Annotated in this window: 60 protein-coding genes (1 of these 60 running past the window's edge); 4 read left to right on the top strand and 56 right to left on the bottom strand. The window is 44.6% G+C overall.

Features of this window, described 5'->3' with window-relative positions; all coding sequences use genetic code 11:
* Positions 1-44: 44 nt before the first annotated feature.
* The 47 genes from GKG43_RS05560 to GKG43_RS05790 all read right to left on the bottom strand — a co-directional run bounded on the left by GKG43_RS05560 (position 45) and on the right by GKG43_RS05790 (position 46,786).
* The gene (locus GKG43_RS05560) at positions 45-662 is read right to left on the bottom strand and encodes a hypothetical protein (protein WP_129878859.1); all 618 of its coding nucleotides are present in this window, start codon (positions 660-662) and stop codon (positions 45-47) included.
* Complete coding sequence (locus GKG43_RS05565; RefSeq protein WP_050639024.1) at positions 662-1,642, bottom strand: 2-dehydro-3-deoxygalactonokinase; 981 nt, start codon at positions 1,640-1,642, stop codon at positions 662-664. The genes GKG43_RS05560 and GKG43_RS05565 overlap by 1 nt, the downstream gene beginning before the upstream one ends.
* Position 1,643: 1 nt before the next feature.
* Positions 1,644-2,279, bottom strand: a complete 636-nt coding sequence (locus GKG43_RS05570) for a bifunctional 4-hydroxy-2-oxoglutarate aldolase/2-dehydro-3-deoxy-phosphogluconate aldolase (RefSeq protein ID WP_050639025.1) — start codon at positions 2,277-2,279, stop codon at positions 1,644-1,646.
* A complete protein-coding gene (locus tag GKG43_RS05575) occupies positions 2,272-3,546 on the bottom strand; it encodes an extracellular solute-binding protein (RefSeq protein WP_050639026.1) in 1,275 nt (424 codons plus the stop codon). Before GKG43_RS05575 ends, GKG43_RS05570 begins: the two co-directional genes overlap by 8 nt.
* Before the next feature lie 10 nt (positions 3,547-3,556).
* A complete protein-coding gene (locus GKG43_RS05580) occupies positions 3,557-4,447 on the bottom strand; it encodes an amidohydrolase family protein (protein ID WP_129878860.1) in 891 nt (296 codons plus the stop codon).
* Positions 4,448-4,457: 10 nt separating this feature from the next.
* A complete protein-coding gene (locus GKG43_RS05585) occupies positions 4,458-5,516 on the bottom strand; it encodes a Gfo/Idh/MocA family oxidoreductase (protein ID WP_050639028.1) in 1,059 nt (352 codons plus the stop codon).
* Between the two features lie 19 nt (positions 5,517-5,535).
* The gene (locus GKG43_RS05590; protein ID WP_050639029.1) at positions 5,536-6,372 is read right to left on the bottom strand and encodes a carbohydrate ABC transporter permease; all 837 of its coding nucleotides are present in this window, start codon (positions 6,370-6,372) and stop codon (positions 5,536-5,538) included.
* A 10-nt stretch (positions 6,373-6,382) separates the two neighbouring features.
* The gene (locus GKG43_RS05595; RefSeq protein ID WP_129878861.1) at positions 6,383-7,348 is read right to left on the bottom strand and encodes a sugar ABC transporter permease; all 966 of its coding nucleotides are present in this window, start codon (positions 7,346-7,348) and stop codon (positions 6,383-6,385) included.
* Positions 7,312-8,718, bottom strand: a complete 1,407-nt coding sequence (locus GKG43_RS05600; RefSeq protein WP_129878862.1) for a sugar ABC transporter substrate-binding protein — start codon at positions 8,716-8,718, stop codon at positions 7,312-7,314. The genes GKG43_RS05595 and GKG43_RS05600 overlap by 37 nt, the downstream gene beginning before the upstream one ends.
* Positions 8,719-8,740: 22 nt before the next feature.
* The gene (locus GKG43_RS05605) at positions 8,741-9,481 is read right to left on the bottom strand and encodes an RraA family protein (protein ID WP_173020080.1); all 741 of its coding nucleotides are present in this window, start codon (positions 9,479-9,481) and stop codon (positions 8,741-8,743) included.
* Between the two features lie 252 nt (positions 9,482-9,733).
* Complete coding sequence (locus tag GKG43_RS05610; RefSeq protein ID WP_050639033.1) at positions 9,734-10,330, bottom strand: TIGR04100 family radical SAM protein; 597 nt, start codon at positions 10,328-10,330, stop codon at positions 9,734-9,736.
* A 52-nt stretch (positions 10,331-10,382) separates the two neighbouring features.
* Positions 10,383-10,901: a TIGR04002 family protein gene (locus GKG43_RS05615; RefSeq protein ID WP_050639034.1), complete on the bottom strand. Its 519-nt coding sequence runs from the start codon at positions 10,899-10,901 to the stop codon at positions 10,383-10,385.
* A 71-nt stretch (positions 10,902-10,972) separates the two neighbouring features.
* Positions 10,973-11,839, bottom strand: a complete 867-nt coding sequence (locus tag GKG43_RS05620; protein ID WP_050639035.1) for a pyridoxamine kinase — start codon at positions 11,837-11,839, stop codon at positions 10,973-10,975.
* Positions 11,840-12,331: 492 nt separating this feature from the next.
* Positions 12,332-13,015: a D-lyxose/D-mannose family sugar isomerase gene (locus tag GKG43_RS05625; protein WP_050639036.1), complete on the bottom strand. Its 684-nt coding sequence runs from the start codon at positions 13,013-13,015 to the stop codon at positions 12,332-12,334.
* 75 nt (positions 13,016-13,090) lie between these two features.
* Positions 13,091-13,939 (bottom strand): MurR/RpiR family transcriptional regulator, encoded by an 849-nt coding sequence (locus GKG43_RS05630; RefSeq protein ID WP_050639037.1) that lies wholly within the window; start codon positions 13,937-13,939, stop codon positions 13,091-13,093.
* Between the two features lie 236 nt (positions 13,940-14,175).
* The gene (locus GKG43_RS05635; RefSeq protein ID WP_050639038.1) at positions 14,176-15,030 is read right to left on the bottom strand and encodes a class II fructose-bisphosphate aldolase; all 855 of its coding nucleotides are present in this window, start codon (positions 15,028-15,030) and stop codon (positions 14,176-14,178) included.
* A gap of 24 nt (positions 15,031-15,054) precedes the next feature.
* Positions 15,055-16,266 carry an ADP-dependent glucokinase/phosphofructokinase gene (locus GKG43_RS05640; protein ID WP_129878864.1) on the bottom strand — a complete coding sequence of 404 codons (1,212 nt, stop codon included), beginning with the start codon at positions 16,264-16,266 and terminating at the stop codon, positions 15,055-15,057.
* Between the two features lie 64 nt (positions 16,267-16,330).
* Positions 16,331-17,191, bottom strand: coding sequence for a ketose-bisphosphate aldolase (locus GKG43_RS05645; protein ID WP_050639039.1), 861 nt, complete (start codon positions 17,189-17,191; stop codon positions 16,331-16,333).
* 48 nt (positions 17,192-17,239) lie between these two features.
* On the bottom strand, positions 17,240-18,076 hold the full coding sequence (locus tag GKG43_RS05650) for a carbohydrate ABC transporter permease (protein ID WP_050639040.1): 837 nt from the start codon (positions 18,074-18,076) through the stop codon (positions 17,240-17,242).
* A 3-nt stretch (positions 18,077-18,079) separates the two neighbouring features.
* On the bottom strand, positions 18,080-18,961 hold the full coding sequence (locus GKG43_RS05655; RefSeq protein WP_055152261.1) for a sugar ABC transporter permease: 882 nt from the start codon (positions 18,959-18,961) through the stop codon (positions 18,080-18,082).
* A gap of 132 nt (positions 18,962-19,093) precedes the next feature.
* Positions 19,094-20,413, bottom strand: a complete 1,320-nt coding sequence (locus GKG43_RS05660) for an extracellular solute-binding protein (RefSeq protein ID WP_129878865.1) — start codon at positions 20,411-20,413, stop codon at positions 19,094-19,096.
* A 499-nt stretch (positions 20,414-20,912) separates the two neighbouring features.
* Positions 20,913-22,721, bottom strand: a complete 1,809-nt coding sequence (locus tag GKG43_RS05665; protein ID WP_050639043.1) for a sugar-binding domain-containing protein — start codon at positions 22,719-22,721, stop codon at positions 20,913-20,915.
* 15 nt (positions 22,722-22,736) lie between these two features.
* On the bottom strand, positions 22,737-24,782 hold the full coding sequence (locus GKG43_RS05670) for a glycoside hydrolase family 13 protein (protein WP_129878866.1): 2,046 nt from the start codon (positions 24,780-24,782) through the stop codon (positions 22,737-22,739).
* 59 nt (positions 24,783-24,841) lie between these two features.
* Complete coding sequence (gene ftsH, locus GKG43_RS05675; RefSeq protein WP_050639045.1) at positions 24,842-26,662, bottom strand: ATP-dependent zinc metalloprotease FtsH; 1,821 nt, start codon at positions 26,660-26,662, stop codon at positions 24,842-24,844.
* Positions 26,663-26,678: 16 nt separating this feature from the next.
* Positions 26,679-27,206: a hypoxanthine phosphoribosyltransferase gene (gene hpt, locus GKG43_RS05680; RefSeq protein ID WP_050639046.1), complete on the bottom strand. Its 528-nt coding sequence runs from the start codon at positions 27,204-27,206 to the stop codon at positions 26,679-26,681.
* Entirely contained in the window at positions 27,163-28,566 is a 1,404-nt protein-coding gene (gene tilS, locus GKG43_RS05685) for a tRNA lysidine(34) synthetase TilS (protein ID WP_243125825.1), read from the bottom strand. Before tilS ends, hpt begins: the two co-directional genes overlap by 44 nt.
* 842 nt (positions 28,567-29,408) lie before the next feature.
* Positions 29,409-30,809 (bottom strand): SpoIIE family protein phosphatase, encoded by a 1,401-nt coding sequence (locus GKG43_RS05690; RefSeq protein ID WP_025653681.1) that lies wholly within the window; start codon positions 30,807-30,809, stop codon positions 29,409-29,411.
* Positions 30,810-31,003: 194 nt separating this feature from the next.
* The gene (locus GKG43_RS05695; protein ID WP_330377552.1) at positions 31,004-31,246 is read right to left on the bottom strand and encodes a septum formation initiator family protein; all 243 of its coding nucleotides are present in this window, start codon (positions 31,244-31,246) and stop codon (positions 31,004-31,006) included.
* Positions 31,247-31,396: 150 nt separating this feature from the next.
* Positions 31,397-31,729, bottom strand: coding sequence for a spore cortex biosynthesis protein YabQ (gene yabQ, locus GKG43_RS05700; protein WP_055152265.1), 333 nt, complete (start codon positions 31,727-31,729; stop codon positions 31,397-31,399).
* Positions 31,730-31,737: 8 nt separating this feature from the next.
* Positions 31,738-32,022, bottom strand: coding sequence for a sporulation protein YabP (gene yabP, locus GKG43_RS05705; RefSeq protein ID WP_025653684.1), 285 nt, complete (start codon positions 32,020-32,022; stop codon positions 31,738-31,740).
* A gap of 116 nt (positions 32,023-32,138) precedes the next feature.
* On the bottom strand, positions 32,139-32,378 hold the full coding sequence (locus GKG43_RS05710; RefSeq protein WP_050639049.1) for an RNA-binding S4 domain-containing protein: 240 nt from the start codon (positions 32,376-32,378) through the stop codon (positions 32,139-32,141).
* Positions 32,379-32,535: 157 nt separating this feature from the next.
* Positions 32,536-32,811, bottom strand: a complete 276-nt coding sequence (locus GKG43_RS05715; protein ID WP_009004621.1) for an HU family DNA-binding protein — start codon at positions 32,809-32,811, stop codon at positions 32,536-32,538.
* Positions 32,812-33,040: 229 nt separating this feature from the next.
* Positions 33,041-34,771, bottom strand: coding sequence for a phospho-sugar mutase (locus tag GKG43_RS05720; RefSeq protein WP_055152268.1), 1,731 nt, complete (start codon positions 34,769-34,771; stop codon positions 33,041-33,043).
* Positions 34,772-34,819: 48 nt separating this feature from the next.
* Positions 34,820-35,830, bottom strand: a complete 1,011-nt coding sequence (locus GKG43_RS05725) for a CotS family spore coat protein (protein WP_055152270.1) — start codon at positions 35,828-35,830, stop codon at positions 34,820-34,822.
* Between the two features lie 63 nt (positions 35,831-35,893).
* Positions 35,894-37,228, bottom strand: coding sequence for a CCA tRNA nucleotidyltransferase (locus GKG43_RS05730; protein ID WP_055152272.1), 1,335 nt, complete (start codon positions 37,226-37,228; stop codon positions 35,894-35,896).
* Between the two features lie 45 nt (positions 37,229-37,273).
* Positions 37,274-38,923, bottom strand: a complete 1,650-nt coding sequence (locus tag GKG43_RS05735; RefSeq protein ID WP_055152274.1) for an AAA family ATPase — start codon at positions 38,921-38,923, stop codon at positions 37,274-37,276.
* Between the two features lie 20 nt (positions 38,924-38,943).
* Positions 38,944-39,996: a metallophosphoesterase gene (locus GKG43_RS05740; protein ID WP_050639054.1), complete on the bottom strand. Its 1,053-nt coding sequence runs from the start codon at positions 39,994-39,996 to the stop codon at positions 38,944-38,946.
* A 177-nt stretch (positions 39,997-40,173) separates the two neighbouring features.
* Complete coding sequence (gene asnS / locus GKG43_RS05745; protein ID WP_050639055.1) at positions 40,174-41,565, bottom strand: asparagine--tRNA ligase; 1,392 nt, start codon at positions 41,563-41,565, stop codon at positions 40,174-40,176.
* A gap of 53 nt (positions 41,566-41,618) precedes the next feature.
* Positions 41,619-42,596 carry a Gfo/Idh/MocA family oxidoreductase gene (locus tag GKG43_RS05750; RefSeq protein ID WP_050639056.1) on the bottom strand — a complete coding sequence of 326 codons (978 nt, stop codon included), beginning with the start codon at positions 42,594-42,596 and terminating at the stop codon, positions 41,619-41,621.
* A 471-nt stretch (positions 42,597-43,067) separates the two neighbouring features.
* Positions 43,068-44,186: a site-specific integrase gene (locus GKG43_RS05755; protein WP_129878868.1), complete on the bottom strand. Its 1,119-nt coding sequence runs from the start codon at positions 44,184-44,186 to the stop codon at positions 43,068-43,070.
* 11 nt (positions 44,187-44,197) lie between these two features.
* Positions 44,198-44,443 (bottom strand): hypothetical protein, encoded by a 246-nt coding sequence (locus GKG43_RS05760; RefSeq protein ID WP_055151868.1) that lies wholly within the window; start codon positions 44,441-44,443, stop codon positions 44,198-44,200.
* 165 nt (positions 44,444-44,608) lie between these two features.
* Positions 44,609-44,875 carry a hypothetical protein gene (locus GKG43_RS05765; protein ID WP_055151865.1) on the bottom strand — a complete coding sequence of 89 codons (267 nt, stop codon included), beginning with the start codon at positions 44,873-44,875 and terminating at the stop codon, positions 44,609-44,611.
* A 72-nt stretch (positions 44,876-44,947) separates the two neighbouring features.
* On the bottom strand, positions 44,948-45,127 hold the full coding sequence (locus GKG43_RS05770) for a hypothetical protein (RefSeq protein ID WP_055151863.1): 180 nt from the start codon (positions 45,125-45,127) through the stop codon (positions 44,948-44,950).
* Positions 45,115-45,510 (bottom strand): hypothetical protein, encoded by a 396-nt coding sequence (locus tag GKG43_RS05775; RefSeq protein ID WP_055151860.1) that lies wholly within the window; start codon positions 45,508-45,510, stop codon positions 45,115-45,117. Before GKG43_RS05775 ends, GKG43_RS05770 begins: the two co-directional genes overlap by 13 nt.
* A 35-nt stretch (positions 45,511-45,545) precedes the next feature.
* Entirely contained in the window at positions 45,546-45,839 is a 294-nt protein-coding gene (locus tag GKG43_RS05780) for a hypothetical protein (protein ID WP_055151857.1), read from the bottom strand.
* 88 nt (positions 45,840-45,927) lie between these two features.
* The gene (locus GKG43_RS05785) at positions 45,928-46,395 is read right to left on the bottom strand and encodes a hypothetical protein (RefSeq protein ID WP_129878869.1); all 468 of its coding nucleotides are present in this window, start codon (positions 46,393-46,395) and stop codon (positions 45,928-45,930) included.
* A gap of 115 nt (positions 46,396-46,510) precedes the next feature.
* Positions 46,511-46,786 carry a hypothetical protein gene (locus GKG43_RS05790; protein WP_055151851.1) on the bottom strand — a complete coding sequence of 92 codons (276 nt, stop codon included), beginning with the start codon at positions 46,784-46,786 and terminating at the stop codon, positions 46,511-46,513.
* A gap of 431 nt (positions 46,787-47,217) precedes the next feature.
* Here GKG43_RS05790 and GKG43_RS05795 point away from each other — a divergent pair, with 431 nt between their 5' ends.
* A complete protein-coding gene (locus GKG43_RS05795) occupies positions 47,218-47,397 on the top strand; it encodes a hypothetical protein (RefSeq protein ID WP_154253259.1) in 180 nt (59 codons plus the stop codon).
* A 102-nt stretch (positions 47,398-47,499) separates the two neighbouring features.
* On the top strand, positions 47,500-48,045 hold the full coding sequence (locus GKG43_RS05800) for a Uma2 family endonuclease (RefSeq protein WP_055151845.1): 546 nt from the start codon (positions 47,500-47,502) through the stop codon (positions 48,043-48,045).
* Between the two features lie 317 nt (positions 48,046-48,362).
* On the opposite strand, the gene GKG43_RS23275 is transcribed toward GKG43_RS05800, so the two are convergent.
* The 8 genes from GKG43_RS23275 to GKG43_RS05840 form a co-directional block, all read right to left on the bottom strand.
* Entirely contained in the window at positions 48,363-48,848 is a 486-nt protein-coding gene (locus GKG43_RS23275; RefSeq protein ID WP_240285572.1) for a helix-turn-helix transcriptional regulator, read from the bottom strand.
* 149 nt (positions 48,849-48,997) lie between these two features.
* On the bottom strand, positions 48,998-49,648 hold the full coding sequence (locus GKG43_RS05810) for a hypothetical protein (RefSeq protein ID WP_055151842.1): 651 nt from the start codon (positions 49,646-49,648) through the stop codon (positions 48,998-49,000).
* Between the two features lie 427 nt (positions 49,649-50,075).
* The gene (locus tag GKG43_RS05815) at positions 50,076-51,248 is read right to left on the bottom strand and encodes a sigma-70 family RNA polymerase sigma factor (RefSeq protein WP_242857543.1); all 1,173 of its coding nucleotides are present in this window, start codon (positions 51,246-51,248) and stop codon (positions 50,076-50,078) included.
* 71 nt (positions 51,249-51,319) lie between these two features.
* Positions 51,320-51,670 carry a hypothetical protein gene (locus tag GKG43_RS05820; protein ID WP_055151839.1) on the bottom strand — a complete coding sequence of 117 codons (351 nt, stop codon included), beginning with the start codon at positions 51,668-51,670 and terminating at the stop codon, positions 51,320-51,322.
* Positions 51,639-51,995, bottom strand: a complete 357-nt coding sequence (locus GKG43_RS05825; RefSeq protein ID WP_129878870.1) for a hypothetical protein — start codon at positions 51,993-51,995, stop codon at positions 51,639-51,641. Before GKG43_RS05825 ends, GKG43_RS05820 begins: the two co-directional genes overlap by 32 nt.
* Before the next feature lie 198 nt (positions 51,996-52,193).
* Complete coding sequence (locus GKG43_RS05830) at positions 52,194-54,035, bottom strand: bifunctional DNA primase/polymerase (protein ID WP_055151836.1); 1,842 nt, start codon at positions 54,033-54,035, stop codon at positions 52,194-52,196.
* Positions 54,036-54,052: 17 nt separating this feature from the next.
* The gene (locus GKG43_RS05835) at positions 54,053-54,409 is read right to left on the bottom strand and encodes a hypothetical protein (protein WP_055151833.1); all 357 of its coding nucleotides are present in this window, start codon (positions 54,407-54,409) and stop codon (positions 54,053-54,055) included.
* Between the two features lie 3 nt (positions 54,410-54,412).
* The gene (locus tag GKG43_RS05840; RefSeq protein ID WP_055151830.1) at positions 54,413-54,616 is read right to left on the bottom strand and encodes a hypothetical protein; all 204 of its coding nucleotides are present in this window, start codon (positions 54,614-54,616) and stop codon (positions 54,413-54,415) included.
* A gap of 172 nt (positions 54,617-54,788) precedes the next feature.
* Between GKG43_RS05840 and GKG43_RS05845 the strand changes: the two genes are divergently transcribed.
* Positions 54,789-55,712, top strand: a complete 924-nt coding sequence (locus GKG43_RS05845) for a helix-turn-helix transcriptional regulator (RefSeq protein ID WP_055151828.1) — start codon at positions 54,789-54,791, stop codon at positions 55,710-55,712.
* A gap of 449 nt (positions 55,713-56,161) precedes the next feature.
* Positions 56,162-56,659, top strand: coding sequence for a QueT transporter family protein (locus GKG43_RS05850; RefSeq protein WP_050639073.1), 498 nt, complete (start codon positions 56,162-56,164; stop codon positions 56,657-56,659).
* A 97-nt stretch (positions 56,660-56,756) separates the two neighbouring features.
* Here GKG43_RS05850 and GKG43_RS05855 read toward each other — a convergent pair whose 3' ends face one another.
* Positions 56,757-57,671 carry the 3' portion of a C39 family peptidase gene (locus tag GKG43_RS05855; protein WP_055151825.1) on the bottom strand. The gene runs 1,521 nt beyond the window's last position, so the window shows 915 of its 2,436 coding nt (coding positions 1,522-2,436); its start codon lies off the right edge, out of view — the gene reads right to left on this strand; the stop codon is at positions 56,757-56,759.

Below are 57,671 nucleotides of genomic sequence, written 5' to 3' on the forward strand. Positions count from 1 at the left end.
TGTTCCTTGTAACTTGTCCACCATATCAGTTCATTATAAAAATCTTAGATTTTTGTCTTGACAACTGAGCCACTATACAGGCTGGTAGCATGGCATTGAAATTCCAGATTTGCAGAGCTTAGCCTTGCAATATTTTGTTCTTGATTTTTTATTAGGTCCATATTTCTTTCGAAGATCTGAAGATAGAGGCTTATAATGTGAAGGCATGCAAAATAAATCAATATGAAAAGAAACAGTACCCCCACTTCGTCAACAGGCATCTCTGCAATACTGTTATCCCATCTGTTATGCGGATACTGCCGGGCGCATATAATAATGCAGGACACAAATGTACAAATTTTTAACCCCCAATTTTCACTTGCCAGCATCCCACAAGTACTGCCAGCCGCTAAGAATACCAGCAAAGGAAATATTTCATCGCCAAGGGGATATGTTACAACCGTTATCATTACTAAAACAATAGCAGTCAAGGCATTTCTGGTATTTTTTTTTGTTATCGGGATAATTAAAATCAATACGAAAACAACGATTGACAAAATAATAAATGAGCTTCCCCAGATATATTCCAAAAAGTGCTTCTTTTTTATTATGAAAAAAACAATTTGTACAATAACTAGGCTTATGCTGAATAGATAATAAATAATATTCTGGTCTTTTTTCATTAAACCCCTTCTCTTTTATCCAGTTCACACACACCCATAACAGATGCCTGAACGGGTAAATCCAGGACAAAAATATTATACCCTTTTCTGGCATACATTTCAAATAGGCTTTCCAAGATTGATGCCTGCGTCGTATTACCATAAATTATAATATTTGTAATATCCTTCAATTCATCCAGCTTTGCAAGCACACCCTTAACGATATCCGCATGAATGATTCCTTCTAATACGTTCATCCTTTCTGAAGCCGATGTATCGGAAAAAATCTCCAACGTTCTAACTAGGTATAATGCTCGGTTTAATCCATATTTTTCCAGCAGCCGTGCGCCCATTCCGACTTCATTCACGTTTATCTGACAGTCATTTTCACAGACAGATGCGCCTATAAAAGTATGTTTTGTAATTGCATCGAACAATTCACCCGATATGCAAGAAAAAAGGTCATTTACTGTCCCATTCTTAACAAATGCAGTCTGCGTATGTGAACCTGGAAGTACGAGAGCATAATTATATATCTTATTCATAACCGCCCATTTGTTTACCCCAAATATTTCCATCTCTTCACCACGGATATTGTTAACGTCAACACACTCATCCGGACTCACACGTAAGTTTTGACCGCACGTTTTCATTCCAGGGATTAAAGTGAGATCTTTTCCAATTTCGTTTTTAAGATTGTAAGTGACCATGTTATTTCTAAGCACTTCTATGCCTGCCGGCAATGAAACGTGCTGTACTTCATACAGACCTGATCTGCTTGTAATCATTCCTGATGCATATACCCTGTAAATATCCTTATTTAAAATTTTTATTTTACTCAATGCAGTTTGATATAATGCCTTTAGGAGCTTTTCATATTGCAATTCGCCGTGCACAGCATCCCGCGTCCCTTTTTCAACTTTTTTTTCATAGATAATATGTCCATTGTTGATGATGTATATACGGGTATTTGTAGTACCGCAGTCAAAGTATGCTATCATCTTAAACACCTCCACACATCGCCTTTAAAGCAATCGCTTTTTCTCTAATCGTATTTCTCTTATGTAACGAAGCATTTTCCCTGTTAACTAATAATGACCCGATTCCCAGACAGCTCGCTCCAGCAGCTAAAAATTCCTTTGCATTTACCTCTGAAATACCGCCAACTGCCATAATTTTCAGTCCTGACAGCGGAGCCAGAATATCCTTAATATAGCGTGATCCCAGTGCTGAACATGGAAATACTTTTACCATATCCGCACCGTTCTTTTCAGCCTCATATATCTCTGTCGGAGTCATCGCACCGGGAACCGACACAATATGATGCCTGCTGCAGGCTTTGATAAGATTGATGTCTAAAACAGGAGACAATATAAAATCCACTCCCAATTTTGAAGTGCAATTGAACTGCTCTTCTTTCAAAATAGTGCCCGCCCCGGTAATAAAACCTCTCGATTTTGCTATTTTTATCATATCCGCATAATTCGTTGTATTCACACTTATTTCTACACAATTGATTCCGCCTTCCCGTAATTCTTCTATTACATCTAGAAATTCTGCAATTTTTATATTTCTAATAATTGCTATGAGTTTCTCTTTTTCTAATTGTTTTAGCACATATTTTCTTTTATCATCCATTCAATTTCCAGCCTCCCCGGATTAATACCTCATTAATCTTTTTATCCAACTCTTTCATGACAAGTGAAGCTTCCAGTTCATTCTGTAAACCAGTCCTTATGATATCATTTATAATTGCAGCTATTTCGAATGCCTCCGGTATATAAAAATATTCAGGTTCAACAGCACGGTCTATAATCGGTTCCATACATCTAATCCAAGGCTGAGCCTTTTGCACGTTTGTATCTTGGACAGTCGACCTCCTCATCGGGGTGGTTCCGTATTTCATACATCTGTATTTGTCGAATGTCTTAGAGGCTAAAAATTGTATACATTTCCAGGAATTATTAATATTTTTTGCATTTCTAGGAATAGACCATGACAGCCCACCGCCATAACCAACGCCGCGGAATCCCTTTTCTCCGGGAATCTGTTCCGTTTCGATAGTATCGTATACTTTAGAGGAATTTCTATCATAAAAGTCTCCCGGCATAGTAAATGAAGTTACATTGATCTGCATAGCGATTTCACCTTGGAGCATTTTTTCTTTTCCGATTTCTAATGTCGTATCCAACGCATCCTTTGGCATAAATGGCAGTAAATCCTTGATTAAGTTATAAGCTTTTATTCCTTCCGTGCTATTTGCACAAGAGGTTATGCTACGTCCCCCGACAGTCCCCCTAAACTGTTTCCCCCCTAATGAAACCAGCCGATTGTACCAATCGAATATGGGGAAAAATCCTTTTGTATTTCCATAAATTGTTGCTCCATAAACTCCACTTTCTGAGGAAGTGATTTTTTTTGCAGCTTCATTAAACTCTTCCCACGTCTGAGGCACCGGGATATGGTATTTGTCTAATATGTCCTGCCGATAATTCAAGACAGCACCTCCCGAATGTGCGCCCGGTATAGCAATCAATCCGGAGCCCCGTGCTTGCCCCGGCATTTGTGTTTTTTCATTGTACCAGGCATTATACCCCAAATAATTTTCAAAGAAATCTCCGTTTAACCCTTCTATCGTGTCATAGGTTGTTGCCTTGTTTTCAATTAGCCCACCCAAATCTAATATTCCTCTTTTTTCTACTACCTGCTGGATCCAAACCGGCGCAAAGGAAATAACATCATAAGTAGAGGCTCTTTTTTTCATGTCCTGTGTTACTGTTAAGAGAAAAGGTTCTGACTTCAGACTTTCAACACATATTTCTTCACCGAGATAATTTTCTAACTCACGGCTCTTGTCAAGAATCGGTAAATCATCAAATTCTCCATAATTAACTGCAATTTTCATAGATTTTCTCCTATAAATTATAAACCCTTTTCGCCGTGCCGCCTAAGATCATATGTTTTTCTTCCTCTAAGATATCTAATTCCATTATCATTTCCGGAGTCATCATGTCATCCATGTTATCCGTTCCATATATTATCCTGTCTGCTCCCAGGACTTTTACCATTCTACATATCAGTGTTCTCCAGTCAACTTCCGGGTAAACCAGAAATGAACACAGCCATGGAATTCCTGCAAGATCCACGTATACGTTTTTATTCCGAAGTGCTATCATAATACCATCCTGGAACCAATTTCCGCCCGCATGACACATCATGATCCTTAATTCTGGAAACCTATGTGCCAATTCATCAATTGTCAGCGGCATTGTTGTAATGTATCGGTCAATGTGCTGCACCGGTGAAAATCCTGTATGGAATGCAACTGTAATATCCAGGTCAATACATTTCTTATAGAAATCAATCAGTCTGGGATCATCGGCACTGATGTTATAATGCCCCTGATGGATCTTTACTCCTTTAAAGCCATTTTGAACTACAAGTGACTCTAATTCCTTAACTGCCCTTTCCTCCAATGGGTTCAGGCATGCAATTCCATAAAAATGCTCCGGATATAATTTTATAATTTCTTTGATCCATTCCTGCGAGGTACGATTTTTATACCCAGTCACAGGTGATACCGCCCCATAATAGAACCCACTCTCAACATCCGGCGGCATGGCCATCATAACCTTTTTTTGAATTTGCAGCTGCTGCATTTTGGAAATAATATGCTCTGCCTGCCTGTGAAGCAGCCGCTGTTCTTCCTCAAAATTTGAAGGCAGCTCATTTGCCGTCATTTTCTCATCCCGCAGGGGATGCGCATGAGCATCTATTATTGTGGTTAATCTGATACTGTGATCCATTATTATTTCCTCATTCTTTCTGATATGCTTTTAAGATACCGGCCATAAGCTCTAAGTCCATTCTTGCTTCGCGCACATTTGTGACAGGCTCCAAATTATTACAGATACAATTATAAAAATGTAATAGTTCATTTCGAAATGCCTCCTGGTAAGAAGTCTCTATTTTTTCTTCGACGACCATATTCCCCTCCATCCTTTTTACAGTAATCATCGTGGGGGCATTCTTTAAATATGGATTCGGAAATTGTACATGGACGGTCTGATCCTCTCCGTAAACTACAAACTCTTCGTCAAACCATTTGTGATTTGTATACCCCACCTCCAGAAACGCCCGCGTCTTGTCACCATATACCATTGCTGCTTCCAGTTCATTGCCCCCGTTCCAGATGTCACAATACGAAACACGTTCCGGATCGCCCATAATCGCGCGCAGCATTGCAATGTCGTGTGCTCCTCCTGTCAACAAATGGTAGTAATACTCTGTTGGTATATCTCCTGTTGCCGCATCCATACCCTCCCAAAACTCCTGGTTCAGTTTGTTTTTTAAATCCGCATCTACATCTGTTCTTCTTACCGTTTCTAATATTTCATTTTGAGATCTGACAAGACCGTCGCAATAGTCCCTGAAACGCAGCATTCTGATAGACTTCATCTGAGCAATGATATCGGCCGCATACAGAAATCCCGGATCATATCTTTTCATCTCGCCTATCATAAAGACAATATTCTCCTCACATACCGCTTCTTCTATTCTCTTTGCCTGGTTAACATTCTCACATAATGGTTTTTCAACAATAACATGCTTTTTATTTCTAACTGCCTCTATGCAGACTTCCGTATGACATTGATTCAGAATTACAACTGCCTCAATTTCTGGATGCCGGATCAGTTCCCTCCAGTCATCAAAAACATATGGCGCCTGATATTGTTTTGCACAATGTTCTGCAGCCCTTCTTGAGATATCCTGTACCGCCACCACTTCGTATTCTTCTAATTCATGTAAATACGGCAGCCATTCCATTTGAGCAATTAACCCGCAACCGATTACGCCTGTTTTTATTGTTTTCATAAGCTTGTTCTCCTTTCCTTTAGCTTTTTACCGCTCCTGCCATAAATCCTTTTAAGAATATTTTACTAAACGGCACGAATATAATTAAAAGCGGAATAAAATTCAGTGAGCATCCGGCCAAAAGCCTTCCCCACTGCTGATCAGTATGAGACATATATCCCGCCAATGCTAGGGGTATTGTCTTTTTAGAAGACGAGTTAAGCAGGATTGCAGAAAATGTATATTCGCCCCATGAATAAATCAGTGCATACATCCCCGCCGCCAATAATCCTGCCGCACAAAGTGGAAGAATAATCTTCACAATAATCTGAATGCGGTTCGCTCCGTCTACCCTTGCAGCATCTTCTATCTCCCTTGGAATAGCATCGATAAACGAACGGAGCAACCATGTACAGAATGGTGCTACTAAGGTAGTTTCCACTAGAATCAGACCCAGGTGTGTATCAATCAGCCCCATCTGCGTAACCACATTATAAATCGGCACAATTGTTAAGATTGTTGGAAAAACATACATAAACAGCATGCCCTTAGCAATAAGCTCCTTGCCCTTAAACTGATATCTTGATAATCCATATGCTCCAAATATTGCAATTACAAGCGACAGAAAAGCAACTCCCAGAGAAACAATGAAACTATTCTTCAAGTTCATTCCAAACGCCGTTGCTCCACTCTTGCTGGTTAACAATCCAACATAATTACGGAGCGTGACATTCGTCGGCAGAAGGCTCACTTCGCCAACCATGATGGTTCTTTCATTTTGAAAAGATCCGAGAATTACATAAAGGAATGGGAATACCGTACAGGCTACAATCAGCCAGACAATTACATTCTGCAACGTATTTTTCTTCTTTCTCATAGACCCCTCCCTAATCCTCATTTGATTTGTAAACAAACCGGAAAAAAATCATTCCAAGTCCAATCAGAACAAAGCCAACAACGCTTGCCAACGAAACCGACTGTCCGACATTAAACTCGCTGAATGCTTTTTCATAAATCATCAGCGGAATGGTATATGTGGAAAAGGATGGCCCGCCCTTCGTCAGCATATAAATCAGAGAATAGTTGCTGAATGTCCAAACAAAACCCAAAAAGCCCAGAAAGCCCACTATTTTCCCTGTTAAAGGCATAATAAGCCTTTTTAGAATTGTCCATCTTCCCGCTCCATCCACGCGCATTGCTTCATACAGCTCTTCTGGGATCGTACTCAGCGCTGCCAAAGACAGAAGTACCCCAAAAGGGCAGAACTGCCAAAAATTAACAATAATCGTTGTAATCAGCGCTGTGGCAGGCGAGCCTAAAAAGTTAATACTTCCTATCATACCCAAGGAATGCAGAATACCATTTATAACGCCGATCTCCGGTTCTAATAGCCATTTGCTTAGCATTGCCGCTCCAACAACCGGTGTAAGCCAGGGAATAAGTAAAAGTCCCATTGCTATTCCCTTCCCCAAAAATTCTCTGTTTAGAAGAATCGCTATAAAAAGCGGCACAATGGTGTTTAAAACGATTACGCCGACAACCCATATCATTGAATTTCTTAAAGCAATGAGAAAATGTTCGTCTTGAAATATTGTTCTATAGTTCTTCAATCCGGCAAAGCTCATTTCACCAAACCCATATTTAGTCTCAAAAAAAGATAATGAAAACCCTTTCAAAAACGGATATAGCAAGAAAATACATACCATAATAAATATAGGCAGCAAGAATAGATATCCAATTTTTTGATTATTCTTCAAACCAGTCACCTCCGGAAACAGAATTTGCTGGAAGAAGGCTTCCAGCAAATCCCATATTTTTAATTTGACAGTTTCTCCATTTCGGATTGTGCCCAATCCACAGCTTCATCAACTGGTACGTCCTCCAAAACGGCCTTTTGAACCATATCTGAAATAATTAACGAATTATAGATTTCTGCCAGGTTAGAATTTACTGCACCATATTTATTTCCCAACGCATACCCCTTCTTTGTATTATCCAAAGCGGTCTTGGCAAACTGCTCGTATACGTCTCTGCTCTCTGATCCCTCGGCAAAATCAAAGTTCTTTAACGGGAAATATTCCTCTTCAAAATATCCGGACTGAACTAATTCGGCCCCTGTTTCTGTTACTGGCAGGAAGAATGCAGGCTCCATCGCTACAGTCAGAAGCCAGTTGTTTTCCGGCTCCATACAGAATTCCAGAAACTTCTTTGTTGCTTCGTAATGCCCCTCTTTTTCCATCGCATCCTTAAAGCAGAGTATGGCGAGATTCGTAACTAATGTATCTGTTTCCTGATTTTCCAGCCCGTCTGGAACAGGCATGGCAACAGAGGCAATATCAAAGTCTTCACTTTCAAAGAATTTTGATAAGTTCGGAGAAGCATAATTAATCATTGCAAGCTTTCCTGCCGCCCAGTTGTTTTCCAATTCTCCCCAGGACCAGGAACTGCTCGCCTCCGGAGAATATTGGGCCAGCTCTTTATAAAACTCTAATGTCTCCTTCGTCTCTTCTGTGTCAAAATCAACCTTTCCATCCTGATCAAAAATATCTCCACCTGATTTTACTAAAAATGAAGCAAACATATCTGTTGTAAGCGATACCCGCCCGGTGGTAATTCCGGCGCCATATACCTCCGGTTGTCCATCTCCATTTTTATCAACCGTCAGTTTTTCAGCACACTCCAGCAGTTCAGACCAGGTCTTTGGCGCTTCTTCAATTCCTGCTGCTTCAAACATACTCGGACGGTACATTAATACATGAGAAATCTTCTGAAAGGGCAGAGCCCAGTACTTTCCATCGGCCTTAAAACTCTTCAAAGATACGTCGTAAATAGTTTCTTTCTCATCTACAGCCCCGACAATCTCATCCATCGGATATAGCCCGCCTGCTTGGTATGCCGCCTGCCAGTTCGTATCCTTTGTGACATTCATGTCGGGCGTCTCACCGCTGCTAATGGCGCTTAACATTTTCATCTGGTCATCATCCCACTGAACCACTTCTTGTGTAACCGTGATTCCCGGATTCGCCTTCATAAACCTGTCGATCACAGCCTGAAACGCTTCGATTCGTTGATCCGTTGCCTCATGCTGCCAAATTACAAGATCTACAGTATTGTTTGAACCGCTTTCTTTACGGCTGCTATTATTCTCGGGTGTAGCGGCACAGCCAGACAGTCCCAGTATCAAACCCGCTGTCAGCAAAATTGATATAACTTGCTTTCTCATATGATCTTCTCCTTTACTCTCCCTATCCGATCTGGCCGCCGTGGCCGTCTCTTCCCCACAGTTCCCGTGCTTTCATACCTTCCCTAATAGACTGTTTAGTAACCGTCTCGTTGCCTGCGCGTTTTAAACAATCTTCAATAACTCCCTCAACGCATTCCTTCGGAATTATTAATACCGCGTCCGAGTCGCCAAAAATGAAGTCACCCGGATTCACCAATACTTCTCCCAATTGGCCATGCATCCACAGAGGCTCATTTCCCTCCAGCATCTGCCAATGCCCTTCTGCACAAATCGGAAAAGTGTCTGTACAAAAGACAGGGATGTTCTCTTCTAAAAATCCCTGTGTATCCCGAACGGGTCCATCACAGACCAGTCCCTGCATTCCAGCGTATTTCCAAGTCATTCCCAGAATATCCCCCAGCACGGAAACCTCCGTATACCCCGGCTGTACGCATACAATACAATTGGGATGTTCCTCTACCATGTCTGCCACGCGCACCCACATGCCACCCAAGGGCCCGCGGCCTGCTCTGTCAAATTCTTCATCCAAAGAAACGGCTTTCACATTCCCCCTGACAGTTAAAGCCGGCCCTGCCATCTTCATATCTCTTAAGACAGGCTTGACCTCTTTCCTTAATATTTGGTTTCTAAGGCCATATTTAAAAAACAATGCGTCATAGACCAGGGGCGAATTGAACCGTTTTAGCTCTTCACAGAAGTGATCAATCTCCTCCTGACTGAATCCTCTTTTCTCTTCTTCCATTCCAATCTCCTCCTTTTTCTTTTTTGCCGGCATTATTTTATATAACAAATTATATGGATCACCTCATTTTTGTACAAGATAACTAAAGTAAGAAGCTTTAGAGTACAAAAGTACTGAAAAAAAGCAAGTCATAAAGACCTGCTTCTTTTTGATTGGAAGTCTATATCAAATAAAATCTTTTTGTGTCTTTGTTACCCCCATTCTTCTAATCTCACATAATTCACATATCCACCACAGTGCCTTTCCGCTCCCTCACGCATATCTTCTAACCCGAAGCTCCACCCCTATGGATTCCGCCAGTTCCCTGCTTGCCTCTATCTCCTCCTCCGGCAGTACATCCACTACAGTCATCTTTACCTGAGGAATCATTTTCTCACACTCCCCGGCAAATTCCAGCAAGGCCTCAAATGCATTTTCAAAATTAGGCCGTGTAACCCGGGTATACTCTTCTTTTGTAGGCGCATTTAGGCTTATGGATATGGAATCCGCCACCTCCGCCAGTATGGGGACTATATCTTTTCCATGGTACAGATTACCCAGCCCGTTAGTATTAATCCGTACCAAAACGCCATATTTTTCTTTTGCATACTTCGCGGATTTTACCAGATTCTCCAGCGCACAGGTCGGTTCTCCATACCCGCAGTATACCAGCTCTTTATAACCCTGAAAATCAAACTCATCCATAGCCGCAATGATTTCTTCCAAAGAGGGATCCTTTTTATGCCAGAGGGTCTCCGCATCCCCTACTCCGTCCTCGTGGCTGCGAATGCAGAATTCGCACCGGCAGTCACATAAATTTGTAATATTGGCATACACCTGGTTCTTATACGTATATAAAATATCAGCCATCTCATTTACCTCTTAATCTAAATATTTTCAAACCTAATAACTGTTATCGCCATCAGCACAGATGCAGTAATTTCTGCGTCTTATCCTTTACGCGCGCCTTATCCATCGCTGCTGCCAGCGCAAGGAAGATCACCGCGCTTCCGCCGGACTGCACCGCGCTTCCGGCCAGCGATGCCAGCGGAGCCACAAAGGAACCAAACAGAATCCCCTCTGCCAGATAATATCCCGCCGCGGAGATGACCGCAGCAATAAATGGGGCCGCGATATTTCTGGGAGCCATAATCCGGCCTTCCCTGCTTGTAAATGGCAGTGTAATCAGCATTTTTATAATAATTGTGGCAGGCGCCCACATCGGTGCGGTAAGCAGATCCGCCATTCCCCCACCGATCGCTGCGGCAGCCAACGCGTACGGCCTGGGGAGGAATACCGCCCCCAGATAGATCAGCGCATCCCCAAAATGAATGTATCCGCCGTTTGCCCCGTAAGGGATATGGCAGATGTAGGCTGTCATAATCGTAATCATAGCTGCAAACAGACCGGCTGCCGTTATTTTTAATGTATTATTCCTCATGTGTCCCACTCTCCTTAATTAAACTAATTCTCTCTGTATGTTCTAAACTCATTAAAAATACTGTTTTTCATTTATGAGCACTGCTCGGGAAGCAGCATACCAAGGTACTGTTCATAATCCACACCATCATTGCGCGGGATGCCTTCCCTCACAGAATCTGTGATTGCCCGTTCAATAAAAGCTCCGGCAAGTTCTATACTGGCGGATATCTCGTCTCCTCTCGCCATCCCCGCCGCAACAACGGACGCGAAGAGATCACCCGTCCCGGAATAACTTCCCCCGATATATGGAAACGCGGAAAAACTCTTCTTTCCTCCGCTTACCGCCAGATTTCCCATTTTCACAACACCGTCCGTTGCGTCCCGGAAATGTATGCCCGTCACCACTACGTTCTTCGGTCCCCTCTTCATCAGATTTGCGGCCATCTGCTCAACTACAACAAGCAGATGCTTCTCATCGGTTAATTCCCGGATCATTCTGAAGTCCGTATCTGTCAGGAGACAAAGCTCTGTCAGGTTGGGCGTCACCACATCGGCCTGGAAAACCAGCTCCTTCATGAGGCTGCACAGTTTTTCTGTAAACATGGTATACACTTTCCCATTATCCCCCATCACCGGGTCTACCAGAAGAAAGGTCTTCTTCCTCCTGAACGTATCCAAAAATTCAAATATATTTTCAATCTGCCGCTCACTGGCCACAAATCCTGTGTAGATTCCGTCGAACCGGGCGTCCATCTTTTTCCACTCCCGCCGGAAATACTGCATCTTATCGGTATAGTCATCGCAATAGTAACTGGGATATCCTGTCTGTGCGCTCAGAACCGCCGTAGGAAGCGGACATGGCTGTACTCCCATGACCGATAGCACAGAGATGGCGGCCGTAAGGGAGCAGCGCCCAAATCCCGACAAATCATTGATGACTGCAATTTTCTTAGTCATAATATTCCCTCATTCCTTTCTGCCCCAGAGCGTGTCTGAAAATTGCTTGTTGCAAGATGTTCTCCCAGTTTACGAGGTATTTACTGCCAAATTCAGGAGGCGTAGTGGGCTACGCCCTCTGTATTTGGCAGTAAATAGACCGTGAAGTGGGGCGGCATATTGCGGCAATGAATTTTCAGACACGCTCCAGGCTCTACATGCCATGATAGCACATGACTGGTTTACTCTAAATGTCCAGTTATGCATATTTTAACCAGGCCACTTAAATTCTCAGAACACCGTCTGCATCTCCCGAATGGTTTTATGTATAGGAAATCCCATCGGAATTTACTGTATCACCAAAAAAGGTTCCTCCGACTCCCGGGTACGGGATTTCCCCCGTTCCTGTGTCAGAAGAACCTGTTTTATTTTTTTATAGCTGCGAGCACTTAGTGGCCGTATTTCGGCCGCTTAGGTGCGATGCATATGGCTTCTATAGCCCGATCATCCCAATTACCGCGCCTTTGGATACTCCGTACAGAGCAGGCGGTAAGGCTTTTCATCCTCCTCTATTTCCGGAAAACGTCCGATCGGCTCATAGAAGCAGTTATCATTTTCATCATCATTACACATGGATACTTCTCCCAGTAATACGGAACCGCCGGTCTCCGGAACAATGAAATCATGATACATATATGGAGTAATCGTAATGCTCTGGCCTGGTTTTAAACAGATCTTCGTCCCCGCAGGAACCACTTCTGTTTTTCCGTCCGTATGTACGACAACATCTGTATCCAGCATAGATTTGTCTTCCGCTCCATTGTACACAGTGATATAGATGTCGTTTCCACCGCGGTTTATGATGTCTTCCATCTTGTTCCAGTGATAATGCATCGGAGCAGTCTGCCCCTCGTACAGCATTAAAAGCTTTTCCGCATACGGCTTGGGATATTTATCCGGCATCTTTTGATTCCCGTTTCGAATCGTAAGAAGAGAGAATCCCACCTTATCAAAATTACCAAGGCCATAATCCGTAATATCCCAGCCCAGACAGTTGTCACGGATTTCATCGTATTCATGGCCAATGTCCTGCCACTCCTCCGCAGTCAGCTTTGCGAACGGCGGAATCTCGAACCTGTGTTCTGCAATTAACGCCTCCATGTCCTTGATCACTGCATTGATTCTTGAACGTTTCATACTATAACCCCATCCTTTCTATATCCAAATAGCAGGGCACCTGGTCCCTGCTATCTGTTATTAAATATAGCAAACTTATATCTTATACTCTGATAGAATCATCTCAGGCCTGTCTGCCTGTTTTATCTTTATCCAGTCTTCATTCGTAACAAAATTCAAAAGTGCGTCAATCGTTGCCATTACGTTAGTCTGCGCATAGTCTTTGTAGTAGTTGAAAGGTTCCTCTTCCCCGCTGGACAGCAGTACATAATCTGCAAGCTCCGAGACCGGAGATTCCACATGGTCTGTAATAGCAATGATCTTAAGCCCTTTTTCCCTGGCCAGTTCCATTCCCAAAACTACGGGTTTTGACGTGCCGGATTTTGAGATCGCTATCACAATATCTCCCGGATCCGCGAGGTTGATATGGTTCATAAAAAATTCCGCTGAGGCTTCAAAGGTACTTCTTATTCCAAGCCTTCCCAGCCGGAACCCCATATACTTTGATACAGAACAGGTATTACCGATTGCTATAATATGTGCCACATTGCATATTTTTAAGAGGTTCACACAGTTCCACATGGTTTCGGCATCTATTCTCCTGCCAATCGCTATCAGCTTCTCTGCATAATCGTGGAACAGTTTTTCTATTGCCCCGCTGCTCTTCGGAATCACGATGCCTTCGTACTGCTTTTTCCCCAAGTCTCTTGCCAGAGTAATCCGAAACTGATAATATCCTGTATATCCGATATGATGGCACATACGCACAACTGTAGCATCGCTTACCCCGCTCTGTTTTGCAATCTCCGATACATTGGAGTCCACTGTTTTCTGTGGGTTTTGCAAAACAAAATCCGCAACCTTTTTTTCTGCTGCAAATATTTCCCCATACTTTTCTTTTATGACATCAAGGACTTCCCTCTGTAAAATATTATCATTTTTCAAAGCTCTCTACTCCATATACTTGTTTCGATCCACGCCCGGCAATTTCACAGAGGACGGCCACATCCAATATAGATGTGCATATTGACCTCATAACTATCGTTAGAGTTTCCGAGAGTGTTCCGTTATTATAGTATCATATATGCCGCCCTCTGTCACTAATATTCTGCTGCGCACAGCACCTTGAGATTCTCTCCCGGTAACAGTCCAGGCCTGCCCGGACTGCTCCCTATTTTCACCTAAAAGTGACAAAGGGTCTTCAGACGTTCCTCTAAGTAAGGCTGTAACCTGGACTGCACATACTCCGGCAAATTGATAATCTTAACCGGATCCGGATTGCCTGCATTCTCCTGGGTAAATGCCGCCACCGCATCATAATATCTGCCTAAAAATTCCGTCCCCAGATTGAATTTGTTGATTCCCTTTGAGAATGCCGTCAGCAGCTGATCGTCCGGTATACCGCTTCCTCCATGAAGTACCAGCGATACATCTGTAGCCGCATGGATCTCCTCCAGCCGCGCAATATCCAGATGCGGGGTGTCTTTATATTCACCATGTGCATTTCCAATAGAAACAGCCAGGGAATTCACTCCCGTCTCCCTGCAGAATTTTTCTGCCGCATCCGCTTTTGTAAACAGATCCTCATTTGCATTATCAGAAGCAGCGGCAGCTCCCACATGTCCGATCTCGCCCTCTACACATACGCCTGACTCATGGGCCTTAAGCACCACTTTTTTGGTCAGTGCAATATTAGTTTCCAGATCGTTCATAGACCCATCAATCATAACCGACTCAAAACCGGCCCCTATCGTATTCATAATGGCATCATACGTAAAATCGTGGTCCGCATGCAGCCCGATCGGCACCTTCACCTCGCCTGCCAGTTCCTTTACCATAGCCGCATAATTGGCAAATCCGGTTGTGTGCTGAACCGTAACATGCTCCGGGTACAGCATCACCATTGCCGGTGTGTTAGCTGCCTCTGCAGCATATACGACTGATCTTGCCATCGTATAATCCATACAGATGAATGAGATCACCGCAGTGTTGCTTTCCTTCGCCATCTTTAATATATTTTCTGTTTTTTCATACATTGTGTTTTCTCCTTCAAATGATGTCTAATTTCGTCTGTTTTCCTTCAACAGGCCCGGCAGAAGCCCGCCTGCAAAAGAATCGCCCAGGCCGACTACCGTGGGATTCTCCACATAGCTCAAATCTTTACAGGGGATACAGTAGATCTTCTCTCCCAGCCTCTCTCCCATACAATCACAAAATGCTGCGCTTTTTGTTTTAACCGGTATATCTTTGGTCTGTTCATAGTCTTCCGGCGTAAAATTGTCACCGATCCGGAAGCGTGTTGACGCCATCGTGACCCCGCCCTCCAGAGATGCTTTCATTGTGCCTGCATTCTCCCCGTAGACCAGCGCCCACGCGGCAGAATGAACCAGAATCAGCTTGATGCCCGAATTGTCATAAACATATTTTACGGCTTCCTCAACTGCCTTTGGATCCAGTATATCAATCGACTTCCCAATATACTGCTGCAGTTCGTCTTCATTCATACTCAGCACATCGATCTGAGGCGCCAGCTGCCGGTGGACATAGCTGCGGAAATCTTTCTTCACATAACACCCATCCTCCATGACTACAACTGCATCTTCCGGCAGATAGGATAAGAGTTTTTTCGTCTTCTCCATCCTGTCTTTCAGCACGTCCGGATCCAAAAGCTCCGAAAAAGAACCCAGCAGGAACACTTCACACCCGCCGATCATCTTACCGAATTCATCCGGCAGAACAGGCATATTCAGACTGTCTTCATCCCGCGAGATCAGGATACGGTTCTCTCTGGGAGTCACAAAATCAATGTCGTTTGCCTGAATCCTCACGCCCTTATGGCACTGCAATACAACGTGCGGATATATCTTATTCTGATCCGGCCCCACCCCCGGCAGAGCCCGGATCTTTGACGGCAGCAGCCGTTTTACATGATCATTGTAGCAGCTGGTCTGCAATACGCTTGAATACCCCAATCGGTCCAGAATAATTCCCGCGCGGGTAGGGGTTCCCCCCAGCGTCACTTCATATTCAAAATGATTCGCAAACTCAATGCACACCTCCGACGTGGAAGGAACCATCTCGCATCCGATTCCCGCCTGCAAATGCGCAAGGCTCATAATCCAAATTGCGCGTTCCGAATCAACCTCGATATCCAGCTTCAGCTCATCCGCATGAATATCAAATGCTTTAATCTGCTCTTCTACCACCTGTGTATCCCATTTCAGTTCATAATCTACACATGTATGAAAGCCTAGTGCAATTCTCTCATTCATTCTGCAGTCTCCTTCGGTCTCATAAAATGTTTCTTTCATAAATTATCCTGAAACGGATAACTTTTTAGTATAATGATGCCTTGCCTGCTGCCTGGAACAGGTCAATCTTATCAAAAGCCACTTTCTTCATCGCTTCCACACAGATCGGCTGAATCTGGTTTGGCTCGCGCAGAGATGCATCCTGAAGAACCTCTCTCATTTTCTCATAATAAGCCGCCTTAATATCGCTGGAAATATTGATCTTATTCACGCCGTGCTCTACAGATTTTGCGATTTCCGAATCTTTGTTAGAAGATCCGCCGTGAAGTACAAGCGGTACATCCACAACTTTTTTAATTTCATCCAGAATATCAATACGAAGTTCCGGTTTCATATCTTTCGGATAAATGCCATGGCATGTTCCGATCGCAATTGCCAGACAGTCAATTCCTGTCTTTTCAATAAAATCCTTTGCCTGCATCGGGTCTGTATATAAGATCTCATCAGGTGCCGTTGTCTCTACGGAATCCGTATTTCCAATGGTGCCAAGTTCACCTTCTACGGATACATTCACCGCATGTGCGGCCTCGCAGACTTTCTGGCATGTTGCAACATTTCCTTCGTAGGGCTGGCTGGAAGCATCGATCATAACAGAGGTAAATCCTGCGCGGATTGCCGTAATTACCTGATCGAAAGTTCCGCCGTGATCCAGATGGATAACCGCCGGTATGGAAGAATTATGTATTCTCTCTACAATTCCCTTCACCATCTCCGTTGAGATATGGCTTAATTCATCCGGATGTATCGCAATAATCACAGGTGCATCCTTCTCCTCAGACGCCTCCATGATGCCGTTAAACATATTATAGTCGCTAATGTTAAATGCAGGTACGGCAAAATGATTTTCATTCGCTACAGCAAGTAATTCTTTCATGTTCATTAACATAGTCATTCTCCTCTTTTCTTCAAATTAATATAATATATCCATTTTCCATTAGCCCTTTACACCGCCGGAAGACATGCCGGCAATAAAGTATTTCTGGAAAAAGATAAACAGAATCAGTACCGGTATGGATCCGAGTACGCTCATAGCCATCATCTGGCTCCAGTCATATGCATGCTGTCCCATCAATAAGTTGATCCCGATCGGAACCGTACGCATTTCCGTTGTCTGTGTCAATGCCAGCGCAAACAGATATTCATTCCACGCCTGCATAAAGGTGTACATCCCTACAGAGACCATTCCAGGTATCGAGATGGGCACTAATACAGACCAAAGAGCTTTCCATCTGGACCCGCCGTCAATCATTACCGCCTCATCCAGCTCCTTGGACAAGGTATTAAAATAACCCGTCATCATCAGGATACAGTACGGCAGTGTCGTAATCAAATAGGTTAGAATCAATGCCAGATATGTATTAAAAAGCTTCATTGCAACAATCATGCCCATGTACGGAATCAGCAGTACAATCGGCGGAATCGCCTGTACGCTGACTATCAGGGAATTAAAAATCTCTTTTCCCGGAAAATCAAACCTGCTGAATGCATATGCCGCAAGTATTCCCACAAACAATGTCAGCAGAACTACGCAGCCCGCTACAATATAACTGTTAATGAAGAATCTTACCTTCGTGGAATCCGTCAGCACTGCTATGTAGGACGCTAAACTGGCTGATGAGTCAATAAATTTGGGCGGCCACGAAAAAATAGCCGAATTGGATTTCAGTGAAGAGCAGATCATCCACAAGATCGGAAATGCCGAAAATAAACCTCCCAAAACCAAAAGAATAGAAACTATGACCTTCGTCGATTTTTTATAACTTCCAACCATCTCCTATTCCCTCACTTTCTTCTGCTGTTTCACATAGAAGATTGCAACGAATATGCAGACTACAAGCAATATTGTGGCTGCCGTTGCCGCCATACTATAATCAACCTTCTGGAACGCTTTTTTGTAAATATATATACTCACCGTCTCTGTTGCATTTACCGGGCCGCCGCCTGTCAACATCCAGATAACATTGAAGGACTGCAGCGTCCAGATAAAATCCAACATTGCGATACTAATCAAAATTGGTTTCAATTGTGGTATGGTAATATGCAGAAAACTCTTAACACCTGTTGCCCCGTCAATTGCCGCACTCTCATACAAATCCCCGGAAATTCCCTGCAGGCCTGCAAGAATACTAATCATATAAAACGGATAGCCGCACCAGATGTTGATAAAGCAGATCACCGCCAACGCGAGCTCTCTATTACTCAGCCACTCCGTATTTTGGGATATCTGCGGAAAAACGGACAGAAGATAGTTAACAATACCCGATGGCTGTAACATTAACTTCCACAGAATCGCAACAACTGATGCCGTAAATACCCACGGAAGAATATAAATAACACGGGCAATTGTTTTGGTTCTGGTCCCAAAATATTTGGTATTCAGCAGCATCGCAAATAACATACCCAGAACCAAATGTGCAACAACGCTTACCACCACAAAGATGATGGTGTTCGATATTGCGCCTAAATACTCGCTGTCTGCAAATATGGCCTTATAATTTGCCAATCCGACAAAATCCGGATTCTTTGAGACGACAGCCCCATCCACAAAAGAGTAACCGATTACCATGCAGATAGGGATAACCATAAAAACAATCATTAACAGTATTGTTGGGGCAAGATATCTGTATGGTGCAGTTTTTTTTGCTGTTAACTTCAAAATCAGTCCCTCCTATTATCCTGTTCTAACTTCATACGCAAAAATCTTTTATAAAAAAGTTAAAACCTCTTTTTAGAAATGGGGGGCAGGGAATTCCCCCCTGCTCCCCACTCTTATTTACCTTTAAGTTATTTACTTTCCTGCTTCGTCAAGGTACCCCTGCCAATTTGAAAGCAGTGTAGCGCTGTCAATTTCACCCTCAAGATATGTAGTTAGATCGTTTGTCATAGAAGTCATAACATCTGATGCGTTAGGAAGGCCAATGAATTCATTAATTACATAGTTCTTCTTATATAACTCATAGTAAGACTGGAATTGTTTTGGCGCTTCGCTGTAATCCGGCTCAGCAACCGTACTGTTCGGGAATGCTGACATAGTAGCTGCCAGTCCTGCAGATGCGGAACCATCTTTTCCGTCCATACCGCCAAGCAGGTAGTTTACAAATTTAGCTGCTTCTTCCTTATTTTCACTGTTTTCTGTAATACCTACAGCCCAGCTGGCATAGCAGATACCGCTCTGGTCTTTGTAATCATCTTTTACCGGAATCGTAGTAGCTTCAAAATTGATGTCCGTAAACTGGCTCATAGTAGCTGCAGATGCTACTGTAAATGCACAGTTGCCCGCTGCAAAGTTACTTGTCATCTCGGATTCTTCCAATGTGCTCATACCTGGATATAAGGAACCGTCGTCATAAAGTCCTTTGAACATCTCAGCAAGTGCCGCCAGATCCGCGTTGTCTTTTGTCTTGTACGCGCCGCTGTCGTCCTTCAGGCTGATTCCTGATCCCCAGCTGGTTCCCATGAAGACATTCTGGATACCGTTTGCGTTTGTTGTACCCAGGTTCAATGCAAATGCGGATTTTCCTGCTGCTGTAATCTTCTTGCAGGCATCTCTCAGCTCGGTCCATGTAGTTGGAATCGCTTCAACTCCGGCCTCCTTCAGGATGTCCATGTTCACATACATTGGATATGCAAAATTCAGAACCGGGACAACATAGCTGGTGCCGTCAACTTTCCATGTATCGCTTGCAAGACTGCTGTCTACGCCAGCGTCTTCAGCAGCAGTCAGAATACCCATATCAACAAATTCTGAAAGCCATGCGCCGTCTACACTGATAATATCTGCGATGGTGCCGTTCGTTGCGCCTGCTGTAATCGCTGTCTTGGTGTCGGCCCAGGGTGCTGTTAATAATTCTACTTTCACACCTGTCTCTTCTTCATATTTGGCACAAATATCATCCAAATATCCGTCCGGGAGCTCTGCCCCCCACCACTGCTGGAACTTCAGTGTCACATCACTTTTAGCGTCGGATCCGCCTTCATCAGCTTTTGCTTCTGTCTTGGCATCTGTTTTTGCTTCTTCCTTGCCTCCGCCGCATGCTGCCAGACTTACCACCATAATGCCCATCATACCAACGGCAAGCCCCTTTTTCATGATCGTACTCAGTTTCATAATGACTCCTCCTTTAATATTTGCGCCTCTATGCATGTAATTTATTTTCATGAACTGCTGGGTTTCATTTCTTTTAGTGCCAGCTTTCTTTCATCATGCATGTTCGGCTGTTATATTGTGTAATTTTATTTTACCACTATTTCACAATAAGTCAATATTAAGCAGATTGATTACTTTATTTTTGTGTATTATTCACAATTTCGTTATATCTTTAACAATATTTCATGAAATATTTTTTCTCTTCCTTTGGAAATTTTATTTCACGACTTAGATTTATTAGCCAGACAATCCCCCTGTTTTTCCCTCTTTTAACACAATCTCAATGCCTTAATTTCTAAAAAAGTCTCAAAAATGACAAACAAGGGAATATCGCACGAATGTTTCTTCGTGATATTCCCTTGTACATTATTTCTAATATGAAAACAATTTGCACATGCTATATTTCTTAACCAGACATTTTATTTTCCAAAACACAATAGACCACAAATATGTTTTGCACTTATATAGAGCGTGCCCCTATCTTCTTAACCTCACGATCATACGTAAATATCCCATTCACTTCTTCTTCCACATCCGAAAGTTGTGTATAGACACTTGCACACAGTCCTTCGGGTATCAACGCTTCTACCTCTTTTTCCAGCTTTTTATACGCCCGGTTGAGCTTTCCTCTATCCGTATATATTCCATACCCATACTGAGTCAGGCAGGTGCTGTGGCCCTCCTGTCTCATCGAATATCCGCCGTATTCAGACAGAACCGCAGCCCTTCTCTCCTCCGGTTTTATCCGAAGCTTAAAAAAATAATTGTGCAGACTCTGTAAGTCTCCACCTCCTTGGTCGAACCATCCGCTGGCTTGGTCGATCAGTCGGGAGGGATCTGATTTTCTCAAAATCTGCGTCATATCCTCAGTCTGGAACTGCCCCCATCCTTCATTGAATATCACCCATACGGCAATGCTTGGGTGCCCCTTCAGCCGCTCTGCCGTCTCTTTCATCTCCTTTATAAATTCCAGGCGCCCTTCTTTTTTTTCTCTGGCCAGTAGCCTGGTGTACACATCCCTGATCCTCCGGCTCCTCCAGGACAATATGGTGGCTGCATAAGTCACGAACCACGGTTTATACTTTCCGCCCCCATTCACCATATCCTGCCACACAACCATCCCCAGCCGATCACAGTGATAATACCATCTCTGAGGTTCAATCTTAATATGTTTGCGTATCATATTGAAGCCCATATCCTTCATAGACTGTATATCGAATATAATCGCCTGGTCGGATGGCGCCGTGTAAAGTCCGTCCGGCCAGTACCCCTGATCCAGCACGCCTTTCTGGAACTGCACCTTATGGTTAAGGCAGATTCTGGGGCATCCGGTCCGGTCAGGCTCAATCGTAAACGTACGCATGGCAAAATAACTCTCTGCCCTGTCCTCCCCCAATTCCACTGTAAAATAGTAGAGAAAAGGCTCCTCACACGTCCACGGACATACCGCGGGCAGAGAAACCTCGATGCCCTCTCCCGGCATCCCCTGCGCACTGCTCCAATCCTGTATTTCCTGGGTTTTCCCATCTGCCACGTCGACGGGCGCGCACATAGGACTGCTATATACCCCTGGCTTCCTGACACGGATTTCAACCGGAATATGCGCATTTGCCTCCACCGTAATCCGCACCTTTCCTCCGTCAAAATCCGGTTCCGCATGAATACTCTGTATATACTGTTCTGGCACGTCCTCCATCCAAACGGTCTGCCAGATCCCGCTCTGCGCCGTGTAGAACATGCCGCCTCTGTCCAGCTTCTGCTTTCCCCTGGCGTGGTAGGAAGTATCGCTCAGATCCTTCACGGCCAGCACGATTTCATTTTCTCCCGGCTTTAAATATGCCGTGATATCCGCCTCAAAAGGCAGATAACCGCCTGTATGCCGCGCCGCCCTCCTGCCGTTAACAAAAACTACACAGGACTGATCCACCGCTCCAAAATGAAGCAGCCGTCTACCGCCCTTCCCGCCGTTTTTTGTCTCTTCGCTAACCCGGCAGTCATCCGGCTGCGGCATAGCAAAGGTTCTCCGGTACCAAAGATATTCATTCGGCTGAAGCTGCCTCCCCACACCGGACAGAACACATTCCGGAGAAAAAGGCACCAGGATATGTCCGTCATATTCCGAAGGCCTGGAAAAAGCTTTTGTAAAAGCGTATTCCCATTCCCCGTTAAGATTTATATAGCTGTCCCTTACCATAAGGGGCCTCGGATACTCCTCCAGCACATGCTCCCTGTCAAGTTCCCTTCCCCACTTGGTATAAAGTTGTTTCATAAACATCCTTTCGTTTTAATCTTCACGTTTTGTTCTCATAACAAGCGCCGAATGCCGTCCCATATTCAGCACGACCTCCCCGCTGTGGATCAGATAAACATCCGGCTCCACCGTATAGCCCTCTTCGTAACTGTAAAGCAGGCGTTCCATCCTGCCCGTCACGGGCACTTCCGCCATCCAGACCGGTACCGTCACTTCCCGCAGCTCTTTGCTGTTATTGAGGACTACCACAATCTGCTCATCCCCCTGAAATCTGCCGTACGCCAGTATATTATCCGCCCAGTACAGCATCCGCAGCGAACCCTGCCTCAGAGGCTTCTCGCTCTTATGGATGCGGATCATTTCCTTATGGAATTCCAGCATCTGACGGTCTTCTTTTCCCCATGGATATGTCCGTCTATTATCCGGGTCCGTAAATCCGCAAAGGCCCGCCTCATCCCCGTAATATATGGTAGGCGCACCGATCCATGTCATCTGGATCACAACTGCTTCCCGCATAACCGCATGGTTGACCCCTTCCTCCGCTGCTCTTGAGCCTAAATGCTCCACTCTTCCGACAATGTGGTTGGTCCGGGTCAGAAAACGGGAATGATCGTGGTTGGACAGTTCGTTCATCGCAACCTGCAGCGACGGTGTCAGCATAGTCGCCATAAAATGCCGCATTGTTTTCACAAAATTGTCTCCATTGCCCCAGAGATCCGTCCTCCGCTCATCGCTGTGCTTCTCCATTCCGGTCAAAAACCATGTTACCGGTTCCATAAATGCGTCATAATTCATAACGCTGTCCCACTCATCCCCCTGCAGCCATTCCGTAGGATCGCCGTAATGCTCCGCAAGAATCAGCGCATCCGGCCTGGCCTTCTTCACTTCCTGCCTGAACCGTTTCCAGAACATGTGGTTATACTCATTGCTGTACCCAAGGTCTGCCGCTACATCCAGACGCCAGCCGTCTACATTATAGGGAGGGGAAACCCACTTCTTCCCAATATCCATGATATACTGCTCCAGCAGCGGAGAATCCTCGTAATTCAATTTAGGCAGCGTATCGTGCCCCCACCATCCGTCATATGCATAATTGTACGGCCAGGCAGAGTCGCTTTCATTAAAGAAATGGAAAAATGAGCGATACGGGCTTTCCGCACTGACAAACGCCCCTTTTTCATATCCCGCCTGCTGCTCGTAGATCCGTTCTTTGTCCATCCACTTGTTAAAGGAACCGCAGTGATTGAATACCCCGTCCAGAATCACACGCATTCCCCGGCTGTGCATAGCCTCCACCAGATCGATAAACAGCTGGTTGGATGCCTCCAGGTTTGCCTTATCACCGGTGCGCTTCTGGTATTTGGTGGCCTCAATATTATCCGCTGCCCACTCAGGGAGAACCAGCCCTCCGTCTTTTGCCAGCTTCCCATAGTGTGGATCTATATAATCGTAGTCCTGTATATCGTATTTGTGATTGGACGGCGAGACAAACAGCGGATTAAAATAAATAACCTCCACGCCCAAATCCTCTAAGTAATCCAGCTTATCCATGACTCCCTGCAGATCCCCTCCGTAAAATCTCCGGATATCCATGGCCTGAGGCAGCTGATCCCAATCCGTAACTTTCTGGCACGGCTCCCCGATATAAATATATTCCCAGTCCTCCACATCGTTGGACTTATCGCCGTTACAGAACCTGTCAACAAAGATCTGATACATAACAGCCCCTTTTGCCCAATCCGGCGTAGAGAATCCCGGAACTATAACAAAGGCATAGAAATCCACGATTTCCTTCGCCACTCCGCACCTGTTAAAATAGCAGGTCTCCCCGTCTTTTTTCACCCCAAAGCTGTAGGAAAAGGGGTCTTTCCCCAGCTGCCAATCTATCTCATAATAATCAAACTCCCCACGGGAGTCTGTCTTCTTCATTTTATACCCACCAGTCTTGGTTAAAATACAGACTTCATCTGCATCATCCTTCGCCGTTCTGAACTTGAGCTTCACTTTCTCATACTCATCAGGCTCTGCAGGAATCACATAGCTGGACGTTCCATCACAAAATAGTGCGTCCTTATTCATAAAAAACCTCCTTAGGGGCAAGCCCTCCCTCCTCTGGAAGTACTTGCCCCATTACTCTTCTACTCTCCAAAAAGTGCTTCGAATTCACTTCTCGTAATTTTTTCTTTTTCCAACAGCAAATTAGCGCAAGCCTGTAATACAGAATCGTATTCCTTCAGAATAGATCTTGCTTTCAAATAGCATTCGTCAATGATTCTCTTCACTTCTTCATCAATCGTGCTGGCTACCTTCTCGCCGTAGCCCCTTGATGTGTGTCCAAAATCCCGGCCGATAAATACTTCATCGCTGTCGTTATCATAGTTGATCAGCCCCAGACGTTCAGACATACCAAACTTCATAATCATGGAACGGGCAATCGCCGTTGCCTGTTTGATATCCTGTGATGCGCCTGTGGTGATATCATCAAACACTTCCTCTTCCGCCACACGGCCTCCAAGTGACACGGTAATCTCCTGGAGCATATGCCCCTTTGTATTGAACATATCGTCTTTCTCCGGCAGAGGCATCGTATAACCGCCCGCTCCTCCTGTCGGAACAATAGATACGCTGTAGACAGGCCCCACATCCGGCAGTACATGGAACAAAATCGCATGGCCGGCCTCGTGGTATGCTGTAATCCTGCGCTCTTTATCTGACACTATACGGCTCTTCTTCTCCGGTCCGATTCCCACTTTTATAAAAGCATGGCGGATATCGGACTGCTGTAGAAATACGCGTCCCTCTTTTGCAGACAGGATGGCAGCTTCATTCAGCAGGTTTTCCAGATCTGCGCCGGTAAATCCAGCCGTCGTCTGTGCAATCTGCTTCAGATCCACGTCGTCTCCCAGCGGTTTATTCTTTGCGTGAACTTTCAGGATCTCCTCGCGTCCGCCCACATCCGGGCGCCCAACAATTACATTCCTGTCAAATCGTCCCGGCCTTAGAATCGCAGGATCAAGAATATCTTTTCTGTTGGTTGCCGCCATCACGATGATGCCTTCATTCACACCAAAACCATCCATCTCCACAAGCAGCTGGTTCAGCGTCTGTTCCCGTTCATCGTGTCCGCCGCCCAGACCGCTTCCCCTGCGCCTTGCAACAGCATCAATCTCATCGATAAAAATAATACAGGGGGAATTCTTCTTCGCATCCTGGAACAGGTCACGCACGCGGGATGCACCGACTCCGACAAACATCTCCACAAAGTCGGAACCCGAGATGCTGAAAAACGGAACTCCTGCTTCCCCTGCAACTGCTTTTGCAAGCAGCGTCTTACCGGTTCCCGGAGGTCCCTCAAGCAGAACGCCCTTGGGAATTCTCGCACCAACCTGAATATATTTTTTAGGAGACTTGAGGAAATCTACGATCTCTTCCAGCTCCTCTTTTTCCTCTTTTAAACCTGCCACATCCGCAAATGTCACCTTTTTGTCCGTATCCGTGGTCATCTTTGCGCGGCTCTTGCCAAAATTCATCGCCTTGGCATTGGCCCCGCCCCCCTGACGGTTCATAAACATAAAGATCACCGTGATTCCCAAAAATGTGATCAGAAGCGGTACCAGTATCGTTGTAAACCATGAATCCTGGGGAACATCCAGCAGTTTATACTCTATTCCCGCCTTATCCAGAATATCCTGCGTCTTCTCTACATCAGATGTAGTAACTTGTTTTACAGCCCCGCTGTCCTTGAGCGTCACGGTCACAACACCGGTGGGAGCGGTCTTATTCTGCTTAATGATAACATCCTGTACATTTTTATCTTTTACTTCCTGTACAAAGCGTTGGTTTGTCATCTCCTGGTCTTTCACCTGGAATCTGTTTGTAAGCCACAGTGCAAGGAAGACAATCACAATAAATGTAAGAAATGTCGCACCGCCCATGCTTTTATACTTTTTGTTGTTCAATGGTGTGTACTCCTTCCTATTCTACTCCTTCCACCACACCTATATATGGCAGATTTCTATATTTCTGAGCGTAGTCCAAGCCATAGCCGACTACGAATTCGTCCGGTATCTCAAATCCTACATAATCTACTTTCACGTCTTTTTCTCTTCTTTCAGGCTTATCCAGAAGCGTGCACAGATGCAGGCTCTTTGGGTGGCGCTGTCTTAAAGTTTCCATCAGATAGTACAACGTTCTTCCGGAATCAATGATATCCTCCACAATCAGGACATCCTTTCCCTCGATCGACTCATCCAGGTCTTTGGCAATACGTACAACTCCGCTGGATGATGTTCTGTTGCCATAGCTGCTTACGCTCATATAATCGATGGATACCGGTACGGTAATCCTCTTGGCAAGCTCGCACATAAAAAATGCGCCGCCCTTTAAAATGCAGATTAAGTGCACCTGCCGCCCTTCATAGTCTTTGCTGATCTGTTTCCCCAAAAATTCAATTCTTTCGTCAACTTCTTTTTCTGGTACTAAAACCGTAATCTTCTCTGACATCACTTTTTTCCTCCGTTACTTTTATCTCCAGCACCCGGTGCGTCTGCACGGTTATCTGGCAGGCACTGCTCATACGATACCCCAATATCCATATAATCTGCTTCTCATCTGCAATCAGCGGAACGCAGTCCCGCTCTTCGGACGGTATCTTCTCATTAATAAAATAGGACTTGATCTTCTGGCTCCGTCCGTCTTTATCAATCACGATGCTGTCCCGTCCCTGTCTGGGCCTGATAATCAGGTCACCTTTTATTATATCATAGTCAAACCATTTCGTGTAGGTTTTTTGGGGTGCTTGTTTTGCCGAAAAATCAACCGATTTTTCCAGTATACTACAGCATATCGTCAGATTCAGTTCCGGCACCCGGGTAATTCCCGGTACACGTAATTGTATAGGGGAGAAACCCTTTTTCTGCACATCTGTTTTCTTCTTCAGCACAACACCGTCATAATTCCTGACGGCCTTCACCGAATATGGCAGATCCCTGCTTCTGCCGGTCTGTTTCTCAAACAGTCCGGCCACCGCTTCCACATGCGCCATGGTAATATCCCTTTCTGCGCCCGCGGCCCTAGTCAAACATCTTCTGATCAGAAGACCCTGCAGCACCCGGTGAAGCTTCCGGTATCCGGCTTCATAAATGCAAATGCCTCCGTCCTTTTGTTTGGCCGCGCAGTCCTGATAAGCCTGCTCCGTCTGCATCTCCATATAATCCTGCAGCCCGCGTATCTGCTCCATCGCCTCATTCATATGGCGCACGGCCTGCGCATTAACTTGTTCTTCCAGAACAGGGATCACCTGATGGCGCAGCCGGTTTCTCGTATAGTCATCCTCCTCGTTCGTCTCATCCTGGCAGAACCCGCAGCCAATCTCCTCCACAAACCGCTCGATCTCCCTGCGGTTCAGGCAGAGCAGCGGACGGATAATATTTCCCGCCACAGGCTGAATCCCGCCAAGCCCCTTCAGCCCCGTTCCCCTGGACAGATTCATAAGGAGCGTCTCCGCGTTGTCATTCTGATGATGGGCCATAGCAATTTTAGTTCCCCCGCAAGCAAGCAAAGTCCTCTCAAAAGCCTCCCTGCGCACAACACGGCCGGCCTCCTCAACAGATTGTTTCCGTTTTTTGGAAATTGATTCCACATTTTCATGATAAACCACACATTTTACATCATGTTTCCTGCACAGTTCCTGCACAAACACCTCATCGCGCTTAGCATACTCCCCGCGAAGCCCGTGATTCACATGTACAGCCACAATCTCAATCCCCATCTTCTCACGAAGTTCCAGAAGCACAAAAAGAAGGCATACCGAATCCGCTCCGCCCGATATACCTGCGACAATCTTATCTCCACTAACAATCATCTGATAACGCCCAATAAACCCCAAAACCTTTTCCATAAGTAAACTATAACTAATTTTGTGGGGAAATGCAAGGGGGAGTACGCCTGGCTGAAATGGGGAGGAGGATGCCGGGGAAGAAACGGGGAAGGGCACGGGAAGTGACCCGCTTACGGAGAAGTACTAACGCCAAAGACACCGCCCGCGGGGGCACGTACATCATGCAGCGAGAAAGCCTGATGCTTTCTCGCCTTAGGATGTACTGGGAAGTGATTTTGGAAAATCACTTCCCATCCCCCGCGGGCGGTGTCTTTGGTGTAAGTACTTCTAAACCGTGCGCTCTACACTTCCCGTGCCCTTCCCCGTTTCTTCCCCGGCATCCTCCTCCCCATTTCAGCCAGGCTATGTTCATCCTTTTACTAAGAAAATTAGTTTGATGGGGATTCACTGGCGGGGCCAGTGAATCATCTTGACCCCTCGGCAATAATCCGCCCCAGCCCGGACCGTCCCGTGCAGGCTGCAGCCATCCGTCATCCCCGTCCGTGCGCAACCCGCGAAGCGGGCGCCTATTACGGCCGGATGCGCCAAGCCTTGGGAAGCGGACATAGTGTCGTCTAGAAGCGTGGGATGGCTGTTAGCTGGCGTAAAGTAAAAAAGCAGGATAACCGGGGTAATTTTTGTGATTCCGAATCACAAAAATTCCTGGACCCAACGCGGGAAGCCATCAGGGCTTCCCGTGATGTGTCCAGGTTGCCCCGGTTTTCCTGCTTTTTTACACTACGCCAGCTTACAGTCATCCCCCGCTTCCAGACGACACTATGTCCGCTTCCCAAGGCGCCCCCCCTCCGCCTAATACCGCTCGCCCCCTAGCACTCCCAGAGGCCGACTACCAGGACCGTCATGTCATCCATAGGCGCCGCGTCCCCATTCCAGTTCAGTACCTGTTCGAGGATATGATGTGCCATTTCTTTTGGGTTATTCATGGCGGTTCCCTGTATGATTGTCTCCAGCAGGATGTCCTGCTCTCCTACGGGGAGGGCATCCATGATGCCGTCGGTTACCATGATGACGAAATCGCCGTCCTCCAGCTGACGTTTTACGGAGTCTATTTCTATGGTGTGCAGTACGCCGATTGGAAGACTCGTGGAACTCAGGTGTTCTACCTTGTCCTTCTTTTTGATGAAGGTGGAGGACGCACCTGCTTTTATTAATTCGCATGTGCCTGTGTATAAGTCAAATACACTCATATCTATTGTGGAGAAATGTATTTCTTCTCTCCCCATAACCAAGGTTGTGTTGATCATCTGGATGGCGGTTTTTTCCGGAAATCCGGCTTCCAGCAGCTCCTCCAGAAGCTCAATTACGAGCGTACTTTCACGGCACGCTTTTTCTCCGGAACCCATGCCGTCCGATAAGGCAACTCCCTGACGGCCTCCGGACAGCTCCATCATCATGAAGTTGTCTCCTGATATCTGGCTACAGCCTTTTCCAATCCGCGCAACTCCCTGCAATGTATAGAATGCGGGGCCTTCCATGCATACTACGGTTGTGTAGTCTCTCCCCAGCATCTGGCAGTGGGCTCCGTCCAATACGAACCGCCGCCCCATTACTTCTGATACGCCCCTGACCAGCTCCTTTGTTGTGACGCATTCATTCTGCATGGCCCGGGCGGTTATATGCACCTCATACTTTCCTTCGCGGTTCATAAAAAAGTTCGTGTATAATACCCGTATTCCTTTCCGTTTCAGGTGCGCGCTGATCTTCTTCTCCAGACGCTCGTCCGTAAACATGCTGTCCTCCAGCTCTTTTGCCGTACTGCGGATCATATCTGCAAATGTATCCATCTGCACGGCACACCCTTCCCGGCTCTGGGCAATCCTGTTAATCCAGATCATATTCTGCCGCGCTTCATGGAAAGCCTCCAGCATCTCCCGCAGAAATCTGGGAGCCATAATACACCTTTGCTGCAGCTTTCTTTTTGTCTCCGTGTTCAGTTCATTGCCATAACTGTCCACTGCCGACAGTATCTCGTATCCCATCTGGTAGGTGTGAACAAAATTCTCTCCCCAGCACCAGGAACACTTTTCACAGTTTTTGCAGACTTTTCCTTTCACTTTCTCGAACATTTCTTCTATTTCTTCGCTGCTGAATGTTTTTTTCTTTTCTTCCAGTTTTAAAAATGTGTGGGACAGTTGTTTCAGGGAATCTGCAAATTTTTCAATCTGGGCCACATAGGGGCTGGAATGTAATACTTGTCCTTCTTCCATGCTTTCCCCTCCTATTCTTCGTATTTTCTGTAAAACATAAATATGAGTTTCGTTTCAGAAACCAATCTCTGCGGTATCTGCCGTATTGCGCATCTCCCCCGCCGGCTTGTGGCAATACGGTATATCCGCCGGAATATTCTATACCACGACAAAAGCTCCAGGAATTCTCCTGGAGCTTATCTTTCGTAGTATTGTTATTGAGCCGGTTTAAATATAATCTCATTGGGGTCAACAAGACCCAGCTTCTCTTCAGCAACTTCTTTTATGTACTCGTCTGTCTTAACATACTCTTCGTATTCTTTTATCTCTTCGGCGCGCTCTTTCTGCTCATTGATCTGAGCTTTCAGCTCTGCCTCCTGTTGCTTATAGCTCTTGTTCTTGGCCTGCAGGGTCACTGCATTCACCGTCAGCACACATCCCAGTAATACTAATATCATAGTAATTAAGGCTGCACTGCGCCGATGATAACCAAAACCAGAGCTCCGCTTACGGCTTTTGCGCCGATGCGTCCCTGTAGATTTCTTATTTGCCATTCATACTCACCCAACTTATCATCTTATTAAACACCCCTGCTTAATAAATTCATTCTATCGGTTTTTCTTTCTTTTTTCAAGGCTTTTCTTCATTTTCCCGTATATTTTTTTCGCAATTGAGAGTATGAAATTCGCCAGCACTATTCCGCATACCACACCTAGTATGAAGAACCACCTTATACTACCAAATGTTGTCATATACATCTGTCGGAACAGATACACGCTCACTCCAAGCCAATACAGCAGATCTTCCAGATTTACAACCACGATATGGTGAGGTATGAGACGCCTCATCAACCTGAGTATCTGGTAGCTGAAAAGTATCACTATCCCGGACAGCCCCGCGTAAAAAAATATAATCGCTTCTTTTCCGATTCCCAGCATCATAGGCGTGCCTACTTAAACAGTTTTGCAAAGAAATTTTCATTCTGCCGGCCGGCCTGATTTACGCTGGAATATGCAATGCTGTCGATATTGCCTGACAGATCCACTTCTCCCTTTTCTACGCTGAGACGGTTCACATGCAGATCGGTTCCTTTAACCATCAGCATGCCCTGTTCCGTCTCCAGCAGGATTTCATTTAAATCAAAAGAAAGAACATCCAGGACACCTGTGACCATACTTGTCTTTCTGTTATTTACAACGAGTTTATGCGCCTTGGGCATTTGCCGCTCTTCCATACACTTTCCCCCTTCAACTTTGCTTTTCTATAGAACTCTTCACTATATATATGAGGGGTTGTATCAAAATATGTACGCCCGCGGAAGATCCCTGGCGCTTTCGCCGTCTGTTCCTTTTACAGATACCGGAACAGCTCTTTTGCTTCTTCTTTTTTTGTCGTATCCTGCAGCTGAAGCACCTCCGCCTTCACAGTCTTGGTGCCAAATTGGATCTCAATGACGTCCCCCGGCTTAACCTGCAGTGATGCTTTGGCAACATTTCCGTTTACAAGCACACGCCCCGCATCGCAGGCTTCATTAGCCACAGTTCGTCTTTTGATCAGCCTGGACACTTTCAAAAACTTATCTAACCGCATTTCTTTTTCCTTTCTTGCTTATGAATAGATTTCATGTAATCTCTCTTTATTTTCATTCATCTTTATGCATCTTACTCTTCAAAGAGAAAAGAAAGCACTTACAATGCGTACATCATAAGTGCTCTCTGTATGTTTATCTCTTATTGATCCATTACAATTAAGCGTTAACTTCATCCTTTAAGGCCTTGCCAGCTTTGAACTTAGGTGCTTTACAAGCTGCAATCTTCATTGTCTTGCCAGTCTGAGGATTTCTTCCTTCTCTTGCTGCTCTTTCGCTTACTTCAAATGTACCAAAACCAACTAACTGTACTTTATCGCCTTTTTTTAACTGATCGGATACCACATCGATGAATGCCTTCAGTGCTTTTTCAGAGTCTTTCTTGGAGATTTCTGCCTTTTCTGCAATAGCTGCTACTAATTCTGTTTTGTTCATGGATAAATTCCTCCTCTTTATTGTACTAGAATATAATATTCTAACAGTTTAATAAAGGCGCTCATGTACTGGCGTTCACATGATCAGCCCTTATGTACTGTTATAACTGTTTCCCATATTTTTGTCAAGGATTTTTCCGGCATTCCCGCGTTTTTGGGCACTTTTTTAGGCTTTTTTAACATTTCCAAGGCCCGGTTTTTAGTTGGAAAATTATCCCTGACACGATATGTTACATCATCTTGTCAATCATTGCAAGGACTTCTTTACCCATTTTTTCTGAAACAGCATCCGCATCTTCAAGAGATGTCCCCTTTACACCGTAATAGAACTTCACCTTCGGCTCTGTTCCAGATGGCCTTACACACAGCCATGCATCGTCTGTCAGATCATAATACAACACGTTGGAATTTGGCAGACCGGTTGCTGTGACTTCCCCAGTCTCCATATCTTTAATGGTATCCGCCTTGTAATCTCTGGCTTTGAGGACTTTATAACCTGCAATCTCTGTCGGAGGATTCTTGCGGAGCGTCTCCAGGATCTCCTGGATCTTCGCCAGGCCTTCGATCCCCTTAAGCGTGATGGACTGGATATCATCTTTGTAATATCCGTAACGGTCATACATCGCAATCATCGCATCCCACAGATTCATTCCTTTTGTTTTGTAATATGCTGCCGCCTCGCAGAGAGCCATTGTAGCTACAATTGCATCCTTATCCCTTGCATAGGTACCAATCAGGCAGCCATAACTTTCTTCAAATCCGAATAAATATTCTCCCTTACCGCTTGTCTCAAACCCGAGAATCTGCTGTCCGATGAATTTAAAACCAGTCAGGACTTCTATCAGGCCTGCGTTGTAATAGTTAGCAATAGCGTCTGCCATGTTGGAGGTAACAATCGTCTTAATCAGATATCCATCATCCGGAAGTCCCTTTAATTCTCTGCGCTGTCCGATCTCATAATCCGCGAGCAGACAGCCTGACATATTCCCTGTCAGAGTATGATAATCCCCATTCTTGTCCTTCACACGGACGCCAAGCCTGTCCGCATCCGGATCTGTTGCAAGCACAATATCTGCATCGATTTCTTTGGCCAGTTTCAACCCCAGATCAAATGCCTCCGCAGCTTCCGGGTTCGGGTAAGATACGGTAGGGAATTCGCCGTCCGGCAGTTCCTGTTCTTTTACTACGTAAACATTCTCGAATCCAAGTTCCTTTAAAATACGGCGCGCCGGTATGTTTCCGGTTCCGTGCAGCGGGCTGTACACAATCTTTAGTTCTTTGCCAACAGCATCGATGGCATCCTGGTGCAATACCTGCTTTTTCAGCTCTGCAATATATGCATCATCGATTTCTGCACCGATTACTTCGTAAAGTCCTGCTGCCTTTGCTTCGTCCAGTGTCATCGTCTTCATGGTTGTATAGTCTTCTACAGCCTTTACCTCATCCATAATTCCCTTGTCATGAGGCGGCGTAATCTGTGCGCCGTCTTCCCAGTATACCTTGTATCCATTGTATTCCGGTGGATTATGGCTTGCTGTAATATTGATTCCCGCTATGCATCCCAGTTTCCTCACTGCAAAAGACAGTTCCGGAGTTGGACGCAGGGACTCAAATACATAGGACTTGATCCCATTTGCCGCCAGGCAGAGCGCTGCCTCATCCGCGAACTCCGGTGACATCCGGCGGGAATCATAGGCAACCGCCACACCCTTTGCGGCATTTCCGCTCTTCATAATATAATTCGCCAGCCCCTGTGTGGCCTTTCTTACTGTATAAATATTCATACGGTTGGTACCTGCGCCGATAATGCCGCGCAGGCCAGCCGTACCAAATTCAAGATCTGTGTAAAAACGTTCCTTTATCTCATTCTCATCTTCCCCGATACTCGCCAGTTCCGCCTTCGTATCTGCATCAAAATATGGGTTTGACAACCACTCATTGTATCTCTCTTTGTAATCCATACTGGTACCTCCTGCCTTAATAGTATGTCCTTATTATACAACAGGCGCCTATAAAATGAAAGTAAATATATTTTCTAAAAACCGCAGTTTTTCTTCCGTCTGGGTGATAGCTGTCTGTAATTTTTCCACATTTTTTTCAGGTATCCAGGCCTTATTAGAATGGTAATATGTGTTCGCAGTCTTCCAGAATTTCTCCGGGTAGGCTAGGCACAGGGCGATATATTCCAACTCTCTTGCGTCCAGCTTCCTGATGCTTTGATAGGCATCCAGCATAGACTGGCCAAGGGCTTCCTGCCACTGATGTTTTTCCATGACTTTCCGCAGAAAATAATAGAGATCCTGGGCCTGCACATCAATCCTGAAATGCTCAAAATTTGTCGTTGCCAGCCCGTTTGAGGTCAGCAGGACGTTATGATAATTGTAATCTCCATGCACAAGCCTGTGATGTTCTATGCTTTCCTGGTACAAGCTGTCATATCCGGAATTTTTCAGTCTTTTGACCACCTGCTCCGCCTGCGAGTACATCCGGTCAAAATATTCCAGAAATAGAAACTCAAATGCACCTTTTGAAACTTTATTACGTATAAATGCGCGCACTTTTTTTAGTTCCCTGTTATGGCGCACAAACTCTTCCTGCAGATGCCGGCCCGTTGGCGGCCGTATCACCGCTTCTTCTTCCGGATCACACAATTCCTGCCACTGCATCCTGCAATGCAGATCTGCCAGGTTCCTGGATGCCTGCAGGATCTCGAATTCTTTTTTAACATCACATTCCCTGCCGGAAAACCATTTTTTCAGCATGTACCTGGAACCATCCCGGGATACGCTGACCAGCTGGCCTTCTTTGTTATAGACCGGGATATCAACATTGGGATATCCCGCCTTTTCCAGGCTGCTCAGAACGGCATAAAGCAAAGGGGCACGCCTGTCTGAAACGTCCGCTTCTTTCAACAGCATAGTGCCCTCTTTCGTGTCGCAAAAAAACGCACCCCTTATTTTGCGGGTGCCTTTCACTTCTATATCATATTGTTCCAAGACTTCTAATTCATACTCTCTCATGGCTGCCCCCTGATTCTACGATTCTGACTCTTTCTAATGTATGAAAGGGACAGCCCGAGTATGCTATATGCCTTGTTTTTCTTTGACGTAATTACATAATTTTTCTTTTTCGTTCATCTCCGGTTCATCCAATACCAGCTCCAACAGCTCATTCAGCATATCTCCCATCTGCTTTCCCGGCTGCATCCCCAGATTCATCAGATCTCTTCCACTGACCGCAAGCTGCCTGAGAGTCACACAGTGATCATTGATGAGCGTCTCCTGGTATATTTCCCGCATAGCCACAATATTTTCAATCTTGGCACGGCGCTTGTATGGGCTCTGTGCCTTCACGTCTGCCATGCGCACAGCCAGATAATAGGGAAAAAGTTCTACCCCGATCCGGTTCATCGCCCGGCGGACATTCGGCGGGGTGGCTTCGATCCGGTAATCATGATAACAGACGAGTCTGGTCACCTTTTTCACGGTGTCATTGTCGAACTTGAGGCGCCGCAGCACACTGCGCGCGATCTCCTCACTGACAAGCGCGTGCCCCTTGAAATGATCCACCCCCTTTTCATCGGTTGTCTTCATGGAAGGTTTTCCCATATCGTGGAACAGCATAGTCAGACGGAGAATTTTATCCTTCTTAACATTTTTCAGGGCTTGGAGGGTGTGGCCTGCCACGTCATACTTATGGTGCCGTGTTCTCTGTTCCACACCGACCATAGCATCCCATTCCGGCAGAATGACCTTCGTAATCCCCAATTCATATGCATCCTGAATCAGATCCGGATGATCGGACATGAGCAGCTTCACCAATTCCACCTGGATCCGCTCTGCACTGATATTTTGAAGGGTAGGCGCAAGCTCTCGCACCGCCTGCGCGGTATTCTTCTCAATTGGAAAAGCCAGCTGGGCGGAAAATCTGACCGCCCTCAGAATCCGAAGCGCATCTTCCGAAAACCGCTCCATCGGGTCGCCCACACATCGGATCAAGTGGTGGTTCAGATCCCGCATCCCCCCGAACACATCGACAAGACGCACCTCGTCATTATAAGCCATCGCATTAATCGTAAAGTCCCTGCGCCGCAGATCCTCCTCCAGGCTGGTCGTAAAAGTCACATCTTTCGGATGCCTGCTGTCCTCATAAAGTCCGTCAACCCGGTATGTGGTCACTTCGAACCCTTCCCTGCCAATCATCACTGTCACAGTACCATGTTCAATCCCCGTGTCTACCGTCCTTCTAAAAAGCCGTTTAATCTCCTCCGGCCTGGCAGAAGTCGTGATATCCCAGTCCTCAGGTTTGCGGCAGAGAATAGAATCACGAACACATCCGCCCACCGCAAAAGCCTCATAGCCATGCAGCTGCAGATTATTGATAATCATAATCACTTTTCTCGGCAACTCTATCTTCATCTATATCTTCCTTTCAAAGGGGTCTGACCCTTTTGCACTCCGTTATCAGAATTGTTTTACAATTTCTTGTTCACGCTTTTGACAAGTAAATATTATAACTTGTCTTTGCTGTTCACTCAACCATTTTAAAGTAGATTTTAATCTTTTTTCGTCATAACATGCAAATGCGTCGTCAAAAATCACAGGCAGCGGTTCTTCATAGAGCATGTCCACGGCTGCCATACGAAGTGCGAAGTATACCTGTTCTATGGTTCCACGCGATACCCTCTCCACCGGTATCCGCCGCCCGCCTTCAAATAAGGTCAGGTTCAGATTTTCATCTGCAAGAAGTTTTGTATACCTTCCGCCGGTTATTTGTTCTAATATCTTCGATGCTTTTTGATTTAAAATGTTCCCAAACCCCTGCGTCATATTACGGGATGCCTGAATCATCTTTTCCTCGGCAAGCAGCAGTGCAGCGCCCCAGTTCTGCAGGTTTTTGATTCTTTTATCCGGCATTTCCAGCTCGGCCAGCTGCTCCTGTAAATTCTGGAATCTTACCTGCTTCTCTTTCCATTGTGCTTTGATTCTTTGATTTTCCCACTCCAGTTTCTGCCTGTTCTCTTCGATCTGGCGTTTCTTTTCGTAATCGTTTTCCGTATACTCCTGGCGGGTGACCACTCTTTGCCCGGCATTTCGCCTCTTGCTGCTCTGCACCCTGTACTTTCCATACTTTACAGCACCGGTACAGAGAAGCAGCAGTCCTGCGGCCAGAAAAATCCATGACAGAACGGAGATCGCCCCGCCTCCGGCAAATACTTCTCCACTGCCGGCAAGTACGCTCCAGAGCCGTCCCAATCCCCCGGCAGCAATTCCTAATCCACCCACTGCTATCAAGTTTTTATATTGGTCTGCCTCGTGATTCTCTGCTTCATCTTCCGTAAACGAAATCGTTTCTAATGAATCAGCCGGGAGGTGCTCTTTGCGTAAATGCCCTCTACCCTCGTAATCTTCAGCGTTTTCATCCAGTAAACTTTTCAATATCTTTTGATTTTCTTCCAGTTCTCTCTGCAGTTTCCCGGCATCCTCAGATACATACTGGCATTCCTGCCGTATTGTATCCTTTTTTGTTTCCTGCATTTCCCGAAGGGACCTGATTTCCTGTTCCGCAGCTTTTCTGCGCCGGCGAAGAGTCTCCAGGGCGCCTCCAAGGTCAACGGTACTGCTTCCTGTCTCATAATAATTTGCCGCATAATTTTTCAATTCTTCTGCCAGACCCTGCCCTGGTTTTGCGCTAAGCTGTCCCACGGCCGCAGTATTCTCAAAAGATTCGGCCGTCATTTTACCCAAAAGCATGTCCAGGTCTCCGTCATCCACAGATAATTCTTCCCCATCATCTTCACAGACAAGGCCCGCACTCTTTGTATATCTGTCAAACTTCCGTTCCAGAAAGAAGTTTTTTCCCGCTATGGAAAACCGCATAGATCCGGCATAGTAATTGGGGTTAACCCATGGCTCGTATCTGCTGAACCCATCATTTTGAGCGGCACGTCCGCGCCCTCTTTCCATGCCGAAAAGCATTGCCTTTATAAATGCATAGACCGTAGATTTGCCATATTCATTTTCTCCGTAAAAAACATGGATTCCTTCCTCTATGTAAAAATGCTTATCTGAAAACTTCCCAAAATTCTCCAAATACAACTCTTTAATTACCATACTCTTCAACTCTCTCCGGATCAGGACAGACTATTCTCCAGAAGTGCCTGCACACCTGCCTGTAGTGCCTGATGTTCCACACTTCCTTCTTCACATCCCAAAAATTCTTCTATATAGTTTCCCAGCACATTATCCCTGTTTTCCTCATAAAGCGCCTGATAATCATATGCAGGACAAGTCTCATCCTCAATCTCTATAATATTCCCGTAAAAATCCATGTATTCTGTTTCAAACTCTACATCCGGATCCCTCAGGCCCCGGAGAATAAATTTATAAAGATTCTGCGTACCTCTTTTCTCCACCGTCTCCCGGATATAGTCTTTCACACTCCCATTCGTCATCCGCTCATTCACGCGCAGCGCCAGATGAATGTATTCCCTTACCGCACACGGGACAAACTCCACACGGACTCCCTGTTCTGTTATTTCTCCGCGCACAAAACCATGCTGCCCCGTATCATTTTTATCCACAGGTTCAAGAGCTCCCGCGAATACCGCAAAGTTCTTGATCAGGGCCTGAGGCTTATGGATATGCCCCAGCGCGATATAATCAAACCCGGAGGCCTCCAGGTCCTCTTTTTTGAGTGGAACATGCTTCTCGTCACCGCCATGAGCCAGGAGAATCTCATATCGTGCATGTCCCCCGGCCCTCACATTACAGCGCTCTTCCCGGATCTCCCTGGCGTGATAACTGAACCCGTACACCGCCAGATCCAGGTCAGGCAGCAGCACATATCCCATCCTTTCCCCCAGCAGTGGATACACATTTTCATTCCACTGGAAAGTCCGGTAATAAGAGCCCTTTTTCATAAAATCGTGATTTCCTGCAATAAGAACTACCTTTGTATGTGATAATGTGGAGAACAGATAGTTTACTTCCTTCAGATCCCGCAGAAGCGGCTGCCTGTGGAACAGATCCCCGGCTATAAGCAGTACATCTGTCTGCTCTTCCTCACACAGTGTAACCACCTGTGAAAAAGTATCCCATAGTTCCCGGGCGCGTCCCGCACTATAAGCAGTCCCTGCATCGGGCTGCGCTCCCAGATGAGTGTCGGCAATGTGGATAAATTTCATAGGTACCTCCATATAATAACATACTGTTAAAAAGTGACTTGAGGACGTAACAATGACCGGTCTGTTACGTCCTCAATCCATCTTCCCCCGCCGCAGGCGGCTGGGCAATAAATATCTAATATTGGCATCCCGGCAGGCTATAGGATCGACGGCCCACAGCCCTTGTGGAAATAAAATCTACAGTTCGCAGTTATTTACAGTTCTCGGGAATGGTACAACATCGCGGATATTGGACATTCCGGTAAGATACATGACGCATCTTTCAAATCCGAGGCCAAACCCCGCATGTCTGGTTGAACCATATTTTCTCAGATCCAGATAGAACTTGTAATCCTCTTCCTCAAGATTCATCTCCTTCATTCTCTGAATCAGCTTGTCATAATCGTCTTCCCTCTGGCTGCCTCCGATGATTTCACCGATTCCCGGCACCAGACAGTCAACTGCTGCCACCGTTTTCCCGTCCTCGTTGAGCTTCATATAAAATGCCTTGATCTCTTTCGGATAGTCTGTTACGAATACCGGGCGCTTGTACACCACTTCTGTCAGATAACGCTCATGTTCTGTCTGCAGGTCTGTGCCCCATTTTACTTTATATTCAAACTTATCATTATTTTTCTCTAGAAGTTCTACCGCTTCGGTATATGTTACTCTCGCAAAATCCGAGTTTATCACGTTTTTCAGCCTGTCCAGCAGCCCCTTGTCCACAAAAGAATTAAAGAAGTTCATTTCCTCCGGCGCATTCTCCAGTACATAAGAAATCACATATTTCAACATTGACTCGGCCAGATCCATGTTATCATCCAGATCTGCAAATGCAATCTCCGGCTCGATCATCCAGAATTCAGCTGCATGGCGTGTGGTATTAGAGTTCTCCGCCCGGAAAGTAGGTCCGAAAGTATAAATGCTCCTGAACGCCTGGGCAAATGTCTCCCCGTTCAGCTGCCCGCTAACAGTCAGGCTTGTCTCTTTCCCAAAGAAATCCTGGCTGTAGTCTACCGTTCCGTCCGGATTCTTCGGCACATTGTCCATATCCAGGGTAGTCACTCTGAACATCTCACCCGCTCCCTCACAGTCACTACCCGTAATAAGAGGCGTATGCACATAGACAAAGCCTCTGTCCTGGAAAAACTGGTGAATAGCATATGCAATCATAGAGCGCACTCTGAACACCGCCTGAAATGTATTTGTCCTTGGACGGAGATGAGAAATCGTTCTGAGATATTCGAAACTATGACGTTTCTTCTGTAACGGATAGTCAGGTGCTGAGGTCCCCTCAATCTCCACCTCGTCTGCCTGAATCTCAAACGGCTGCTTAGCCTGTGGTGTAGCGACTAAAGTTCCTGTAACAATAATGGCTGCGCCTACATTCTGCTTAGAGATTTCTTCAAAATTCTCCATACTGTCATGGTACACAATCTGCAGCGGTTCAAAATAAGAACCGTCATTGACCACGATAAATCCAAACGTCTTTGAATCACGAATACTGCGAATCCATCCCCCAACTGTCACTTTCTTGTCCAGATATTTCTCTTTGTTTTTAAATAATTCCCGAATTGTAACTAAATCCATACCAAATACTCCTTATTCCATCAAATTTTTCCTTTTATTACACACTGGTACTATTATAACACTGAATCCGCATGAAATACAATCCCGTTCTGTCTTCTGGCTTCATCCGTAACACACAGTGTATCCAGTGAATACTTTCGATAAGGATGCCCGCTGCATTTTTCCTGCGCAAGCCTTACAAATTCCCTGACTTCATATACCATATTGTTTGGAGCCGGTGTGTAGGGAATCGCTTCCCTTTTCCCGTCTCTGTATACAATTTCCATAGACTGCGGCATCGCAATGCCATATATAAGAATACTTCCCTCTTCTCCCTGGAATATACCAGGATTCACAGAATCGGTAATCTTTGAATAAACAGCCTCAGCCATCATGTCATCATACTGCATAAGGACAATACCGCTCCCCTCAAAGCCATTTTCTAATTTGGTGGAAATCGCTTTTATTTCTTTCGGCATTCCCAGCATTCTGACCAGTGTGTGAATACAATATACCCCAATATCCATAATCGCCGCGTTTGACAGCTCCGGGTTAAAGGCATTCAGAACCTCTCCCTGCCTGAACTTATCATAACGAGAAGAGTACTGGCAGTATTCTGCCGTCACCCTGCGCAGCTTTCCGATCTTCGGAAGATGTTCCCTGATCAGGTTATAAGCCGGGTCAAAATCCGGGCGCATCGCCTCCAGAAGGACGACTCCGTTTTCCTCTGCACAGGTAAACATTGCCGCTGCTTCTCTCTCATTAACAGCCAGAATCTTTTCGCACAGGACATGCTTTTTGTGCTTCATCGCCTCAATAGCCTGCCCGCAATGTGCATACGTTGGTGTGGCGATATACACAGCGTCAATCTCCGATTCCAAAAATTTATCGTAATCTGTATATACATTTGGTATCCCGTGCCTGCCTGCAAATGCATCCCCGGTCTCCTGCTTCCTTGAGTATACCGCACAAATCTCCGCCTCCGGTACCTGCCCGGCCGCCTCAATCAGCCAGTCGCTGATAAAATTGCTTCCTACTATTCCTAATTTCATAATGCCGCCTCCTACTAATCCTGCTTTAAGTCTTTACTGTTAGTGATCCTGCTGCTTCATGCATGAGCACAATATATTTAATTCTTTTTTCTGCATGTTCTACCAATAAAATTGTAGCAAATATATGCGGCATTATCAATCACTGTTGTACGAAATTGTGCTAGCAGGTTTTCGTCCTGGGTATTTCTTGATTTTCTCCATGCCATGTGGTATACTACTACTCGTTCCAAAGCCCTGAAAAATAAGGTCTTATGGGCTGATTCAAACCGAGTGTTCGAGACCTTCCACTCGTAAAACAAAACTTATATAGCTACCTATTTATATAAGTTTATGATTGTTTATTCCCCTGCAAAAACGCTGGTTTGTGCGGGGTTGTTTTTTTATCGCTGTTTATCATTAACCATGCAATTTTGTACTTTTTTTGTACTATTCTAAATGTTAACAAAAAGGCAGACCCGCTGGCCTGCCCCGTTAAAATGCTACTGCTATCAATTCCATTTCTGTCGCTTTCGTGTCCGGCATTACATGGCTGTACAAATCCATTGTCATAGACAATGAGCTATGTCCCATAATCGCCTTAAGCGTCTGCGGCTTCATGCCTGACTCAATGGCCCTTGTTGCAAATGTGTGCCGAAATACGTGAGGTGTTATACGCTCAAACTCATTTCCGCTTTGGTTGATCTGCTTTATTATGCGGTCAATTTCATACTGCACCCGATCCCGGCTTAACGGCTTCCCCTCTTCTGTGCAAAATACATACCTCCTTATATTTACGATCTTCTCTCCCCAGTAGTACTTTTGTGCATCCAATAGTTTTTCAACATCCCGGGTTAATGGAATGTCCCTCCGGGAAGACTTGGTTTTTGGTGTATCCTCATAATATCCTTCCCCCTCCTCATATTTTAATGTTCTGCGAATATGAATCACTCTCTTTTTCTTGTCAATATCAGAAAATTTAAGCCCCCGCAGCTCACCGTTCCGCAATCCAGTTCTAAGTAACATGGAATAGAAATTGAAAAGATAGCTGTCTTTTGCATATTCCATAAACATGTGTTGTTCTTCCTTGGTCATTGCTTTTATGATATGCTCTTCCTTATCACTTGGTACTTCTGCCAACTTTACAGGATTGCGCTCAATAAGTCCATTTTTAAAGGCCTGCTTAAAACATCCACTTAGAATAGCCGCTACTATTTTGATACTGGAAACAGCGTACTCCTCTTCAACCAGATCATTGTAAAGAGTTTGTATGTGCTCACCTCTGATATCGGTAATATACTTTTTGCCTATTTTGCCCTTCACCATGTAACTATATTGTTTCTTATATGTCGAAATAGTTCCTTTTTTGAGTTTATTCTTCTTATAAACATTCAGCCAGGTTTCAAACCATTCATCCAGGGTGGTTTTGCTACTTTCTACAAACAGGCCGTGCTGCAGTTTGTACTTTAAGTCAGTCATTTTCTTTTGTGTTTCCGTAATTGTCGCACCATGTACCAGATATCTTTCTCCCTTGTACATGAAACGCCCCTCATAGTCAGTATACCTTTGCTGTATTCCTTTTGGTAATTTCCTGCCTCTTTTATCGACTGCCATATAACCACCGCCTAACTCATTAGGCTTTCAAATATCAGGGCTATTGCATAGTTAAAACCGCTCTCAAATCCTGCTTTCTGTCCATAACTGCTCCCGGCATAAATTAAATCTGCTACAGATTCCTTCGTCATGCTGGCTGGCTCCCCGATCCTGTCCACGATTTCTTCCTGGATCGTTTCAGACAATTTGCCATCCGCTGATATGGCAGCCGATGATTTGCTGTATGATTCTGTGTATATATTTCCAATTCTTGACATATAACCGTCCTTTCTCTCACTGCTGCCTGGCAGCAGGTGAATCTTGTCTTGCAAATGGGCTATATGACGGTATATAATCAATATAGCCCGTACTGTGTGTATTGGGTTATGCTTATTTTTTGCCCCTTGGGTGTTGCCGCACCCTTGGGGTTTTTGCTTTTCCGGTCATTCGTCCACCTCCCATTCTCCTATAGACTCGCACATGAGCTTTGATCCGATCTGGAATCCAAGTATGAATCCCACCCGTTCAGCCTGATCAGATATAGAGAAGGCCATCTCCTGGGCTTTCGAATAGTTCTCTGCTCCCATGCTGTTTTCCAGATCATCGCGCCGGGCCTTGGGAATGTCATAGTCATATATCTTTCGCAGTTCCTTATAGCGCGGCATTTGTACATAGTACCGGTACATTTGTTCCAATATATCGGCTTTCATAGAATTCACCTTCTTTCCTTAAGGTCTGAACAGCCCCAATGCATTAATCTTGAAAAAAATTGTTGCCCTATCTCACGATTTTTCAGCGAAAACATCTCCGATGGTAACTTCTTCGCCTTTCGGTCTGTGTCCGTCCCTATACTCGTGTAACGCGCAATTCTCAACAGTGCAAAGCCTGACTTCCTTCATTTGACCATTGCAGCAATCCAGGCACTTTGCTCTGATCGCCTTAATTGGTGTCAGCTTCGCCATGTAGTGCCCCTCCTGTCCATCAATTTCTTAACAATTTCTATGTCCCTGCTAAACCGCCCAATCATTTTATGTAGGTCTACAATCTGGTCAGCATAATCAATGCTGTTAAATACAGCTTCGCACCCCCTTTCCTGCATAAGATAATTTACATCAAAGCTCTCAATCAATTCTATATAGGGCGTGTTCTTTTCATAGTCTATTTGAGGGGATATTCCGTAAAATGGCGGCCTCTGCATGAAGCAGACTCCCTTTAATTCCATGCACCTCCCATCTTCGATTTTAGAAAACTGCTCATCGGTAAGCATTCCGAAAAGTGTTTGTTCATTAAGGATTTCAGCTTTCCACAGCTCATCACCGGGTTTAAGTTTTATATATTCAACCATAAATTAATCCTCCCACTAACTTATCAATCATATTTTTATTTATGGCGGCTGCTTCCCAGGGGGCCGATGTCACCGCACCGCTCCCCCGAAAATCTGTAATGTCCAACTAATACGTTATATAATTGCCTGACGCGCTCTTCATCCATTCCGGCTATGATCCTGAATACTATACCTCTACACTTATCAATTTGCTTCCTTCTGTCAGGAGCCATTTTAATATAATGGTAGCGTGCAATGGTATATATCTCTTCCAGAACCTCGTTATCTTCTTCCTTATCCATTAGATAAAGCATTTGTACTATGCATTGCCTATATCCTTCATTTTGCATACTCAGCACCTTCTTTCATCAAGATCAGCAACAACATCGTTTGCCCCTTTGGCTTTATATCGTCTTTTCCGCCTATATTCTTCGTTACTCATGTCGGAATCTCCCTTCCTCTTGGTTTTCGCATTTCGCATCGTATAAACAACAGGTACTGTTCCATCATTTCTTTGACTCCCAAATAACGACAATAAGTAACTGCTCCCCGATATTGAAAGTCTGCCACGAGTGTTACCAAATGCTTATAATTATATCGCTTATAGCTGGCGGCTTCTTTGCTCCCATTTTCCGCTGCTTCCCATATTTCAAATAGCTTTTCGTAGAGCTCTTCAAACATAATACGGTGGCGGTACCTATCCTTGCTTAACATAATCATCTTTTTACAGGTCAAGACCCGATACGGAACTTGTACATATTCCGAAATATTCCTAACTTCTACCGGTTCAAGCTCCTCCTCTCCCTTTAATGCCACTTCTAACAAATCCTGCGTTACATTTGCAAAGTCAGCAAAAGTACAGATATGGTATGGATGGTATTTTATAAGTTTCTCTAAATTATCCAAATTCAATTTGTTCTTGCCCTTCCCACCGGGATTATGCTACTATGTATTTGCTTTATAGTGTAGCTCCGGCTATGCCGCCCCTGTCAGTGTTCGCAGCACTGGCAAGGGCTATTTTTTATGCGATGGAGAATCTTCTGCTCTCCGTTGTCCTGATGTACTGGTCATACAGCTTTGCATGATCCGCTTTGAATGCTTTACCATCAAATCTGTTTGAGATAACCGTTGTGAACCTTACCATATAATCCCCGGCCTTCTGCTCCTCCAGATCCTTCCTCTGCATGTCTGCTTTGATCTCCGCTTTCAGTGCCTCAATCTGTTCCTCAATCTCCTTCTGCTGCGCTTCCAGCTCTTTCAGCTTTCTTACGCGGTTGACAATCATTCTCTCTGTCATTGTAAAATCTCCTTTCCAGTGCAATCCCTTGAGCATCTTCTTGACTATTACTGCATCTCCAGACCGTTCACAAGTATATGGCTCAAAGTTTGTGGGGGCTTTCGGCTTCCCCGGTTGCTTTTATTTATTGTTGATACCGGTCTGGCATCCGGCTGAATCATCTTCCTGGCTATTGATCCCTCTATTGTTCACTCACAGGTATATGGTTTTCAGCTTCACAGCTTTTCGGGCTGTTCGTTTGCCTTACCTTTATCTTGATTATATTATATCGTGTACACGATATGTTTTCAATTGACATTATACACAAATATCGTGTGCAAGATTTGGCTATTTTGTATCTTGTGCACGATTGAAATTAATGTTATAATCTAACCATAATAGAAAAGGTGTCTCCATTATCAGAGCGCCCCCCATGAAAGAAGGTGATACTTTTGGCAGGAAAAACAGACTATAAAAATAAGTGGCAGTCTGAAAATAGAGAAAGAATTAATCTCGTTGTCCCAAAGGGTTACAAAGAAACAGTACGCCAACATGCAGATATGACAGGGGAATCAGTCAACGGTTACATTAAAAAGGCTATTGATGAACGAATGGAACGCGATACTGAATAAAGCTCAAAAGTGAGCGAAACCAGATTCCTTTTTAGGGCCTCGGAAATCTCTGAATAACCACTGCCACTCCGTCAATACTATTTCATGAGAGGATGTGTTATCATGTCATTACCAAACCAGAAGAAAGAATACACCATCGAAGATATCTATGCCCTGCCTGATGGGGTACGTGCCGAACTGATCGACGGGCAGATCTATTATATGGCCCCACCAAGTACTACCCACCAAAGAATATTACATCACCTTGATAGAACAATCGGTAACTATATCCACTCTAAAGGTGGACCTTGTGAAGTGTTTCCTGCCCCATTTGCCGTATTTCTCAATGAAGACGATACGAAATACGTAGAACCGGATATCAGCGTAATCTGTGACCCTGACAAATTAACGGATAAAGGTTGCACGGGAGCGCCTGACTGGGTTATTGAAATTGTATCACCAAGCAGTAAGCGCATAGACTATTTAACTAAATTATTCAAATACCGTACTGCCGGTGTACGGGAATACTGGATAGTCGATCCTGAGAAGAACCGTATTTTGGTTTATAATTTTGAATCTGAGGATACAGGGGACTATACTTTCTCCGATTCCGTAAAAGCAGGCATCTATGAAGACCTGTCAATCGACTTCGGACAATTGAATATTTAACCCACTGCCGCCCCCGACCATCAGGATTGAGGGCGGTTTTATTTTCCCTTTTAGGGCGTCGGAAATGTCGGAATAACCTTTTTAGAATCTCATATTTGTCAAGATACTCCTTTTAGGGACTCAGAAAATGAAGAATATTTTTAAGATATAAAAGCAGAAGCATCCCGCTGCTGTTCTATCAAGTATATAACAGCCTGTTTCATATCCCCCTAATATGCAAATTATCAATGTCCAACACTATTCCATGCAATTCTTATTAAAAAGCCATTTTAAACCTTTAGCCTTATATTTCTACCCTAAAGGCATTTAAATTGATTTTATCCCATTTCACCACGACTATAATCGTTGTTCAAAATATTGCAGCGCATCCGATCAGCCCGTTTTTCTCTCTGTTCCTCATTCAAGTTCATTCCCGGGTTTATTCTTATCCATCCTACCGGAACCCTGGCACAAATGCTGCCATCTTTATTCTCTGCAATGATCCGGCATTCCTCCGGGCGGCTCTCAGCCAGCTTCATCACTCTTGTAATGGTTCTGCCCTGTGTTAGGCTCACCGTAGCGGTCTTACTGTCTCGCTGCCATTCAATGACATTCTCAATGTTGTTATGATCTGGCAGAGCAATCTCCTTTGTACCACACTTTACAACATCAGCCAGCCGCTCCAGCGTGCTTATCTCCAGATACTCATTTTCAAATATCCAGTTAATTGTACTCATCGAAAGTCCTGTTTTCCTCTCAATGTCCAGTTCATCCAAATTCTTACTTTCCAATAGTTCTTTATATCTATTCACATTTAATCTCATGTTTTCCTCCTTTATGCAGACATAGCCATACCATATCAGCTCATATTATGTGATAACGATGATCACTTCCACATACCTTACCAAAACCTCACCTAAAAGTGATTTATTTCCACATGAACGTAACCATGTCCGAATTACCTCTATCCCGCTTAACGATGCCGTCCCAACACCGCTCTCTGGTATTTACTTGCCTGACTCATTATACCGGTTGGCTTGACCTCTGGCTCATTTCCCGGATATTTCAAGAAACCAACATCCCAATCATAGAAATACAATTCCAGATCGTACAGATCACAGACATACAGATATAGGTTCCGCTCTTCAAAGATACTGTTAATTGTCGCCCGTGAATACTTCTTACCGAAAAATATAGCCTGGTTCCTCATGTTCTCCAATGCCTGTAGCTTTGTAATTGTCATGTGCCATTTATCAAATTGCTTATATTTTGGTTTCTCATATTCAAGATAATGGAACGGGAACTTAATCGGAATTCGTTCACGCCTTGCAAGCCCGAGCATCCTGTAGGAAATATAGTTATAGCTGCCGATAGATACATTCTTAATTCTGTCATAAACCGGAAACGGATAGCATTCCCGGCACAGAAGCCCATCTCCATACAGATATAGCTTTGTACGCCTGCTGCCACACTTCGGGCAAACAAGAAACAGCTTTTCACCAAATCCTGTCCTCTGCTTCGTGAACTGTATGTTGTACTCTTTTCCGTTTATCTTTGCTATGGCGGCAGTCATGTTCCTCGCGCCCAGCTTTATGCAATCCTTTACATCAATATAGCTTCTCATTCTCCGCTCCTTTGTTTTGTAAATATACGAAATACTAAGTATACAACATTGCAACGTCCCTTTTAGGGGATCTCGAATGTCTTGATCCTGTCCCCAATCTATTATTGCAACACTTCAAATAGTATTCGAGTTTATTCTTAGATTGAGATGGAAAAAATATTTTCAGAGTGCTGCACCATTGGAAACAGTTACCCACTCCGGTTCCTATCACGTTTAAATCGGTGCTGGAAGGGTCGGGGGGCTTCTCTTTGTCTTCAATACCACACCCCCATATATGCGGCCCGTGCATTATCTGAATCCCCACAACCGGTCTACTATAGGCTTTCCTGCATTTTATTTTAGGGGGGATTCAGCACAATGTAGCCTGCTGCCAGATCCCAACAAATAAATACCGTTCGCATTCGTCGGTTTCCGAACGTTCGGAACGTCACCATATTCCAATGGCATCCCTCTCAACCTCACTTGTCCATGTACGCCGGAAAGATTCAAGCCCTATATGATGAATTGATGCAGCCGCAATATATTCTTCATAGTACCCTCTGAACTTCCGGCTCCTGCTGGGCTTTCTTAATTCCCGCATAGCTTTGTCCTGATAACTCCGTGCTACCTCCCGTGAAAGATTATACTTCTCTCCTATTTCCTGTAGAGTTTTGCTATCCAGGAACCGGCAGCGTATTACATCCGATTGAATCCCTGGCAGGCTGTCCACCGCTTCCCAGAGCTGTTTCTTCATGCCTTGGTAGTCCAGCCGGCCGATTATATCCCCTTCCAGCTCCTCACCTGATCCAACAGAGTCCTCTACAGTCAGTTCGCCTTCTTCATCCCCTAAAGGTTCATTCAGGCTACAAATCTGCCCCATTCCTATACTTTCTCTGATGGACTTTAGTTTCTCCTGGCTGATCCCCAGGAGCGCACACAATACCTGATCCGTTGGAGTGGTGCCGTAATATTTCCGGTACTCTGCTTCCATCCTCTTATATTTGTGCATCCATTCCCGGGCATGTGTAGGAATACGCACCACATTACCACAATTCTCAATATATCGTTGCATACCTTGTCTGATCCAGAACGCAGCATAAGTGATAAATACAACTCCCTTCTCCGGGTCATAGTGTCGGACAGCTTCACACAAAGCAATATATCCCTCCTGCATAAGATCATCTAATTCAGCACGGCACGTAAACTTCACAGCCATCATTTTTACAAACCGCTGGTTCTGCTGCCATAGCTGCAGCATATTGTCAGCTTCATCTATACTGGCCCGGATCAACGCGACTAACTGCTCATTGGATCGGAAAAGGGGATCTTCCATCGTCTCCGCAGATGTACCACTTTTTTGTTCGTATTCGGAATTTTGTGTGAGGATTGGAGGGCATGCGGTCTGATGAATTTTATCGGAACTTTTCAGACCGCCCCTCCCAGTCATTTCAGAAAATTTTTCACGGTTCGCTCTCGGTTCAACCTGTAATTTTGTGTTGTTCACCAATGGTTCAACTGGAAAGTTCTCACTGCTTCCTCTTTGCTTATTTTGAAATTCCCCGTTGTTCCTCCGTAGTTCGTTTTGAAAATTGCCGGGGTTCACCCGGTGTTCATTTGACATATACAGCCCACTCCTTTACAATAAATGTTAGGTTTTTAAGGCTGTGGGCTTGTCCTTTGTGGCAAGCTCTTTTATTTTTGCATCTGGCCTGCCTCCCACTCTCTGTAAATCTCCATGAAGTTATCAAGAGGAAGGATCGCAAGCCATTCACAATGGTTTCTACGATGCATAACTACTGGTATCTCTTCTCTACGTGAATCCCTTTCAGCCTGTCCCATTGCATCATACAGGCTTAACCGCTCCGTCCGCTTACACTCGATATGTATTCCAGGAAGACCAACGACATCAGCGTCCCCATTGCTGCCGCAAAACTGCTGCCCTCTCCTGCAATCATATCCATAATCCCTTAATACTCCTGCCAGCTCGCGTTCTCCTGCTTTACCTTTATTCCTACTGCGCTTCCCTGTTTCCTTTCTGTCCATTTGCCCTTCTCCTGATTTCATTTTTTAGTTGTGCCACTTCTTCCGGCCTGTTTCTTAATCCGTTCAGATACTGCAACATGTCGCCAGACACATACAACAGCCGGGGATGTACCTTTTCTATTCCAGTACCATAATTAGCCATATCATGAAGTTGCACCAGCGTCCATTTTCCTTCAACCACAATCAGAGATTCAACCTTACAGCCTCTCTCCTCCAGTTTCGCCTTTATAATCATGCCTGCCTCATACTCATTATCTGTATACAGCACAATATGTGGCTCATTTTTATCAATACCATTCTCCTTAAAATCTGCTAATATGTTCACGCTCACTTACTCGTTGGCTCCTCTCCTTACTCGTTGATTCTCATATACCCGGGCCACCGGTCAACCAGTAAAGGGCAAACGCCCTGTTTACAAGGGCTCCATTTACTAGAGGCCCCCCTCCAGTAAATAGCCTTTACTCGCTTTACTCGTTGACCCCCCTCTAGTATCTCAAACCCTTATAAATACTATGTTTTTTATTTACTCGTTGACTTTTTCACTGGGTATAAGAGAAATGAAATATTTACGGTCACTCCCATAGCCAAAATTACGGTATTTTATCTTACCTTCTTTCCTTAATTCGGCTTTGGCATTTTTTAATGAATTCTTGGTTATACTTTGCGCCGCTGCCATCTCATCCAGTTCCGCAACCTCTTTTTCACCATCACTCAGGAATGACAATATAAACTCTTTCGCCTCTTCCTTTTGCGGCCTCTGCTGGACAATAAATGAATTCTCGCTTACAAACTCCCGGTCTTTCTTCTCTGTATAGCCTTTGTTTATAATACTGCCATTTTCAATGGAGAAAAGTACCGTATCACCCGTCATGCCATAATTACACTTCTCATGTGACAGATAGCGAACACCCTTTTCCGGAGTATCTCCCACCATTAATACACTTCTGGATATATCCCAGATATCAGCGCTGTCTGCTATCCTTTTCCGACCATAAACACCGCTCTGTTTATTTGCATGAACAATCACAAGGAAAGTAGTCCCGTATTTTTCGCCCAAACCAATCAAAGGATTCAAGCATGATCTCATGGCATTTCTTTGTCCCATCTGGATGTCTGGCGGTATAAAACTTTGAATCGGATCAAATATTACCAGCTTTGGACGATAATGTTCAATCAGTCTTTCAAGAAACGGGCTATCGAACTTTACATCAGAAAACCGTTCATCTTTCAGGCTGATGGAATGTATATTCTCCAATGCGGCTCCAGCCTTTCTCAGCCTGCTACGCAACGTATACTCTGCCGAATCTTCTGATGAAAAGAAAAGAACTGTTCCCGGATCTGCCTTGGAAAAGTCTTCCGGGATTCCGGCCTCAAGAAAACAAGGATTCCCACTACTAACCGCTGCCGCTATGTCGCACCATATAGTTGTCTTTCCTGCGCCCCCATCCCCGGCAAGCGTTGTGATCTGATATCTTGGTATGTAGTCTGTAATAAGCCACTCAGGACTTTTTTCTTCAACCTCTTTCATCGTTAACATTTCAAGACTATAGTTTTTCTGCTGCCGGAATTTTCCATTATCATGTATCGCAGTATAAGGTTTCTCAGTTTTCCATCCCCGTTTCAACGCCGGGAATACTGTCTTCTCAAGTTCCTGATCCGTGATCGGCGGGATACACTTCTTTGCATTTTCGGCCCTAACTGCTGCCTTTATGGCTCCATCATCAAGGCCCTTTGCCTTTAGGCTCCCAATCAGCCGGATCATACTGTTTGTCCTCTCCCCCTTTGGTATCACTTCCGGCTCCTGGAAAGTCTGTTTCTCCCAGTCCTCTGGTGCAGGCCCCATAATGAAGTTCATAACTCTATTGTCTGCCTGGGCGATTTCACAATCCCCCGGCCCCTGCTCCCATTCATACTGACGACCATTTGGGTGTATGCTGGGTGGTGCTACTATGTAGCCACCTTCTCCCCGGATGTCAACGCCATCATAAAGTCCTGCTCTGTTTCGGTTGGTGGCTCCATCTTTATATATGTAGTGATATCCTCCGCGACCAGTGATGCTTGTCCAGGTTTCCGGCAATTCTCCGTTTTCCTTCTGCCAGGCTGTCAGACTCTCATATCCATTAACGCCCTTTTCCTCGTCCACATCCAAGTCAATCACCACCAAGCCACCTGAAACGCTCCCTGTTGCTATTCCGATATTATAATCCGGGTATCTGTCCCACCATGCTTCTATCTGTTGTTTATTTATAGTAGCTGCCTTACATCCATTCTCTGTTGCCGGTCGCTTATCCTTTGGCTTCAACGGGAACACTGCCAGCCCGATTTCAGCATACTTTAAAGCCCAATCCTTCATTGCCTCTGCCATTATTCACCCGCCCCTTGTTATCTTATAAAATCCTGCTGCCCCTCTGGTTCTTTTAGTGCCTGTTTAGCACTTCTCGTTGCCGCAAATGTGTTTCTTGCCCTTGCATCCATTATTCGGCAAAACTCTACTATCTCCTGCCTGTCCTTTGGTTTCCAGTAGCCATTCCCTGAACCACTGCAGATAATTGCACCGTGGTTCCTTTCATAGGCTATATGCTGCTGTAGTTTCCGTGAGGAACTGCATCCACTCAGCTTGACTAGATCAGCAGTGGATATTGCGTTTTCCTTGCCTACAGGCAGGAGACTTGCTATTGGATAATCTGCCTTGCCGGGCCGATTCCCTATATGTACTCTGTTATGCTTATTTTTTTGCATTCCCTATTTTACCCCCGTCAGTGAATTGAAATACTCGTCAATCTTTCGCCTGTCCCATAGTACCCTGCGTCCAATCTGGACTTTTGCGCCAATCTCCTCACCAAGTTTCATGGCATTATTACGCCCCAAGTTGGTGTAGGCTCTTAATTCCTCTGTGTCCATCAATCGTGATTCTCCTACCACTGCTGTTACCGTTCTGTTTTTCATAACTACCTCTCTTTCCGTTTATCATTATTTATACAACGCTTGTAATCATTGCAATCATTTGTTACAATAGCAATTATAAAGTAACATTTTTATATTTGCAATATTTTGTTACCATATATTTACCAATGCAACAAATTTGATCTTCAAAAATATCAGTATGGAGGATAAGACTATGGATGTAACAAAAAAAGGCTCAAAAAATTTAGAGAAGCACGCTAATGTGTCATATACTGTTAAATCTTTTGGGGAAAAATTAATAGAATTGCGAAATGAGCGGCACCTTACCCAAGCACAGTCGGCTAAGTTAATCGGCATAACAAGGAATACTCTTAGTATGTATGAAAGAAATGAACGATGTCCAAATATAGATATTGCTGTAAATACGGCAAACAAATATAATGTTTCTCTAGATTATTTATTTGGAACAGGTTATAAAGATAAGAGAAAAAATCATGAAAGTCTTTACGACTATTTTTCAGAAGAGGCTCTTGATCTTTTAGCCGATAGTCATATAAATAACTTTGTAGATGCTATACTTTCGCACCCTAATACAAAAAAAATAGCCGATATAATATATGCTACACATTACAAGCCTTTGATAAATTCTTACGAAATCAATTATATATCAAGATTAATCTCTGATTTATTATATAATATGATTGTAAATATAAATAAAGAGGCTTACCAACTACGTCCCATGCTAAGTAGTGAAATAGAAGAATTACTAGAAGCAGTTAATGATTGTATCAGAAAACTGGAGACATCACGCATTCTTTTACGCACGGACTATGACAAATACTTGGATTGTGAAGATGATATTCAGACCGAATTAGAGCGAATAAAATCGCTATTGGAAAACTCACCCGAAACCGAATACAATCAAGCCAAACAAGAAGGTTTCGTTGAAGCAATTAGAATGTTTGCCGATAAAGAAATTCAAATTAAAAAAGTTCCCGCTGATGATCCACTTATGAAATTGGAGGAAGAATTCCGCCAATATTTAAATAAAATACCACTCAAAAAAGCTATAAAAATGTCCATAGATGAACAATATGAAGAAGCCAGAAGATACATGGAGAATGAGCAGAAGAAATAATACACTTCTCTCTTTATAATACAGCTTTTTATTAAGTATCTATTTTCTATGCACCACTTAAACCCTATTCATTTTCAGACTTACTTCGAACTATTTTGAAAAGTGCATACACCACAATTCTATAATCAGAGGTAACACCTGATAAACAGAAATCATGAAAAAGTCCGCAAAATGAGGCTTCATAACACTCTATAAACATACCAAAATCAAATAAACTTTTTCATAATACATGCCGGGCGCCTCAAAAGCGACTACCCGGCACTTATTTTAAAAACTTCCTGCTGCATATTCCAATTTTGTACTTTTTTTGTACTTTTCTTGATTTCAGCTTTCCCCCATGCTATACTACTAATCGTTCCCAGCCCTGAAAAATAAGGTCTTATGGGCTGAATCAAACCGAGTGTTCGAGACCTTCCACTCGTAAAACAAAACTAAAGGAGAATTTAATAATGAAAGATTCACAGAGCAAAAAAGTGCTGTTCACAGCACAGGCAGCGATGATCGCTGCGATCTATGTGGTGCTGACCATTGTGTTTGCGCCGTTCAGTTATGGAGAGGTGCAGGTTCGTATTTCCGAAGCCCTGACAATTCTTCCGGTGTTTACCCCTGCTGCCATCCCCGGGTTGTTTATCGGATGCCTGATCAGCAACATCTTTGGAGGCTGTATTCTGCCGGACATTATTTTTGGCAGTCTTGCCACTTTGATTGGCGCCGTCTTTACATGGCAGCTGCGCCGCAAAAGCAGATTTCTTGCCCCCCTGCCTCCCATTCTTGCTAATGTACTGATCGTACCGTTTGTCCTTCGCTACGGATACCAGGTACCGCTCCCGATTCCTTTTATGATGCTGACCGTAGGCATCGGGGAAGTCATATCCTGCGGAGTCCTTGGAATGATCGTATATACCGCACTGAACAAGTATCGGCACACAATTTTCAGAACAGCGTAATATAAAGCGTGTTATTTTTAAATCTGCAAAGGACCATCTTCGGAGATATATTTTCCGGAAAATGGTCCTTTTTCTACTTCTAATATTACATTTTTGTTTACTTCACATATCCTATAAATGTATTGCCGCTTCCCGCCGTCATTGTCTCCATATCATTTACGCTGACGGTATTCTCCTCCCCGCTGTCCGGATCAATATACGTGACATCCGTCGTACTGTATCCAGTCAGAAGAATGGCGTGGCTGGAATCTGTCATTGAGATTACAGGAAGGCCTTTATTAATAACGTAGAGCACCTGATCCAAAGAACACCCCGTCAGATTCACCCTTTTTGCATGATACTGCTTCATCTGTTCCTCGCAAGCATCAAAAGAGGATTGATCATCGGCCCGCTTAAATGCCTGTGCTTCTGTGTAGTATACCAGATCCCGGTTGCCCTTTTCCCAGATATATGACTGATCCGAAGATATCACTACGCCCGATACCTGTTCCGCCTTTTGAATTGCATACGCCGCCTTGTCGTAAATTTCAATCAGCTCTCCCATGCCATATACATAATATTTATCTGCTTTTACTTTCCCGTCAAAGGCAATTCTCACTGCTTCATCCAACATGACCTGCTTCGGCCTCAGAATCTTCGGTGACTGGTCTTCAATTCCATCCGCATATGTGAGCCTCATCTGCTTTTCTTTTAAATCTGTGGTATAAGATTCCAGTGTGATATTGCTCTCTTTTCTTACTTCATTATTGCTGATATAGTCCTGTTTCGTTCCCGTATATGTGTCTCCTGATTTTGTGACCCGATTCAGCGTCACCAGGTTTTCTTCAACAAAGATATCGGAAATATACGTTTCTTCCACAGAATAGGTTTTTACAACTTTATTTTTACTGTCCCGGATCTCCAGCGCATACATAGGAAGCAAATCCTCCCCGGCAACCGTTCTGCCTTTATCTGCCGGCCTCTGATATCCATATATAAAGTCGCTGGACACAAATCCGAGCGGACGGATCGT

This window comes from Eubacterium sp. BIOML-A2 (assembly GCF_009680135.1).
Taxonomy (GTDB): Bacteria; Bacillota; Clostridia; order Lachnospirales; family Lachnospiraceae; genus Faecalicatena; species Faecalicatena contortus_B.

Bases quoted from the DNA above. Each gene is read 5' to 3' on its own strand.
- GKG43_RS05560 (WP_129878859.1), bottom strand. From the start codon at position 662: ATGAAAAAAGACCAGAATATTATTTATTATCTATTCAGCATAAGCCTA.
- GKG43_RS05565 (WP_050639024.1), bottom strand. From the start codon at position 1,642: ATGATAGCATACTTTGACTGCGGTACTACAAATACCCGTATATACATC.
- GKG43_RS05570 (WP_050639025.1), bottom strand. From the start codon at position 2,279: ATGGATGATAAAAGAAAATATGTGCTAAAACAATTAGAAAAAGAGAAA.
- GKG43_RS05575 (WP_050639026.1), bottom strand. From the start codon at position 3,546: ATGAAAATTGCAGTTAATTATGGAGAATTTGATGATTTACCGATTCTT.
- GKG43_RS05580 (WP_129878860.1), bottom strand. From the start codon at position 4,447: ATGGATCACAGTATCAGATTAACCACAATAATAGATGCTCATGCGCAT.
- GKG43_RS05585 (WP_050639028.1), bottom strand. From the start codon at position 5,516: ATGAAAACAATAAAAACAGGCGTAATCGGTTGCGGGTTAATTGCTCAA.
- GKG43_RS05590 (WP_050639029.1), bottom strand. From the start codon at position 6,372: ATGAGAAAGAAGAAAAATACGTTGCAGAATGTAATTGTCTGGCTGATT.
- GKG43_RS05600 (WP_129878862.1), bottom strand. From the start codon at position 8,718: ATGAGAAAGCAAGTTATATCAATTTTGCTGACAGCGGGTTTGATACTG.
- GKG43_RS05605 (WP_173020080.1), bottom strand. From the start codon at position 9,481: ATGGAAGAAGAGAAAAGAGGATTCAGTCAGGAGGAGATTGATCACTTC.
- GKG43_RS05610 (WP_050639033.1), bottom strand. From the start codon at position 10,330: ATGGCTGATATTTTATATACGTATAAGAACCAGGTGTATGCCAATATT.
- GKG43_RS05615 (WP_050639034.1), bottom strand. From the start codon at position 10,901: ATGAGGAATAATACATTAAAAATAACGGCAGCCGGTCTGTTTGCAGCT.
- GKG43_RS05620 (WP_050639035.1), bottom strand. From the start codon at position 11,839: ATGACTAAGAAAATTGCAGTCATCAATGATTTGTCGGGATTTGGGCGC.
- GKG43_RS05625 (WP_050639036.1), bottom strand. From the start codon at position 13,015: ATGAAACGTTCAAGAATCAATGCAGTGATCAAGGACATGGAGGCGTTA.
- GKG43_RS05635 (WP_050639038.1), bottom strand. From the start codon at position 15,030: ATGTATGAAAAAACAGAAAATATATTAAAGATGGCGAAGGAAAGCAAC.
- GKG43_RS05640 (WP_129878864.1), bottom strand. From the start codon at position 16,266: ATGAATGAGAGAATTGCACTAGGCTTTCATACATGTGTAGATTATGAA.
- GKG43_RS05645 (WP_050639039.1), bottom strand. From the start codon at position 17,191: ATGTTAATGAACATGAAAGAATTACTTGCTGTAGCGAATGAAAATCAT.
- GKG43_RS05650 (WP_050639040.1), bottom strand. From the start codon at position 18,076: ATGGTTGGAAGTTATAAAAAATCGACGAAGGTCATAGTTTCTATTCTT.
- GKG43_RS05660 (WP_129878865.1), bottom strand. From the start codon at position 20,413: ATGAAACTGAGTACGATCATGAAAAAGGGGCTTGCCGTTGGTATGATG.
- GKG43_RS05665 (WP_050639043.1), bottom strand. From the start codon at position 22,721: ATGAAACAACTTTATACCAAGTGGGGAAGGGAACTTGACAGGGAGCAT.
- GKG43_RS05670 (WP_129878866.1), bottom strand. From the start codon at position 24,782: ATGAATAAGGACGCACTATTTTGTGATGGAACGTCCAGCTATGTGATT.
- hpt (WP_050639046.1), bottom strand. From the start codon at position 27,206: ATGTCAGAGAAGATTACGGTTTTAGTACCAGAAAAAGAAGTTGACGAA.
- tilS (WP_243125825.1), bottom strand. From the start codon at position 28,566: ATGATTGTTAGTGGAGATAAGATTGTCGCAGGTATATCGGGCGGAGCG.
- GKG43_RS05690 (WP_025653681.1), bottom strand. From the start codon at position 30,809: ATGGAAGAAGGACAAGTATTACATTCCAGCCCCTATGTGGCCCAGATT.
- GKG43_RS05695 (WP_330377552.1), bottom strand. From the start codon at position 31,246: ATGATATTAGTATTACTGGGATGTGTGCTGACGGTGAATGCAGTGACC.
- yabQ (WP_055152265.1), bottom strand. From the start codon at position 31,729: ATGATGCTGGGAATCGGAAAAGAAGCGATTATATTTTTTTACGCGGGG.
- yabP (WP_025653684.1), bottom strand. From the start codon at position 32,022: ATGGAAGAGCGGCAAATGCCCAAGGCGCATAAACTCGTTGTAAATAAC.
- GKG43_RS05710 (WP_050639049.1), bottom strand. From the start codon at position 32,378: ATGCGGTTAGATAAGTTTTTGAAAGTGTCCAGGCTGATCAAAAGACGA.
- GKG43_RS05715 (WP_009004621.1), bottom strand. From the start codon at position 32,811: ATGAACAAAACAGAATTAGTAGCAGCTATTGCAGAAAAGGCAGAAATC.
- GKG43_RS05720 (WP_055152268.1), bottom strand. From the start codon at position 34,771: ATGGATTACAAAGAGAGATACAATGAGTGGTTGTCAAACCCATATTTT.
- GKG43_RS05725 (WP_055152270.1), bottom strand. From the start codon at position 35,830: ATGAGAGAGTATGAATTAGAAGTCTTGGAACAATATGATATAGAAGTG.
- GKG43_RS05730 (WP_055152272.1), bottom strand. From the start codon at position 37,228: ATGAAGATAGAGTTGCCGAGAAAAGTGATTATGATTATCAATAATCTG.
- GKG43_RS05735 (WP_055152274.1), bottom strand. From the start codon at position 38,923: ATGGTAATTAAAGAGTTGTATTTGGAGAATTTTGGGAAGTTTTCAGAT.
- GKG43_RS05740 (WP_050639054.1), bottom strand. From the start codon at position 39,996: ATGAAATTTATCCACATTGCCGACACTCATCTGGGAGCGCAGCCCGAT.
- asnS (WP_050639055.1), bottom strand. From the start codon at position 41,565: ATGGATTTAGTTACAATTCGGGAATTATTTAAAAACAAAGAGAAATAT.
- GKG43_RS05750 (WP_050639056.1), bottom strand. From the start codon at position 42,596: ATGAAATTAGGAATAGTAGGAAGCAATTTTATCAGCGACTGGCTGATT.
- GKG43_RS05755 (WP_129878868.1), bottom strand. From the start codon at position 44,186: ATGGCAGTCGATAAAAGAGGCAGGAAATTACCAAAAGGAATACAGCAA.
- GKG43_RS05760 (WP_055151868.1), bottom strand. From the start codon at position 44,443: ATGTCAAGAATTGGAAATATATACACAGAATCATACAGCAAATCATCG.
- GKG43_RS05765 (WP_055151865.1), bottom strand. From the start codon at position 44,875: ATGAAAGCCGATATATTGGAACAAATGTACCGGTACTATGTACAAATG.
- GKG43_RS05770 (WP_055151863.1), bottom strand. From the start codon at position 45,127: ATGGCGAAGCTGACACCAATTAAGGCGATCAGAGCAAAGTGCCTGGAT.
- GKG43_RS05775 (WP_055151860.1), bottom strand. From the start codon at position 45,510: ATGGTTGAATATATAAAACTTAAACCCGGTGATGAGCTGTGGAAAGCT.
- GKG43_RS05780 (WP_055151857.1), bottom strand. From the start codon at position 45,839: ATGCAAAATGAAGGATATAGGCAATGCATAGTACAAATGCTTTATCTA.
- GKG43_RS05790 (WP_055151851.1), bottom strand. From the start codon at position 46,786: ATGACAGAGAGAATGATTGTCAACCGCGTAAGAAAGCTGAAAGAGCTG.
- GKG43_RS05800 (WP_055151845.1), top strand. From the start codon at position 47,500: ATGTCATTACCAAACCAGAAGAAAGAATACACCATCGAAGATATCTAT.
- GKG43_RS23275 (WP_240285572.1), bottom strand. From the start codon at position 48,848: ATGAGATTAAATGTGAATAGATATAAAGAACTATTGGAAAGTAAGAAT.
- GKG43_RS05810 (WP_055151842.1), bottom strand. From the start codon at position 49,648: ATGAGAAGCTATATTGATGTAAAGGATTGCATAAAGCTGGGCGCGAGG.
- GKG43_RS05815 (WP_242857543.1), bottom strand. From the start codon at position 51,248: ATGTCAAATGAACACCGGGTGAACCCCGGCAATTTTCAAAACGAACTA.
- GKG43_RS05820 (WP_055151839.1), bottom strand. From the start codon at position 51,670: ATGGACAGAAAGGAAACAGGGAAGCGCAGTAGGAATAAAGGTAAAGCA.
- GKG43_RS05830 (WP_055151836.1), bottom strand. From the start codon at position 54,035: ATGGCAGAGGCAATGAAGGATTGGGCTTTAAAGTATGCTGAAATCGGG.
- GKG43_RS05835 (WP_055151833.1), bottom strand. From the start codon at position 54,409: ATGCAAAAAAATAAGCATAACAGAGTACATATAGGGAATCGGCCCGGC.
- GKG43_RS05840 (WP_055151830.1), bottom strand. From the start codon at position 54,616: ATGAAAAACAGAACGGTAACAGCAGTGGTAGGAGAATCACGATTGATG.
- GKG43_RS05845 (WP_055151828.1), top strand. From the start codon at position 54,789: ATGGATGTAACAAAAAAAGGCTCAAAAAATTTAGAGAAGCACGCTAAT.
- GKG43_RS05850 (WP_050639073.1), top strand. From the start codon at position 56,162: ATGAAAGATTCACAGAGCAAAAAAGTGCTGTTCACAGCACAGGCAGCG.